Raw genomic sequence first — 53,689 nt, 5'->3', positions numbered from 1 at the left:
CTAAGATAGAAGCAGAGAAAGTTCAGGAAGCGAATCGTCTTAAAGAAGAAGAAGCTAAGAAACAAAAGAAACTTCAAGATGAGAAAGCTAAAATAGAAGCAGAGAAAGCCCAGGAAGCGAATCGTCTTAAAGAAGAAGAAGCCAAAAAACAAAAGAAACTTCAAGATGAGAAAGCTAAAATAGAAGCAGAGAAAGCCCAGGAAGCGAATCGTGCTAAGAAAAAAGAAGCAGAAGAAGAGGAACGAAGAATAAAACGTGAACTAGATCGTGAAAAGACTAAATCTGAAAATAAAAATCTAAGCGATGAGCAAAAAGCTAAAATTATTGAAAAGGCTAAAAAGGAGCTAGAAGATGATAAATAAATTAACTTTAATTATATCAATTGTTTTTTTAACTTTTAGTGCGATATCTGCTGAGCTAGAAAATAAAGAAGTCGCTAAAAATAATCCCCCTCAAAATAAGTCTAAGATCTATACTTTTGGTGGGACTAATATTATTGGAGTTCAAGAAGCAGCCAAAAGTTTGGTACTTGTTCCTTGGAAATCTGGTGTTGATTGGGAAGATGGCAAACTTCGTAGTAATATCAAACGATTTCCAATAATTCCAGTTAATGAAGAGCTATTGAAACATGAAGAATCAAACTAAACTAACCACTTTTTCGATTTAAAATATTAAATGATTTAAAATATGTTATAATATGGTTTATACAAATTAAAATATTGAGGTAAATAAAATGGATTTTTTAAATGAACTACTACATTTTTTTAAAGCAGAAGCATATGTTGCTATTCCGATTCTGTTGGTTATAGTTTTGGGATTTGCTATCTCTGCAGAAAGGTTTTTTGCGCTATCTAGTATCAGATCTAGAAATCTTAAAGCATGGAAAGAATTTCTTCCTTTACTTGAAAAAGGTAAATTTGATGATGTTAAGCTAATGGCTCAGAAAAAACCAAGTGAAATTGGAAGATTGTTAATACTAGGTATGGAAAGATCTTCAGCAGTTAGACGTAGAGACGATATTGAAGTTGCGATGGAGGAAGGTATTCTCGAATTAACTCCACAACTGGAAAAAAGAATTCCATACATTGGTTTATATGCAAATATTTCAACACTGTTAGGACTATTAGGTACTGTTATAGGTTTGATTAAAGCGTTTAAGGCAGTCGCTGACGCACCGCCAGCTTTAAAGTCTGAATTATTGTCAGCTAGTATTGGTTTGGCTATGAACGCAACCGCTTTGGGTTTGTTTGGAGCAGTACCGATGCTTATTATGTTTACTGTAAATTCTTCTAAAGCTGCAGAAATTATGACAAGTATGGAGATGGCTACAGTAAAAACTCTTAACTTGATTACTGAAGTTAAAAAAGCTCCAGGACAAGTTTAAATCTAATTAGGGAGCTATTGTGGCAAAAAAGGGTCATGCAGAAAAAGAAACAGACGTAGATTTAACAGCGTTTCTTAATATATTGGTTACAGTTATTCCAGTCTTGCTGTCCACTGCTGTTTTTTCAAGAATGGCAGTTACTCAATTAAATTTACCTACAGTTGCTGGAGCTGGCGCTGCTGCTGCTGCTGCAAAAGGACCAACTCTAACGGTAGAAGTAATAGTACGAGGCTCGGGAATAGAAGTTACAGATGGTAAAAAAGTGGTGAGAGCATTTGCTAATGTGAAAGGTTCAACACCTGATGCGTCAGAAGATGACCCTGGTTATAGATATAAGGACCTTAATGATTATCTACTTACTTTAAAAGGTAGTTTTCCTGATAAAAATGACGCTACTATCCTGATAGAACCTCAGGTAAAGTATGATTTTGTTGTAAGCGTTATTGATGCAATTCGCTTACATAAAGACAAGCCTAGTGACCTAATTACCAAAAATGTTTTCCCTGATCTTGCAATCGGAGATGCCCCATGATAAATATAGAGATACTAGTATGAGTAAAAGAACTGCAGGAAGACTGAGAAGAAGATCAAAAAGCAAAAAACAACCAGGGTTAATGTTAACTTCATTGATGGATGTTTTTACTTTACTTTTATTTTTTCTATTGGTTAATACTTCTGGAAGTAACCCACTACAATCTCCAGCTGGTCTAGTTGCTCCGCTTTCAATTTCTGAACAAGCACCAAAAGAAGAGGCAATGGTTGTTGTTGCCACACCAGTTGAGATACTTATACAAAATAAAAAAGTTATTTCTGTTGCTGAGGTTTTAAGTCGTTCAGATGTTGAGATAAACGAGTTAGTACAAGCACTTATATCAGTACGCTCACAAGATGTAGGTGGGCTATCGGTTAAACCTGGCGAGGAAGATCCTAGGAATGAACTTATTATATTAGCTGATAAAAAACATAGCTATGAGTTTATTAGAAAAATAATGATTAGTGGTAGAAAAGCTGGTTTTACAAGACTTACATTTGCCGCTCTCGGAAAATAAAAATATATTAAGCTTATGAATAATCCTACAATTTTATTTCCACAATTAAGAGATTTAATCCTTCCATGGGTACAAACTCCGCAGGACAAAAAACATCTAAATCTATTTGCAGGATCTTTTCTTGCTTTTGGATTTGTAATAATTTATCTTGCATATAACATTGAGTACTCACCTCCTCCTCCGCAACCTGTACCACAATCTCTTATTAATACAATTATTACAGAAAGAGAAAATAAGGAAAAGGACTTAGAAGAACAACGAAGATTAGCTGAAGAAGCAGCAAGAGCAGCTGCTCAGGCTGAAAGTGAAAAGTCTTCAGAGGAAGATTCTCAATCTGCTAAAGTTGATCAAAAAGTCACTAAAAAACCTTCAATTGATGACAAATCACAAGCACGAAAAAAAGCATCTCAAGAAGGTTTAGCAGCTTTATCAAGTGAATTATCAGATTTAGGCATTGGTGGTGGTGGATCTGGGTTACCTGGTGAATCTTTTGGAAACCTTGGAGTCTCAAATGATATTAAAACTGTTGCTCCTGGTGTTAGAACAGGTTCGGTTTCTGGTACTAGTGGTGGAGTTTTAGCTTTAGAAGGTAATACTGCAGGAAGTGGCAGTCAATTGGTCACAAATCGAGGCGCTATAGGAAGTGGAAATGCAGGTCAATTAAGGAAAGGTGATGGTGGATCAGCAGGCTCAGGAATAGCAGTTCGGGAAGGTGCTTTAGGTGGGGCTTTTGGTCCTGGTAGCGGTCCTGGTGGCTCAGGAGGGCTAGCTGGAAAAGGTGGGTCTGGAGCAGGTAAGCAAATTGGTGGCGGAAGAACCGCTGAAGAAGTACAAATTGTTTTTGATACTAACAAAGGTTTATTGGATAGGCTTTACCAAAAAGAATTAAGAGTTAACCCAACTATCAAAGGAGAGATTCTTTTTGAAATTACCATTTCTCCATCAGGCTCAGTAGTATCTGTAAAAATACTTTCTTCGCAGCTTAAATCTCCAGAGCTGGAATCAAAGATGGTTGATAGAATCAAATTATTTATTTTTCAAGCTAAGCCAGCGTCAGCAGGAAATGCTGTAATAAGGTTCCCAATAAATTTCTTACCATCTGGTTAATAATTTATGAAATATAAAAATATTATTTTTATTACAGTATTATTACAATTGCTTAATCTTGAATTTGTAATTGCAGAACCTGTAGATAAACCAGTCCCAGTCCCTGAAGCAGTCGAATCTTTAGGAAGAACTCAAGGAGATATTAAAGATATTCAAAATAATATTTTTAATAAACAAATTCCTACAATTACTGATAAATTGAAAATATTTGATATTCCACCTGTCTATGATAGACCTTTAGGAATTGATGAAGGTGAAAAAATACCAGTCAATAAAATAACTATCACTGGCGTAATAGATAGACCAGAAAATTCTTTGTTTATAGCTGAATTACAGAGGTTTATTGAAGAGCAACGTTTTATTGCTCTTGGTCTTGATAAAATTGTTGATGCTGGTTTGACTAATGATGAATGGAATTTACTAAGAGATTTTGTTGAAAAAGGAACAACTTTAACTGAAGAATTAGATAATATAACTGATGAATTTAAAGATCTAATAAAATATCTTCGTTATAATAAGTCTTTTAGAACAGGCCTTTCAGTTGGACAATTACAATTGTTAGCTAATAAAATAACTGAATATTATCGAGATCGAGGCTTTTTACTTTCCGAAGCTAGGTTACCTGAGCAAAGTGTTATTGATGGTGTTGTCACTTTTAAAGTTCTTGAAGGAACCTTAGGTCAGATTAAAGTTTTTGGTGGCATTAGCTACTCTTCCCAACAAATAACGAATCAATTTGAAGATTTACTTAATCAGCCAATTACTAAATCTGGTCTTGAAAGTAGAATGATGTTTTTACAAGATTTACCAGGTTTAACTTTGTCTGCATCTCTTGCAAGGGGTGTTTCAGCTGGTGAAAGTGATCTCGTGATTAATGTAGAAAAAGAAAAAGCAAATCAGTTTGAATTATATATTGATAATCAAGGTGTTTTACAAACAGGTAGTACTAGATTGCGGTTTAGTTATACTGCTAATAATCCAACTTCATCTTCTGATAGTTTAACTCTACTTTTTCAAACCTCTCAAATCGCCCAATCCGCAAAAAGAGGAACTTTTTATGGCTCTATAAGTTACTCTGTCCCTATTTCGAACCCTGGTACCTTTTTTGACTTAAATTATGGTAAAAATACTTTTAAATATAATGGTCAGCCTTTAGATATTGAAGGTGATACTTCTTATTTATATTTAAGTTTCAGACAATATTGGGTTAAAACTAGAGAGTTGCAAATGTACAGCAATTTTACAATAAGAAATGATTCCTCTACTTATCAGCGTGAAGGTTCTCCAATTACTAATAGTCAGAAGCCTAATCTTGACTCTGCTTCTTTATCGTATGTATTTTCACACTTAAGTCGTTCAACTTCTGCTCTAAATTCAGGTAGTATTGAGTACACTTTTGGCACTCCTGGTATTGGATTCGGTGGTACTACTAAAAAATTTCATGATTCTGACCGAACAATTTCAAAAGATGGAACAAATCAAAGTGGTCAAGAATTACCTACAGATTTTTCAAAATTAAGTATTTCGCTATCTCGCCTTCAGTCAATTGATGATGAGTTTTCAATGCTTTTTAAATATTCAGCACAATTTACTAATGACCCTCTATTTTCACTATTTCAAAGCACATTAGGCGGTCCTGGTGATGTTCGTTCTGTAACTAATTCTTACTATATTAGAGACAATACAGAGTCTGGTACTATTGAATTTATCATGAATTCACCAGGTATATCAGATTTACCCTATGATGAAGGTTATACATGGGGTCAAGTGATGCAGTTTTCACTTTTTTATGATTACTCATCAGGTTACGATAATTTTGCCTTCCATTCTAAGACTACTCCAAATAAAGTACATATTTCAGGTTATGGTTTTGGATTTCAATTCAATCATCCAGATTATATCTTCGCAAGATTAACTATTGGATTTAATGATATTTCTAAGAAAGAACTTAATGCTCAAGTATCTTTAGACAGACCAATGATATTTGCAGAAATAAGATATAGTTTCTAATAATATTTTAGACTTTCTTATTTATTGTGAATTCTATCATATTTTCACTAATAAATTCCCCATCTTTGTATAGACCAAAGATTATTTTGCCGTTATTAATTAATGGTAAACCTTCTCTTTTGATATACAGGGGGTTATTTTTCTCTATAATTATTGTAGTGCCGTTAGTACTTTGATCATTTATTATGAATTTATTTCTTCTGTACTCAATTTTAGCGTGATACCTAGAAGCAAAAGTTGATGATACTGCGAGAGTGTTGTCAATTGCTCTTCCAAGCATTATTGCTTCGGTTAGAGTACTTTGATAGATGAATTTTTCACCCATATATGTTAATGCTATTTCTTCACTAAGATATTGATGTTCTTCAGTTGAAAATGTTGAAGAATTGTGACTTGCTATTCGTGTTAATTCTGTATTTTCCTCAGTCTCCCACATATGTTCATAAATAGTAAGTTTAGCTTCTTTACCCCTTACATTAGTTATGTCGTATTTTCTTGAATTGTTTTTATGATCTTCGTCGCAATAGTTATAAAGTGATTCTGAATAAATGGTTTGAGATGAACGCGCAATTGATGTCATGCGTGAAGCGATATTTACTGCATTACCAAATAAATCGTTATCTGACATTATAACTTCACCGTAATCTGCACCAATTTTAAATGAAATTGTATATTTATCTAAAACCTTGTGATCATTAAAGGTTAAATGTATTGCAGCTGCAGAATCTAATGCCTCATTTCCACTCTCAAAAGAGCACATAACTTCATCCCCTATTGTTTTGATTACAGTGCCGTTATATTTTTTGATTATATCTTTAACTTTTGAAAGTGAGATGGATATGATACTTTCTGCAATTTGATTGCCGTAAGTATCATATAGTTTAGTACTTCCTGTGATATCTGCAAAAAGTATAACTTTATTGGTTTGTGTGGTCATAACTTGCTATTAGTATACCATTAAGTTATGTATAACTTAATAATTGGCGTCCCCAAGGGGATTCGAACCCCTGTTACCGCCGTGAAAGGGCAGTGTCCTAGGCCTCTAGACGATGGGGACTTGTTTTTGGAGCCAGGCGGGATCGAACCGCCGACCTCTACAATGCCATTGTAGCGCTCTACCAACTGAGCTATGACCCCTTATTATCCACTTGTTTTGAAATATTATACTATTAAAATAACATTATCCTACTTAATAATTAAGAATATTCACCCATAAGTTCTAAGCGTTTTATAGTTTTCACTTTACCAAGGATCTCCATTATTGATTCTAGAGACGGCCCATGACTTCTTCCGATTAAAAATATACGCAGTATTGGAAAAAATTTACTTGATAAATTTGTATCAAATTGCTCAAAATAGGTAGTTAAAATATCTTTTAAACATTGTTTATTCCAGTCTACTAAATTATTAATTTGTTTTATTAAATTTATTAGGAGAGTATTATTATCTTTACAGAATAATAATTCATCTTCATTAAATAGAAGCTGAGGATAAAGAAATGATTGTATTATCTCTTCTAGTTCTTTGAGAGTCTCAACTCTTCCTTGATATAGAGTAATGACACTAGCCAACCATTCAATTGTTTCTTCTTTATGATGAATTAAACGCATTGCTATTTCTTTTGGAGGAATATTTTTTATATGTTGTTTGTTCAACCACGATAATTTATCTATATCAATTTTACAAGCTGAACGATTTAGTCCTGATAAAGAAAAATGCCTAATCGCTTCTTTCATGGTAATGTATTCCAAATTATTTTTAGACCAACCAAGTCTTAACAAATAATTGTTAAGAGCCTCGCTGGTAAAGCCATTTTCACGATATTGTAATACATTAGACGCGGCATCTCGTTTAGATAATACTTTACCCTGTTGATCCAATAGTAACGGTACATGAGTGAACGAAGGCCAATTTAATTTTGCTAATTGTGAGATAGCTTTCTGCTTAAAGGTGTTGGTAATATGATCATCACCTCTTATAACATGTGATATTTCTTGATCATTGTCATCAATAATTACAGCAAAATTAAAGGTAGGAATACCGTTTGAGCGGAGAATAATAAAGTCATCAAGTTGTTCTTGTAAAATTGTAAGCTCACCTCTAATAGTATCATTAAATGAAAGTGAATGTTGCTCGCTTGGTAATTTGATTCTTATTACTGACCCTTCATCAAGTATCGACTTATTTCTACATTGTCCATCATATTTTGGTAATGTACCTTGGGCGATTTGTTGGGTTCTTATGCTTTGCAGCCTTTCTTGGCTACAGTTACAGTAGTATGCATAACCATTTTTAAGCAGATTTTCAGCAATATCTTTATATCTAGAAATCTTTTGTGTTTGAAAGGTTGGCTTTGGATAATCGATACCTAGCCACTGTAGGGCTTCCTCAATTTGTTCGCAGTAACTGATGTTGGATCGCTCAATATCAGTATCTTCGAAACGTAGTAAAAACTCCCCACCTTTATTTTTAGCAAATAACCAATTAAATAGTGCTGTTCTCGCACCTCCTAGATGCAAGCTTCCAGTAGGACTTGGGGCAAATCTAGTTGTAACCTTCATGGAGTTTGATAGAATAATTGTATATAATAACCCATAGAGATTAAGGTTTTAACATTTTGTATGAAAATAATAGTAGATAAATTATATACCATTTACAGTCTAAAGCCCCATGAATAAACAGTTAGTTTGGCGTTCATGTGGTTTTTCCAATGTAGGTGCAGGCCATAGAAAAATTAATGAAGACTCTTTTCTAACATTGCCGGATCAAATGTTATGGGTTGTTGCCGATGGTATGGGAGGTCATGCAAGGGGGGATGTGGCGAGTTCTAAAATCAAACAAGCATTTGAAAATTTTTCTTTAAAAAAATCCCTAAGTAGCACTATTGAAAATATAGAAGACACATTGATTTCTCTTAATAAGGAGCTTCGGATGAATCTTGCAACAAATGGTAACCAAATAATGGGTAGCACGGTTGCAATGTTGCTTGGTTATGGTTCAAATGCCTATTTCTTATGGTCAGGAGACAGTAGAATTTATATCTACAGAGATAACCTACTTTCCATGGTTACTCATGATCATTCCTATGTTCAAGAAATAGTAGATCGTGGTCAAATCACTCTTGAGGAGGCTGAAAAACACCCATCGGCAAATATAATCACTAGAGCTGTTGGAGCGGTCGAGGAACTTTATGTAGATATTGATTGTCTGCCAGTAAAACCCGGCGATAAATTTTTGTTATGTAGTGATGGGCTCTATAAAGCTTTGTCTAATGAAGAAATTAGAGTTCAATTATTTGATATACCAATGCGCGCGGCTGAAAATTTAATTGCAAAAGCTTTAGAGAATCATGCAGATGATAATGTAACGGTCATTGTGGTCGAAGTATCAGATACGTAGTTTTTTATAAGTTAAATTGATGAATCAGATACTTAAAATTCTTGATGAAATCGCAAGAGGCGATTATGATAAAAGAAGTATTAAAAATAGAATTGACGCTGCAATAAAAGAAATCCCTAATGGAGTAACGAATTTTAAACAAACCATTGTTGAGTATAATCAGAAACATACCAATACTTCTGTTCCACAAGAGTTCATTGATTACTTTTTAGAGCGATACGATAAATCACTCACTGAAACACTCCTAGCATCAGATAGCAATATTGATAACGAAAAAACCATTGCAAAAACTACAGTAATTGATGCTGAAAAAACTGTAGTAATTGATACGACTAACCACGATTTAGATAATACAAATAGTAAAGATTTGTCTCAAGATAGGACTGAAATTGATGTTGTCGCTGACAGACATTCAATTACAGATAAAACTTTACAATCAACTGGCGCTTTCCTGACAGGAACTGGTTATTCGGATAATTTTAATTTAAAAGGTTCAAATGTTTCCAATAAGTTAGATGTGGGCACCGTTCTAAAAGGAAGATTTAGGTTAGAAAGTCTTTTAGGTGTCGGGGGTATGGGAAAAGTGTATAAAGCACTTGACTTAATCAAATATGAAGCTAAAAATAAGCAGCCCTATGTTGCGATCAAGTTATTAACTGATGATTTTAAAAAGCACGCTAACTCATTCATAATTTTAGAGCGTGAAGCAAGTAAATCACAGAGACTTGCCCATCCAAATATTGCCACTGTGTATGATTTTGATAGAGAAGAATCAACTGGTACTATCTATATGACAATGGAATTACTTAGTGGAATTGAATTAAAGGAATTTATAAGCACCCAAGTTGTCCCAAAAAAAGGGTTAAGTTTTGCAGAAGCGTGGCCAATTATTGAAGGACTAGCAAATGCACTTGGCTATGCCCATAAAAATCAACTAATACATTCAGATTTTAAACCTGGTAATGCATACCTTGTTGAAAATCAACAAACTAAACAACAAACAGTTAAAGTGATTGATTTTGGTATTGCTCGAGCTGGAAGTGCAAGTGAGAGAGAAGTGACCGAATTGGATGAAATCCAAATCGACTCTCTTTCAGAAAATACTAGTATTACTAAATTGGATGAAAATAATCAAAATACTAGTACAAGTATTGAGGAAAAATCAGTTGACAAAACTTTGTTTGATCCGTCTTCAATGAATGCACTCACTCCTGCCTATGCAAGTTATGAGATGCACTTTCAACAAAATCCAGATCCTGCAGATGATATTTATGCGCTGGGTTGTGTGTGTTATGAGTTGTTATTGGGAGCTCATCCATACAGGAAAAAAACTGCTGTTTATGCGGTAGAAAATAATTTACAGCCTCCCTCTCTAGATCGAACCTCTCTAACTGATCTTCAGAAATACACTTTGGAAAAATCAATTGCATTGCGTAGAAAAAATAGAATAAAGTCAATTCACGAATTTATGGAAGGCATTCGCCCAAGGCCGAATCACTCTTTAAGTATCATTAGTGTATCTTTTTTATCAATAGTAATTTTGGCAATGGTCACTCGCACTTTTTATGCGGAGCGGCTAACTAAAAAAAATACTAATACAGTACTTGCTGAATTATACTCAGATGATATAGATTTAAAGTACAAAGCACTAAGGTCAATTAAAAATTTATCTACTGAAACTCAGTCAATAAATTTTAATGATGAGGTTTGTGAGTATTCTACTGAGAATAAAGATACGCTCAAGTTAAGTTCAGAAAAAGTGAAAGAAAAATCTGATGGATCTTTAACACTAATCGATAAATTGCTTGGGGTTGGATATGATAAATATTTAATTTATACCAACGCACAGAAATCTTTAATAACTTTTGCTAAAAATGAGTCGCAAAAATTATTTATACCACCAGAATCAAAATCGTCAAAAATAGATTACGAATCAAACACGCTTAGATATAATGAAGCAGCTGCGTTAATTGACTCGCTTTACTATATTTATCCTGATTCAAAGGAAGTAAGAGATTATAGAACTTCGTTATGTAAAGCGAAGAATACATTAAGTCTTAAAATCATTGATGAATTTATAAAAGAAAATGATATAGATAAATTAAAAAAATTACTTATAATAATTGGTCAGCTTAGTAATTCCAGTATTTTTGTGCCTGAGATTTTAGATCGCGCTATTGAAGTTGTGAAAAATAAAACCTATAACAATTCAATACTGAAAATAGAAGATTACATCAAACAAACAAAAGAAGAATTGATCAAATTAAATGCAATTAATGGCGCTATTCAAAAACAATTTGATAGAGTTGAAAAAAAAATTGAACGGATTAATCAGTTTGATGAACAATATAAAATTGTGAGTGCATTACAACTTGATGCAATTCTTAATCAATTCAAGATTTATCAAGGTAATAAGTCATATGAAATTACAACTACATATAATAACCAAGATTATGATTTATTATTTTCCCCCTTTTTTATATCGGAACAAGTGTTAGGTAGTATCAATACAAAAAATAATTTATCCAGCAAAGTAATACAATCCAAGGCGACTAAATTAGAACAATCAGTAATTGGATACTATAAAACATTGGAAAATAAAAATAAATTTCATTCTTTAAAATCTACTCAATATTTTATATCTGCTAAAACGTTAATTAAAGAAATGGAGAAATTGCTAGAAAATAATTCTCTTAATGAAAATGTTAATACAATTTCAGCTAACACAAAAGAATATTATAGTATTTTAGAGAAAAATAACGATTTGACCTTACCAAATAGGTATAATGAATTTATAAGGAATTATAAACAGTTAATAATACTCAGTAATTCAAAAAACCAGTTGCAATCTTTAACCGATCAGGTTGATCAGTTACTATTGAATCAATTTAACAACGCTGTAATGGAGGTTGATTATGATAGTGCACTTTTGTACTTCATAATAGTAAAAGATTTAACTGAAAATAGTGATATGCTTTCCAAAATGCAAAGTGAACTAGTGCAATTGAATAATTTACTTATAAAAGATCAAAATAATAGGATTACTGAGAAAAAAATACTTAACATTAAAAGAGAGCTTATTAATGCCATTAATACAGATAATATTAAAGTAATTGAAAAACTTTATAAGGAATATTCTAAATATCCTGAAACGCCAGATAAGCTTATGTTTAAAAACTCAATTGCATTAAGTTATATTAAAATTGCTGAATTAACATATAAACAGTTGCCCGATCCTAATAATGTTGATGAGCTAATAAAAAATAGTAAACTTTTGACAGAGGTTAATTCTATAGTTGAAAATGGTTTATTACTTAATTTAAATAACACTAGATTAATGGAAATTCATAATAATGTTATGTTGAGATTAGAAATACTTGAATTTATAAAATCTCTTCAAGTAGAATTTAAAATAGCACTGGCTGATAAGATTATGAAATCAGATAATGTGTCATTAAGAAATAGTTTTGAGAACTATGTTGTAGCTCGAACAATAATAAGTATCACTGAAAATAATACTAATAAAAATATTGTACTGGCATGGGATCTCAGAGATAAGCTTTATAGTAAATTTCCCTCTTCTCGGCCAAGGTTGGATAAGATATCATTAAGTCAAAAGCCAATCCCTTCAAAATACGCTTCTGTAGGAATTAATCTTGTTAGTGAAGGGAAATTATCTAAAGCACAAGAATATTATACAAATGCAACTACACATGAACCTTACCACGAAGACACAATCAAGTTAGGTAGATTGATTAAAAAAGCGATAACCGAATCAATAGCTTACTATAAAGCATACGAATCTAAATTATCCTCAAGTAAGCCTAAACCAAATGATGCAAAAATAGAGTTGGATAAAGCAATAAAAATATGGAGCGATCGAGAGGAGTATCAATTAGCATCTAAGAGACTTAATAAAATGATAAGTGATCTTGGTAAAAATTCTCTAAATAATAATAAAACTATCGAACGGAGAGTGTGTTTTGAAAGTTACGCCGGTTTAGGAAAAGATTCTAGAGCCACCTGTCAGGATACTCTCGATAAAAATAACTTAGGACCACTGTTAGTTATAATACCAAGTAAAAATAACGAACAACCATTTGCGATTGGCAAATACGAGGTTTCTGTTGGGGATTTTAATAACTATTGTATTTCAAGTAATAGTTGTACAGCGAATAATGATCCTACTAGTATTAATTTACCTGTTACAAATAAATCAATTTCTGAAATTCAATCATATTTACAATGGCTATCTAATATTACTGGTTACCAATATAGACTTCCCACTATAACTGAGTGGCAGTATGCTTCAAATGTCAATGGTAAGGAAGGTAATATTGACTATAATTGTAATATTAAAAGTTATGGTGCTACGATCCGTGGTTACAGAATGGAAGCGATCTCTATCGGAAAATCTAATGGATGGGGTTTAATTAACTATGTAGGTAACGCTGATGAATTAGTAACCAATAATCAAACATTCAGTTTAGTTGGAGGGAACTTTAAAGATCGCTACGAGATTTGCAATAGCATGTTAACAAAACCTTACGATGAAAATACAATTAATAACTATACAAGTTTTAGAGTGTTGCGTTCTCTGTTTTAGTGCCATGACATTTAAATTATCACAATGTAGTAAACTCAGACTGTTAGCCTTGGCGGTGGCTTACGGCCAAATATCAAGAGTTGAATATGTAAAACTTAGAAGATTGCAACTACAAGCGATAGAGTTTAATCACCCGACACCTTCAGTACCTCCTGAAATTATTGAAAGACTTTCAATAGCACTTTCACAAAATTATGAGCAACCAGAAAATACTAATAGTGAAATTACTACTGTAATGTCTAATAAAAATAATCAATTAGACATTACTATTCAAAGACATCAAAGTAATATAAATGTTGACTACGGAGCTTGGGACAACAGTTATCAACAAGACGTAGAAAAAAAACTAGCGTTAGAGGAAAAACGTAAATCACAAGTCTCTAAAGTAAAATATTTTATTATTACCATTATTGCACTATCTGGTGTAGTATTTGGATATATATTTTATTCAAACTACACTATCAATAAATATGTTTCCCAACCATTTAAACAAATAATAAATATTAAATCGGCAATAAATAGTTCTGAAGATAGTGAACAACGATTTATACTATTAATGCAAGCAGTAAAACCATTATTAAACAATGATAGGTTAATTAATAAAGAATATTTAGATGAATTATCTTTTATTCTTAATTTGTTAGATCTGGAAACTAGAATTATATTTTCACAAACAACAGAATTTGTTGATTTGCAAGTCATGATTGAACAAAAGAGAGAAATGTATAAAAAAAATAAAGAGTTCAGTACCGATGAAGTGTTTTTAAGTGTTGATAATATTTCAAATGAATTATCACAAATTAAATTAGAAGCTTTTTCTAATCAGTGAATTTTGCTGTTCATTGCGCCCCTATGATGGGGTATACTGACAAACATTTCATCACTTTTATGAGGTATCTTGCTCCCAAGGTGCAAGTTACTACTGAAATGATTTCTCTATCAGCTCTGGTTCGTGATAAATGTATTTCAAAATTAGATCTGTCTCAGGAAGTAGGTAAAATTGTACTTCAAATAGGAGGTGCTAATATTAACGAATATAAACGAATAGCAGCGCACCTTGATTTTTCACGAATAAATAAAATAAATATAAATGCTGGCTGTCCAAGTGATGCAGTTTGTAAAGGTGGGTTTGGTGCAAGCTTTATAGAAAACCCAAACTTACTTATAGAAATAGTTTTATTACTTAAACAATTAACCAATATACCTATTTCGGTAAAAACTAGAATCGGATTAACAAATCCAATTGATAAAGATCATTTATATTCTTTACTAAATAAACTACAGCTAAATAGTTGTGATGAAGTTGTGTTGCATGCAAGATCAGCTATACTGGGTAAATTAAACCCTAGTCAAAATAGAACAGTTCCTCCACTGCAATATGAAATAGTCTCTGAAATGAAACAGCATTTCCCCACATTACCGATTATCATCAATGGTGGCATTAAGTCACTACAACTTGCCAGGCAGCAAAAAACTAAAGGGCTAGATGGTGTCATGATTGGTAGAGCCATGATTACCAATCCACTGTTTCTCAGAACTCTTCAAGAGCACTTTTATAATGAACCTACACTACCATTACAAGACGGCATAAATAGATATCTTGATTATGGCGAAGCATTGGCAAGTAAATATGGTCGCCTAGAAAGAAAATATTATCAGCCTCTCTCATTAATTTGCTCACACCTTTCTAACGCTAGACAAATCAGACATCAAATTCTTAACACATTTCCAACGCTAGATGATCTACGCATCATAATGAATGCAATAATTAGCGAGTTGACCGATAAGCCGGATTCTGTCTAGAACAGTCATTCATCTAGGCGTAAAGTCGCCCTTACGCTCAAGCGATCTACCCAAGGGCAACCAGAGGTGGTTATAGCCCTCCTATTCGATCTTGCACAAGGTGGGGTTTGCCCTGCCATTGTTGTTACCAACAATGCGGTGCGCTTTTACCGCACCATTTCACCCTTACCTGTAAAGGCGGTATATTTTCTGTGGCACTTTCCATTAGTTCACACTGTCCAGATGTTATCTGGCACCTTCCTCATTGTGTCCGGACTTTCCTCTAGCATACACTAGCGACTGTTTAGTCAACTCATTCTTATTATAGTGTATACTTATAGAAATTATAATTATAGCGTGCATTATGAATAAAAGAAAAATTTTATTATCAATGATTATAGTTTCCATAACCACTTGCATTTGTGCTTTTATGGCAAAAGCTGACACGGTGTCAAAAAACTATGTCTTTTTTGTTGAGAAACAATACAGTACTGTGTTGACAGCATTGGGAAAGCTTGAAAGTTCCTTACAAGCACTATTAAATAAACCTTCAGAATTGACACTACATGAAGCTAGAAAGAATTGGATTGAAGTGAGGGCTCTATATGCACAGACTGAAGTATTTAGATTTTATGATGGTCCTATTGAACAATATGAAACTAGAATTAATTCTTGGCCAATTAGATACCAATTTATTGAATCGGATTCTTATAACGCAGTAACTGGTTCCCAGATTATTAAAGGTTTTCTTAGTAATAACTCATTTGATTTGACTAATGAAAAAATTATTATTATTAATCAATTAGAGGACACTAAATATGTAAGCCTAGGATGGCATGCTATAGAGTACATGGTATGGGGTGTCCGTTCTGAAAATGAAAACGCTGGAAATAGGTCGGCATCATATTTTATAGAAAATTCTGAGCAAATTCGAAAACGACTGTATTTAAAAATATTGATTGAACAGTTGCGGAACGATTTGGAAAGCGTACATTTGCAATGGGTATTAGACACTCGGCAAGGTTCTAATCGTTTTGCTAATTCGTTTATAAAGTTATCTAAACAAGAGTCACTCACAAAGATAATTACTGGTGCACACTCATTAGTAGGTTTGGAAATATTACAAGAAAGATTTTTAGCGCCAATTGATTCTGGTGATCCCAATGAGCAGCAGTCTTGTTTTTCGGGAACGACTACAAATGATCATATTAATAATATTATTGGTGTAAAAAAATTATGGGAAGAGGTGTTGTATAAAGAAATTGTAGATAAAAATAAAGTATTGGCTTCCCACATTTCTAATGCTATTGTACGTTCAGAAACTAAAGCTAGAGCGCTTCCTTATTATTTTAAAGATGTGATACTTGCAAAAGAGCATTCAAATGATTTTAAGAGCGCACATGAATATGAGGATTCATTGAAGCAATTATCAAACTCTTTATATGAATTAGCAAAATACTATAATGTTAGTACTAATGTTCCTAAATACTAATTTAAATGTAGTTACGGTAGTTTTATTTGTATTTATCAAAGTGTTGTCAATAGAAAGTAGTTTGGCATCAAGTGATGATATACCACAATCCTTAGCTGACAATGCTACAACGCAGTTGCAGGGCCGCGATAGTTTTGCCATGCCTCTTGCTACCCTACCAAGCGCATTACTCAATTCATTTTATGGAGGTCATAGATTGTTTAATGTTCAATGGCTACCCTCTGGTTCAATACCAAAATCGTTAAGTGGCTTAGGTCCATTGTTTAATAGATCTAGTTGTTCAGGGTGTCATAGTAATAATGGAAGAGGGGCTATTTTACTTGATGGAAATAATCAATTAATTTCCTCTCTAGTTAGAATAACAACATCTGACGCTAGGTATGGATCACAATTAAGAACATTTGCAATTGACCCCGTCCAGCCCGATGTATCGATTACTATAGTTCCTAAGTATCTAAGCAGCTTTCAAGATATTGATGGGAAAAAAATCCAATTGCAACAATTTATTTTACATTTTTCAAATTGGTCTAAAGGCATTCCTCCATCTTCCTCGCAGTATTCATTACGAGTTGCTCCGGCAGTAATCGGTCTGGGATTATTAGCCGCAATTCCAGATAAAGAAATAATTGATAATATGAAATCGCAAGAAACAACCAAAGGACCTGTTAAAGGTAAAATAAATTATATATCGCATGGAGTAATTGGAAGGTTTGGATGGAAGGCAAACACTTCAACGCTTATAGAACAAGTTGCCGCCGCAAGCTTCTTTGATATTGGTCTTACCAATAAAATTCATTCTGATATCAATCAACCTAATGAATTACAAGATAAACAACTTAATCAATTAGTAGATTATATGGAGGGTATAACTGTACCCAGTGCTCCTTTAGTTACTTCTAGGCAGGCAAAAGATGGCTATCAATTATTTGTAAAAATTGGATGTGCAGGATGTCACAGACCTTCATATCAAACTAAAAGTGATAAATCGTATTTAGATGGTTTAAAGATATTTCCATTTACTGATTTACTAGTGCATGATTTAGGTGATGGTTTAGCCGATGGTAGGTCTGATGGTTTTGCTAATGGTAACCAATGGAGAACTGCTCCGCTATGGGGAATAGGCAAAATAAAGTTTATTAATAATCATACCAATTATCTCCATGATGGAAGAGCTAGAAATTTATTAGAAGCAATTTTATGGCATCAAGGTGAAGCTAAGCAAGTTACTGAAATATTTTCAAAGCTAAGCAAAGAACAAAGAGATCGTATTATTTATTTTTTAGAATCACTATAAACATGCATATATATATCAAACTTAAAGTATTACTTTAAGTTTGAAGCTTGTTGTTGGTAGATACATTTGTATAAATCATGTAAATAAGTGGGTAAAAATGGTAATTAGTGGTAAAATTAGCGTTAACCTAGGGTATTTTATATGTTTCGTGGAACTTCTGAAGTTAGCTTGGACGACAAAGGTCGTTTTCTTTTGCCTTCAAAATTTAGAAATATAATTTTGTCTAATGGGATCATTGCTACAAAGGATCCTTATGACCATTGTATTTTGTTATATCCGCAAAGTGAATGGAAGATTATTGAGGAAAAACTTTCTCTGTTGCCTAATTTAGAAATTGAGCACAGAAAGGTATTGCGCATGTTGGTGGGAGGTGCAGAGGAACTGCATCTTGACAAGAGCGGTCGATTATTATTACCTAGCCATTTACGGGCACATGCTCAAATGGAAAAGGATGCAGTATGTGTTGGTCAGATGAAAAAAATAGAAATGTGGTCTGCTAAGAAATGGAATTTGCTACAGGACATTGATAATCAAGATCGTCGTTTGTTAAATAACTCACTGGAGTCGTTGTGTCTGTAGCAAGTGTTCACATCCCTGTAATGGTAGATGAGGCAATTGATAATCTTGTTAGCAATTGTGATGGTTGCTATTTAGATGCTACGTATGGGAGAGGGGGATATAGTCAAAAAATTATTAGTAAATTGTCACTGCTGGGTAATTTGTATTGTGCTGATAAAGATGCGGAGGCTATTCGTAATGCCGAACTTCGCTTTGCCGGGCAAGATCGTGTGTATGTTGCTATAAGTAGTTTTTCTGATCTTGAGAAAAGTAATTGGCGAGGTGTTAGTGACTTACAGAATGAAGTGTCAAAGTCTTTGAAAGAATTATTTGATGGAATTGTAATTGACTGCGGTGTTTCTACAAATCAATTAATGGATGCAACACGGGGATTTAGTTTTATGCGGGATGGCCCGTTGGATATGCGTATGGATATATCACAGGCACTGCACGCTGCACAATTTATTTCTACAGTTTCAGAAGAGGATTTATGTGTAGTTTTATTGGAGTATGGTCAGGAGAAAAATTATAGAAAAATAGCCAGAGCAATTGTGAGTGCGAGGAAAAAAAAACCAATTAAAACAACGCTTGAGCTAGTAGAGGTGATAAAGTCAGTCAATGGGTCACATGATTGGAAACATTGCGCTACAAGAACATTCCAAGCAATTAGAATTGTTGTTAATAATGAATTAGAGGAAATCATTTCAATGATTAAGTATGCTAGTGATTGGTTGAAACCACAGGGAAAGTTTGTTGCTGTTACTTTTCACTCACTAGAAGTTAGAGCTATCCGATTTGCTTGTCGATTACCTGATAATAAGCTTAAATTAATAAAAACTATTATTTCACCTAAAGCTTCTGAAGTTATAAATAACCCATCTTCTCGGAGCGCTCAATTACGAGTTTTTGAAAAATGTCTAAAAAATTAATTCTTATATTTGCTGCAGTGAATTTCTTAATTGCAATGTATTCTATATCGTTAATTGAGCAAAATCGAAGAGCATTCTCTACATTTGAATCTAAAAAGATTCAAGCGGATAGATTGACTTCTTATAGAGATGAATTACAATTGCAAATTAAATATGATTTATCCCCTACTCGTGTATCTTCCTATGTGGCTAAGAAAGATATGCATGTCCCTCGTGATGATCAAATTATATGGCTAGAGGAGGGGGGGTTGCGATGAGTGATAATTATAAAATTAAAATTAAGCATACAATTTTAATTGTAATTGTGTGTACTTTTTGTTCGTTACTCATACTTCAATTATTCTATGTGTTAATCGTTCAGCGGGCTGATCTATTATCATTGTCAAGAAAGAAGATAGAAAAAACAATTGACTTAAATCCAAAGCGAGGTTCATTATTAGATAGAAATGGAGAACTTCTCGCGGCGAGCATACTAGAGTATGAATTATGGGTTGATCCAAAAATTGTACTTAAAAATCAGATAAGCACATTAAATTTATTAGCATCTTCACTTAACCGTTGCGACTCATTGTATTCTTATTTTTCCCGAGAAGAAAAAAAAGGGAAAAGGTTTATTAAAGTTATGTCTCATTTATCAACCAGCAGCACGCTCTCTTGCGAAAAAATACCACAAGGCAATATTTCTGTAGAACAAGCGACAGTGATTGAAAATCTTAAACTATCTGGAGTTAAATTAAATCCAGTATATCGTAGATATTACCCATTTAAAGAATCATTTGCACAAATACTTGGATATATGAATTCAACAAGTCCTCAAGATGGCTTGGAGTTGGTGCTCAATAATACCTTACAAGGTCAACAAGGAAAAAGCTGGATGTTGTTAGATGGTAGAGGTAATGTAATTGATGCAACTAATCTTGAGGAACAGGTTATTCATGGAACGGATGTCCGATTAACTCTTGATTATCGTCTTCAAATATTTGCATATCAAGCGCTGCAACGAACTGTTGAAACTAATCGTGCGTTGCGAGGGAGTGTTGTCATAATTGATCCTAGCACTGGTGAGGTTCTCTCGTTAGTAAACTATCCAAGTTTTAATCCAAATCAATGGACAGTTGAAGAAGTAACTAAAAATTATAACTATGCCACTCGTGATTTATTAGAATTTGGATCGGTGATAAAACCTTTCACCATGGTTGCGTTGTTTGATACCAACCACATAGCCGATAATGAACTGATTGATGTTTCAAAGGGATCTATTCAAGTCAAAGATCGCATTTTTACTGATACAGAAAAGAAAAAAATTCTAACGCTTTCAGAAATATTAAGTTACTCAAGTAATGTTGGAATAATTAAACTAGTTTCTCGTATGAGTTCAAACGAATTATATCACTCGTTTTTGAAACTTTCATTTAATACTCCAGTAGTATCAGATATATCAATTGCTCGAGGTGTGCCTCGAAATTTAGAGTCTTTACTGAGAGAAGACAGTGTTGGTAAATCTTCTATATCGCATGGCTATAGTTATAGTCTTAATACACTTAAACTCGCTCAACTATATACTGTATTTCCCGAAAAGGGAACTATTCGCCCGTTTAGGTTTCTGCTTAATTCTGAAAATAGCAATCCAATTAAAAAAATTGAAATTCCTCAAGCAGTTTTTGAAAAAGTTGACAAAATGTTATCGGTAGTTGTTTCTGAAGGAACAGGTAAAAAAGCGCAACTTTCACCTTACAGTGTAGCAGGAAAAACTGGCACAGCAAGAATGATACCACTAGGTCAAAGTGAATATTCAAGTGAAATGCATTTATCTTCATTTGTTGGGTATGCTCCTCTATATCGTCCTAAGTTGCTATGTGTGGTGGTTATCTATCAGCCACGAGCAGGTGGCTACTATGCTTCCGATGTGGCTGCCCCGCTATTTAGAGAAGTTACAAAATACGGATTAAGACTTTTTGGTGTAAAACCTGACGAGTTATCTTTATGAGATCAAATTCAATTGCTGATATTGATTATTGTGCATTACAACAGTGCGCTGCAATAAGTACGGTTAGTTCTAAAGTGGTAGAAGGAGGGGCGTTTTTTGCAGTAAGAGGAGACAGGCAACATGGCAATATGTTCATTAATGAAGCTATCAATCGTGGAAGTACGATGTTGGTTACCGATGAGCTCCAATCTCTCAACATTGACCATGCAGTTCTTTCAAAAAATATTAATTATTTCTATCACCCTCAGTTAACTGTATTACATCCATTTATAATCAATAAATTTTGGATTAAAAAACTTTCACTACAAAGCCAAGCAGAAGTAATTGCCGTCACTGGCACAAATGGGAAAAGTACTATCGTTACATTACTGGAGCAATTACTTCCTAAATGTAAATCAATTGGAACATTGTCAGGGAGTGGCCTGACCACACCTGATGTCGGGACTTTACAACAGTGGAGTGCGCAGTACCATTTGAGTGGTGTTGCATATATTGCTCTTGAGGTAAGTTCACACGCATTAACTCAACGAAGAGTCGATGCGTTAAGAATTACCAGTGCGCATTTCACAAATATTACCCATGATCATCTTGACTACCATAAAACTTTTGAAAATTATAGGGACTCCAAATTTAGTTTATTTATTGAGTACAATTTACATCACGCAACAATATGTATTACTGATGAAATATCTAAATCGCTTGTGTGTACAACTAACGCACGAAAAATAACATGTGTTTTTGATTCTGACAGCGTATTTGATTTACCTGATTATGCTCAGGGAATTAGAGTTGGTTTATTTCAAGCGACTTTAAAAGGATTAAGTTTTTGGTTTGAGTTTTTAGACAGAGATAAGCAAATTAGTAAACGATATACCACGACTATAATTCCGTTTTATGGTGTGCATTCATTAAGAAATCTTGGCTCGGTCATTTCAGAGTTACAGTTTAGAAATATAGGACATGATGAAATACTTACTTTGATTAATTCAGTTTTACCAGTACCAGGAAGAATGCAACTTTTTTTATTCCCTAATGTGCGTCATGTGTTTGTAGATTACGCACATACACCTGATGCAATGACTCAAACACTACAAGCACTTACTCTGCATGGTGCAAGTCAGATTATTTGTTTATTTGGTTGCGGTGGAAATAGGGATGTTGAAAAACGCCCTAGAATGGGGAAGATTGCTGAAGAAAAATCAAGTCTAGTTATTTTAACTAATGATAATCCTCGAGAAGAGGATCCTTTAACCATAATCAAAAATATTCAAAAAGGTATGAAAAATCCTGAAGCAGCCAAAATTATCTTTGACAGAGGGGAAGCAATTTTGTATGGAATTAAAATGCTTACTCCTGGTGGGGTGTTATTGATTGCAGGAAAAGGCCATGAGCAAGTTCAAGAATCTAATAATAAGAAAGCTTATTGGGATGATATTGCTTTTGTTTCTTCACTATTAACTGAGGAGTCTTGCAATGGTTTATAAATTATCATTATTGTATGACAGTCTGCATGTCTTTAGTTATATAACTACTCGCGCCGCTTTTGCCGCAATAACTGCGTTACTTTTTATGATAGTAAGTATGCCTTACTTTATACAAGTATTCAAGAAAAAACAGGCAATACAAATAATCAGAGAAGACGGTCCAAAACATCATACCCAAACTAAACAACAAATCCCTACTATGGGAGGTGTTCCGATAATACTTTCAGTATTACTTTCTACAAGTATTTGGGGGGCATTGGAAAATAGTTTTGTGCTAATCAGTTTACTCACTTTATTATTATTTGCGGGGATAGGTTTTTGGGATGATGGGTTGAAAATATTTTTTAAACACAGTAGAGGTATGAGTGCGAAAACAAAACTAATCCTACAAGTAATAAGTAGCATAATTATTATCTCACTTATGTACATGTATACAAATAGTGTTGATCAAAAGATTTATATCCCTATGCTTAAACAAGTTTCAATTTCTGTTGGTGTCTTATACATTTTATGGGGAATTATAGTAATAGTAGGATCAAGCAATGCAGTAAATTTAACTGACGGACTAGATGGATTGGCAATTTTGCCTGTAGTGTTAGTTGGCGGGGGTTTAGGTGTATTCGCTTATGCAACTGGGCATTATTATTTTTCAAGCTACTTATTACTTCCTTTTGTTCCTGGTGCTGGAGAACTGACAATTATTTGTGGAAGTCTGATAGGCGCTGGCCTGGGTTTTTTATGGTACAACACCTACCCTGCGCAAATATTTATGGGGGATGTTGGTTCACTATCTCTTGGTGCAGTATTGGCAGTTTTAGCACTCATGATCAAACAAGAACTGGTACTTTTAATCATGGGAATTATTTTTGTAGCAGAAGCGTTATCTGTAATCATTCAAGTAGCTTCATTTAAATTAAGAAAAAAAAGAGTTTTTAAAATGGCGCCTCTTCACCATCATTTTGAATTATTAGGTTGGAGTGAGCCAAAAATCATTGTTCGTTTTTGGGTATTTACATTTATTTTTGTTCTAATTGGTTTGGCAACTTTGAAAATACGATGAAAAGTAACAAAGAATATCCTAAATTAATTGTTGGAGCAGGAAGTACTGGTGAGTCGGTTGCGGAATATTTTCAAAAATCTAATATTCCTTTTATTATTATTGACGAATTTCTTAGTACGGAAAGATTGCTTCAATTAAAAAATAAGTTTGGTGATTGTGTTCGTTCACCGGTATCTTTTGATCAGTCATTTTCTGAGCCGTTTTCACAAGTAATATTAAGCCCAGGAGTCTCGCCACAACGAGAAATAGTTAAAAATAGAATAAATCAAATACCTATTACAAATGACATTGCACTATTTTTAGCAAATGCAAAAAAACCTTGTATTGGAATAACTGGTTCCAATGGCAAAAGCACTACATGTCTTTTGCTACAAGAAGTATTGAGGCAAGGTGGATATTCAAGTTTGATCGGTGGAAATTTTGGAACTCCAGCACTTACCCTACTCGATCAACCATTGCCAGATTTTTATATTTTAGAACTATCTAGTTTCCAATTAGAAATTGCACATTCTTATACAATTGCCATTGGGGCAATACTTAATGTTACGGATGATCATCTTGATAGACATGGTAGTTATCATGAATATTTATTGTGCAAAATGCAACTTGCTTTACATGCAAAGCGAGTAATTGTTTCTGGTGATGATGAGATACTAATGAATGAAACTAAAAAAAGAAATCCACATATATACCCTTTTTATGAAAAAAATCATCCGAAGACATTTTACATAGATATAGGATTTGATAAACAACCATTTCATAATAAAAAGAATTTATTAGCAGTATGCGAGATTATCAATGGATTAGGTATTAAATTGGACTTCTCAAAAGTTATGTTAAATAATTTTGAAGGACTACCCCATAGATTTGAAAATATAATTACCATTAATGGGGTGACTTTTATAAATGATTCAAAAGGAACTAATCCAGGGTGTGTAATCGAGGCGGTACGATATGTAAACCAACCAATTATTCTTTTGCTTGGAGGTCAGACTAAAAATACTGATCTTAGACCTTTAGCTAAGGTTTGTAGCGAGAAAGTAATGTTTACCGTGTGTTTTGGTCAAGATGCGTCGCGTATTCAACAGGTTATGCAAGAATACAATGTTTATTGTTATAGTAAGCCAACAGTTTCCGAAGCAACTCGATGCGCATACGCACGTGCAATTAATGGTGATTCTATTCTGTTTTCTCCCGCTGGTGCAAGTTTTGACCAATATTCGGGCGGTTATTCCATGCGTGGAAATGATTTTTGCTCAACCGTATACAATTTGATATGACTGCGCTAAAAAATAATTTCTCAACGCCGTTCCCACATGTTAACATTTTGTTACCAGTTCTAATTCTTGTAATTGTTGGATTGTTAGTTATGACATCTGCTACAATTCATTTAAATTCATTTAATCCTTGGTACTATACTCAAAAACATATTATATTTTTGACGATAGGTATCGTGAGTGGCTTTTTTATTTATAACTATTTTTCATTTGATAAATATCAACAGAGTAAGTCTATTTGGGTTATTTTGTACTTGATTTCAATAATATTGCTCCTAACACCAATAATACCGATATTAGGTGTAGAGCATTATGGAGCGCGAAGATGGATACGATTACCATTTGGTTTTGAATTTCAAACTTCTGAAATTGCAAAAATAACTTTAATTATGTCAATGTCTAGCTATTTACAGTGCGTTTCAAGAAAATCGGTAATACATGTACACCGTTTATATTGGAATGAAGTTAAACAACTTGGTTTCTATTCTTTATGGTTGCTGTTACCTACTATTTTATTTGCATTACAAAAAGATTTTGGATCTATAGTAGCTATGTTTGTGGTGTGGTTTGTGCTGCTGTATCTTTATAGATTTTCATTACGCGTCTTGTTATTGATCATTCCAATTTGTTTAGTGTTATTTGCAGTATTGATTATTATGGAACCTTATCGAGTAGAACGCGTAATTAATTTTCAAAAACCATTTACCTATAATCGAGAGTTGCTTATCTCAAGCGCGAAAGATACTGGTTATCAAATTCTCCAGTCTAAAATAGCGCTAGTTCAGGGTGGTTTATTTGGAGTAGGAGTTGGTGAAGGTGTGCAAAAATTACTTCATTTACCTAAAGCGCATAATGATTTTATATTTTCTACAATTGTAGAGGAGTATGGAGTGATTGGTGCGGTGTTTTTACTTTTAGTTTTTACTAGCCTAATCATAACATTACTTAGAGACGCAAGTCGTTTTTCTCAAAATAGCGCAACATGCAGTGCAAGTTTACATACAGCCTTTGCGCTTTGGATATTTTGTTTAGTCTTACTACACATTGGATCAGGAATTGGTTTTTTACCAACAAAAGGAATAACATTGCCTTTTATTAGTTATGGTGGAAGTAATTTAGTAAGTTTACTATTATTTGTTGCATTATTAAGCTCATGCAGAAAACACTCAAACAAAGAAATGGCGAAAGCAATATGAAACAGTTAATAGTACTTTCTGCTGGAGGAACAGGTGGGCATTGTTTTCCTGCGCTTGCTTGTGCCCTTGCACTTCGTGAAGCAGGGTATAAAATTTATTGGATTGGAAACGGAACATTTGCTCAAAAATTAACTAAAGACTATCAGATTGATTTTTGTGATGTAAAAATGAAAGGATTGACCGATCGTTCTATAATTACTTATTTTGTTGTTGTGATTTTGTTGTTTATGAGAATTATCCGATGTTTAGGCATACTTCTTAAAATTCGCGCTTCAAGTATTGTAACCTTTGGCGGATACACCACTGCTCCAGTCGGTATTGCTGCTTGGTTATTGAGAATTCCTTTATTTATTCATGAACAAAATAGTGTAGCTGGAAAAGTGAATCGATTGCTAGCACCTTTTGCAACTGCTATCGCTATTTCATACCAACCCACGTTCCACCTAACTAAAAAATCAATATTAAAAAAACTTTACTTGACAGGTAATCCAATTGTTAATGAAACTATAGAATACGCAAGAAAAAATTCTAAATTACCGAGTGAGCAATTACGAGTATTGATACTTGGGGGTAGCCAAGGAGCTCATGCAATAAATAAGATATTTCTTGAAGCAGTGCCCAAAATAAAAACCAGTACATTAATTACCTGTGTTCATCAATGTGGAGAAGCTCATGAACTTTCAATTCGTAGTATGTACAATTCGATTGGAGTCACTTCCGATAATAGCCAATTTAAAGTATATGGATTCCTACGACCTATCGCTCACTGGTATCAGTGGTGTGACCTTGTTATTGCTCGTGCTGGCGCGATGACTTTAGCCGAACTGGCACTTTTTGGCATTCCTTCAATATTAATACCACTACCAACTTCTGCAGATAATCATCAGTGGCACAATGGGTGTTACTATTCATCGCGTGGTGCTGCTCTTATTAAGGCTGAACATGAATGTAGTTCGGATTGGTTATCTGATCAATTACTTCAGTTCGCAACTGAAAAACGGGTACTTCTAAACAAGATGAGCGAATCTTGTAAAACGTTGTCGATTCCAGAAGCAACCTCACATTTACTTCAATTAATTATTTCATCCCATGGTAAAAAATAATACATCTATTACGCGTCAAACCATTTTAACGACTTTACCCATGGTAAAAAAAATTCATTTCATTGGGATTCTTGGGGCTGGTATGAGCGGGCTTGCAGAGGTCATGAGCAATAATGGATATCAAGTAACTGGTTCTGATATTAAAGATTCTGCTGATGCAAAACGATTACGCGAATTGGGTATAGTGGTGCATATTGGCCATAATTTTGAACATGTAATAGACACTCAGGTTGTAGTTGTTTCATCAGCAATCAGCCAAGATAATGAGGAGCTTAGGTTTGCACAAAATCATTCAATACCTATAGTTCCCCGAGCGCACATTTTAGGAGAGCTCATGCGAAATACGAATAGTATTGCAGTTGCCGGTTCTCATGGTAAAACCACAACTACTAGTTTAATTGCGCATGTATTTACACAAGCAGGATTAGAGCCATCGTATGTAATCGGAGGGCGTTTTATGAACTCTCATGCTAATGCAAAAATTGGAAGTGGCGATTATTTAATTGCCGAGGCTGATGAAAGTGACTGCTCTTTTTTGCATTTATTACCATTCATTGCAGTCATTACAAATATTGATAACGACCACCTCTCTCATTATGACTTTAGCATGGAAAAATTAAAAGATGCTTTTGTTGCTTTTGTTCATAAACTACCTTTTTATGGTGTCGCTGTGATTTGTGCGGATGATATACATCTATTAGATTTGCAAAAACGTTTTCAACGCAGAGTAGTTTCATATGGAACTCATGAGCTTGCTCATGTACGATTACTTACTATTAATTCTCTGGACATGCAATCAAAATTTACTGTTTCGGTCTTTGGGCAAGAACATACGTTTAATCTACAACTACCTGGCAAGCATAATATAAGTAACGCCCTCGCAACTATTGCAGTTGCTACCATGGTAGGGATACCGTTAGAAAGTATTTCAAATAGCCTTGCAACATTTCCTGGATTACGAAGGAGATTTCAAACTCATCCACCTTGCAAAGTTTTAAATGGAATGGTTGATATTTTAGAAGATTATGCCCATCACCCTAAAGAAATTATCGCAACATTAGATGCGGCAAAATCAGCATTCAAGAACCGAAGATTAGTGTTAGTGTTTCAACCGCATCGGTTTTCAAGAACAAAACAATTATTCAATGATTTTTCTATAGCATTAAGAAATGCTGACGTGCTTGTCATTACTGAAACCTATAGTGCCAGTGAGCCTTATGATGAGGCAGGAAGTGGAAAAGCTTTGTTCCATGTCATCCAACAATCTATGCAAGATAAAGTCCATTGGTGTCCTACCGCTGATGATATATGTGATTTCATTTATACCCAGTCCAAATCTGGAGATTATATTCTTATATTTGGAGCAGGTGATATTAATAAAATAATTCCAACACTGCAGGCTAAACATGCACACTAATTCACCATTGAACATAGCGCAGCGAGTCAAACAAGGTGTGAAATTGTCTGATTATACTTGGTGGAATGTGGGCGGTATTGCGGATTATTTTTACGAACCTTATTCTGTTGAAGACTTGCAAGAGGTGTTACTGAGCTTTAACACTAATTCAATTTGTTGGATTGGATTGGGTAGTAATGTGCTCATTCGTGATGGTGGTTACAGAGGTTTAGTTATTAGAACTTTTCCTGGTTTGCAAGAAATACGCTATGAAAAACAAAGTACGGTAACATTTTATGCTGGAGTAACTTGCGCGAAAGCTAGTAAGTGGATATCATCAGTTGAATTGGGTGGGATTGAGTTTTTATGTGGGATACCAGGTACTATAGGTGGCGCGCTAGCTATGAATGCAGGAGCACAGGGATCTGCGATTTGGGATTATGTTGTGGAGGTTTCTTGTATGCAATCAGTTCCACCATTTTCAATTCACCGCTTTACTCCTGACGATTTCACCATTGGCTACCGTTCTGTTTTGCATAAAAATATAAAAGCTCCTCTGTGGTTTTTATCTGCAACATTACTTTTACCATATCAAGTGCCGGAAAAAACCATGAGTATAATCAAGTCACATTTTCAGAAACGCAATACTACTCAGCCAATTGGAACTGCAAATAGTGGTTGTGTGTTCAAGAATCCTGAAGGTAGTTACGCAGGAAAAATAATTGATCAGCTTGGATTAAAAAATATGCGTGTAGGCGATGCAACTGTATCTAACCAACATGCTAATTTTATTATTAATACAGGTAAGGCAACCGCATCTGATATTGAACAATTAATTTTAAAAATTCAAGACTATGTGAAAGATAAAACTGGAGTTACACTTGAACTTGAAATTAGAATCATTGGGGACTCAGTATGAAAATTCGAACATCCTATATTGTGATTATAATAGGATTTAGCTTACTGGTAAGTGTCGCTGGTTACTTTTATTGGCTAACTTCAAACGCCCCCTATTCACAAGCAACTTTGCATGCTACTATTACAGAAGACCAAGTACGCTTAATAAAACAACATATCGCACAAGCGAAAACTAAAGATCAGCTTCTAATATCACTTCATACAATTCCATGGATTGAGACAGTGCAAATAGAGCAATTAGCTCATTCTAGAATATCGATACGACTTACCACTAGACAGCTCCTTGGGCGATTTGAAAACGGTATGGTTTTGATGAGCAATGGAGTTATTAGCAAGGTATCTGAATTAACTAGGTTTACTATTTTGCCAATTATCCATTCTTCGTTGGCAGATGCAACGGTAATATCGGAACATTTAGTTCGTTTGAAAAGTGAACTTCAACCTATTGGTCTACAGGTAGAAAAGTATAAAACTATAATTGATTCTGTTAGAGAAATCACTTTCACTAATGGTGCCTCGGTAATCATACATGATGATTATTTTCAAAAAAGTATATCTCGTTTTATATATGTATACTCGAAACATCAGCAAATATTTTCATCAAATAAGATTTTATTATTTGATACTAGGTATGACTATGGAATTGCAGTTGCACCAAGCAAGGGAAATCAGATATGGTAAAAAAATATGAACGCTATATTGGAGTTATTGATCTTGGTTCATATAATCTCAAATGTCTTATTGCCAAAGAAAACGACGATACAATGCTAGATATTGTTGGTTATTCAAATACCCGTTCTATGGGCATTGAAAAAGGGGTTATCGTTGACTATGTTAGCGCAGGTATTGCAACTCGAACAGCACTTCGAGAAGCAGAAAATATGAGTGGGAGAAGTATTGATCACTTAATAATTGGTTTGCAAGGTTCACATATTTCTACTATGTTATCAAACGGGTCCATAAAAATTACCAATGAAATTGTTAGCCACAATGATATCCAATCAATTATGCAATCCACACTCTCATACTTTAATGCCCATGAACGAGTCGTGTTACATAATGTTCCAGAGCGTTTTGTTCTTGACAATCAGGAGCAATATGCTACCAAAACCCCTTTCGGATTAACTGGTAAACGTATGGATGTGTCAACGTTAATAGTTTCTACTTCTGCGCAAGTTTACCAAACCTTTTCTCGCTGTCTTAATTCAATCGGAGCTAAAAACTATTCTATTTGTGCTTTACCTATCACAAGTGCATTAGCAATAATGAATTCTGATGATAAAGATTTGGGAGTATGTGTGTTGGATATTGGAGCAAGTATAACTACCGTGTCACTTTATTCACAAGGCACATTACGACATTTATCAACAGTGGAATATGCGGGAAAATCTGTTACTCGTGATTTAGCAATTGCACTGCACATCTCAAGCGTTGAAGCTGAGCAAATTAAAATTAAATTATCAAATAATGGTATGCCACCCTTAGACACCCTTGATGATTCAGAACCATGTATTGAATTATCTACTAATAAGAAAGTATCTATACAATTTATATATGATATTGTAAATTCTAGATTTAGAGAAATATTAGAATTAGCGTATAGTGATATCAAACAAAGTGGTTATATTGATACGATTGGTAGCGGAGTATTTTTGATTGGTGGATCATCTGTATATTATCAACTACCAAATATAGTTGAGGATGTTTTCCAAATGCCAGCTAAAAATGTTTTACCAGTGACATCTACTATTTTAAATCCAAGTTCCATTAATAATCAATTTTATATGCAGACCCTTGGGTTATTAGCCTATTATCAAATGGATAAAAATAATTCCTCTATAAAAAATGCCGAAGAAAATAAAGGCATATTCGCTCAATTAAATTCATGGTTCAATTAACATTAACAATAGGAGAAAACTATGTTTGAATATGTACAAGATGAAAAAATAGTCGCACGGATCAAAATTGCAGGTATTGGTGGTGCGGGTGGTAATGCAATACTGCATATGATCAAGAGAAAATTGCAAGGAGTGCGCTTCCTGTCAATTAATACTGATAAACAAGTGTTAATGAATTGCAGCCATCCAACGCTACAAATTGGTGCTAAATTAACTAAGGGATTTGGTGCAGGTGCAAATCCAGAGGTGGGTAAGAATGCAGCAGAAGAGGATGTTGAAGCTATACGAAAAGAGTTAGCTGATGTAGATATGTTATTTATATCAGCTGGTATGGGTGGAGGTACTGGTACAGGTGCGTCACCCATTGTTGCTTCAGTTGCACGAGAAATAGGAATACTCACTGTGGCTGTTGTAACTACACCCTTTAGTTATGAAGGAGCAAAACGATCTGCTATAGCGGAACAAGGAATCCACGAGCTTGAAAAAGTAGTTGACTCAATTATTATTATCCCTAATGATAAATTGTTACTTGTGTTTGGAGGAAATCACACCTGGAAAGAAGCTAGAGAATCGTCTAACGAAGTGCTGTATGGCGCAGTTCGTGGAATAGCAGATTTAGTGACATGCGTTGGAATGATAAATATTGATTTTGCTGATTTACGTTCTGTAATGAGTGCAAAAGGAAGGGCAATAATGGGAACTGGAAGTGCGTCAGGTCAAGGTAGAGCAAGAAAAGCAACTGAACAAGCAATCACTTGTCCGCTCCTAGACCATTCTTCACTGCAGGAAGCAAAAGGTCTTTTAGTCAATATAACTTCAGATGATTCAATTACTATGGATGAAATGACGGAAATTGGCACAATGACAAAAAGTATTGCACAAGAAGATGATCAAACAGTGATAGTAATAGGCCATGTCGAAGACCAATCGTTACAAGGTGAAATTAGGGTAAGCGTTGTAGCTACAGGATTAAAATACTACAAATCATCAATCAAGCAGCAACCAGAGGCGATACCAGTACAAAAAACTGTTGTAGAAGTGGTGCAAAATCAACAGCCCCCTGAGGAGGATCTAATGGATGATAGTAAAACTCAAGATGCAATTCCAGTTTTAAATAATCCAGTTGAGACATTTAATTTAAAATCTCCTGACCCAATATCTAAACCTCAGAATAAGAAACCTACTTCTCGATTACTTGGTGTTTCCACAGATTCTGAGACAAAAGAGCGTAGCGTTACATCAAAGCATGATAAAGTAGACCTAAATATGCCAACTTTTTTGAGAAATCAGGCTAACTAGATTGATATGATAAAACAGAAAACCATTAAGCACAGTGTTTCAATCAGAGGTGTTGGCTTGCATAGTGGTAAACCTGTAGAGGTTACTTTTCATCCAGCTCCTTGTGATTATGGAATTGTCTTTAGGCGGGTAGATATGCCTCAACCTAATGAAATTCCCGCTAAGTTTGATCAAGTTAGCACTACTGATTTAGCGACAAAGTTAACATTTGGTAACTCTTCTGTGGCAACCGTAGAGCATCTTTTGTCTGCTTTTGTTGGGCTGTCATTGGATAATGTATTAGTTGAGTTAACATCTGAAGAGGTGCCAATCTTAGATGGAAGCTCTTTGTTGTTTATACAATTACTTCAAGCTGCTGGAATAGAGGAGCAATCAAAAGCAAAAAATTTTATCAAAATTACCAAGACCTGTAAGGTAGGAACTGAAGATTCTTGGGCTAGTTTAGAGCCATTTGATGGATTTTGTGTAAAATTTACCATTGAGTTTAATCACCCAGTTTTTAAAAATGGACCACAATGGATAGAGTTTCATGTTAATACTATTGCCTACGCAAAAGAAATTTCAAGTGCAAGAACTTTCGGGTTTATGAGTGATTTAGAAAAATTAAGAGCAAAAAATCTAGCACAGGGCGGTGGATTAGCAAATGCAGTGGTTCTTGATGATAGCAAAGTAATAAATAAAGAAGGTTTACGTTTTGATGATGAAATGGTTCGTCACAAAGTTCTAGATGCTATTGGAGATTTGTTTTTAATTGGAGGCACCCTGGTTGGAAAATTTAGTGGCTATAAGTCCGGACATAAACTTACTAACGAATTACTACGAAAAATACACACTGAAAACGCATGGGAAACTGTAACCTTATCTTGACTTCCATTGTATCGAAATATGTTTTGGAATACAATGTTGAGCGGCTAGGTGAAATTCAACCAGTCTGCGAATTTGATTTGGGCAAGTAATTTCTAGAATGTTGCCATTTAATTGGAAAGATGTTAGACTGGAAAGTTCTGTGGGAAGTTGAATGGAGTATGTAGAAGTGTTGCTTTCCACAGTAAAGAATTCTTTTTGTAAAATGGTACCAAATACTCTTACCATGCTATTATTTTAACCTATTGGTTTTGGTATTTGGATAAGATCAATGAATATTGTAATTTCTTTTTCTTTATTTGGACGACCTAGAGCGATAGCGATTGGTGGTCGTAGATTTCATGTTGTAGCTTTAATAGCGTCATTACTGTTACTTGTACTTGGAGGGGGGATTGGCTATTCAGTAAGCCAATATTTTTCACCATATTCGCATTTAATTGAATTATGGACAAATGAATTAAACCAACAAAAAGAAATCCTACAACAACTTACATGGGAAACAGATACGAGGGTGGAAAGTCTTGCCACCGAATTAGGTAGGCTTCATTACGAAGTTTCTAAGCTTGATTCAATTACGGTTAAACTTTCAACTGCTGCCTTACTTGATGTAAAAGCATTTATAAAAGAAAAAGAATTAAATTACCCAAAAGATATAATGCGTTTCTCTCTAGCTAATAATTCAAAAATAAAATATCAAATCATTGATCTAGACCAGCTTTACCAAACAGTAGAAAAGAGAATTGATGCTAAATCTCAGGAATTGTATTTTTTATATAGTTTGTTGCAACAACGAAAAGTTACTAACGCAACAATACCAACCGGTTACCCAATAAAAAATGGTTATATTACCTCATACTATGGCATGAGACTTCATCCACTTTCAGGACAGTTTGAATTTCATAGTGGTGTGGATATTGGATCTACAGAAATAGACGGAGAAGTATTTGCGACAGCATCAGGAATTGTAACTAGTGTCGGTTATCAGGGAGGGTATGGAAACTTGATTGAGATTGATCATGGAAATGGATTGCGAACTAGGTATGCACATAACCAAAAAATATATGTTCCTAATGGAACAGTAGTGTACCGCGGTCAACCAATTGCTAAATTAGGAAGCACTGGAGATTCTACTGGACCACATGTACATTATGAAATAGTTAAAGATAATCAATCTATAAATCCGTTAAACTATATACTTCGCTAAAATTAAATGTTTCGTACAATTCTCTCTTTATTCTTATTAAATAGAAACCAACGTCAAATCAAACGCTATCAGGCTATTGCGGAAAAAATAGATGAACGGGGTAAATCGCTACTACAGATCTCAGATGATGCTTTAAAACAACTGTTCCAAGATACGCGTGCCAATATTCAACAAGGGGCTACTTTAGAATCTCAAATGGTGGAAGTATTTGCTATTGTTAGAGAGGCAAGTACTCGTGTTTTGGGAATGAGGCATTTTATCGTCCAACTTATTGGTGGTATCGCACTCCATGAAGGGAATATTGGAGAAATGAAAACTGGTGAAGGTAAAACTTTAACCGCCACACTTCCAGCAGCATTAAATGCCTTGACCGGAAAGGGGGTACATATCGTCACGGTTAATGACTATTTAGCAACTCGTGATGCAAATTGGATGGGAAAACTATTTACCTTTTTAGGATTTTCAGTGTCATCTCTTACCACATCTTTAAGTGACCAAGAAAGAAAGTTAGCTTACCAATCAGATATTTTGTATGCAGTTAATAATGAGTTAGGATTTGATTATCTTAGGGATAATATGAAATTATTTCGAGAACACCAAGTGCAAAGACCATTTAATTATGCAATTATTGATGAAGTAGATTCTGTGTTAATAGACGAAGCAAGAACCCCTTTAATTATATCAGGACAAACGAACGAACCTAGTGAATTATACACTACCGCAAATCAATTGGTCAAGCACTTTGTGAGACAGGAAAATGAAGAAGATGTGGAAGGTGATTATTTCGCAGATGAAAAATCAAAAAGAGTACATTTGAGTGATGCTGGACACGCTAAAGCAGAGTTGCTCTATCAAAAAAATGGTGTATTAGCAGAAAATGAGAATTTATATTTTCAACACAATCTACATTTAATCCATCACTTAGAATCTGCACTTTGCGCCCATGCTCATTATGTTAAAGATACAGATTATGTTGTGCAGAATCAAAAAGTTATTCTCGTTGACGAATTTACTGGAAGGTTGATGCATGGCAGAAGACTGTCGCACGGACTTCATCAAGCTATTGAAGCAAAAGAGCTGGTACCAATCTTACCAAATTCACAAACGTTAGCCTCAATAACGTTTCAAAACTTTTTTAAAAATTATCCAAAATTAGCAGGTATGACAGGAACTGCTGACACGGAAGCACAGGAATTATATGAAATTTATTCTTTAGAAGTCGTGGTAATTCCTACTAATAAAGCGATGATTAGAAAAGACTTACCTGATTTAGTTTTTTTAGACAAGAAAAGTAAATACCAAGCAATTGTAAACGATGTATTTGAGCTGTACCAAAAAGGCCAACCTGTCTTAGTTGGAACTGCAAGCATAGAAACCTCTGAAGAATTATCAATACTCTTTAAGCAAAAGTCAATTCCACATGAAGTGCTTAATGCAAAAAAACACGATCGTGAGGCAATAATAATTGCACAGGCAGGTAGACTTAAAGCTGTAACTATTGCTACCAATATGGCAGGGAGAGGGACTGACATAATCCTTGGTGGAAACCCATCACTACTGCAAGATAACCAGTTGCCCGAAGTTAACTGGCAAGAACAACATAATGCTGTGGTTGGTTTGGGCGGGCTTCATATTATTGGAAGCGAGCGCCATGAGTCAAGAAGAGTAGATAATCAACTTCGCGGTCGTTCCGGACGCCAGGGAGACCCTGGCACTTCTAGATTTTATTTATCACTTGAAGATAATTTACTGAGAATATTTGCTTCAGAAAATGTCAGTAAATTAATGCAGTGGATTGGTTTCCAACCAGGACAATCCATCGAACACCCTTTACTTTCCAAGACAATTGAATCGGCACAAAGAAAAGTTGAAGTACATAATTTTCAATTAAGAAAAAATTTACTTGAGTATGATACGATTTCTAATGATCAAAGAAAGGTTATTTATGGACAGCGAAGTGCGGTATTAGAAAAACAAAACCTTGAGCAATTAATTGAAGATATAGTTAATGGTGTTATTGATCAATTAATTTCTTCATATGCCCCTGAAACATTGTCAATTGAAGATTGGCATCTGGCATCATTAGAACAAGTTTTAGAGCAACAATTTTTTATTAAAGCATCATTTGTTACCATTATGCAAGAAGAGTCATTCGTATCCATTCGAGACACAGTTACGAAATTATTTAATAATGAAATGCAAAAAAAACGAGAATCTTTTGGCCAGGAGCAATATCAAAACCTGCTTAGACAAATTATGCTCATTATTCTTGATAAATATTGGAAAGATCATCTTATTAATTTAGAAGAGCTTATGAGAGGTATTCACCTTAGAGGTTATGCTTCTAAAAATCCTAAACATGAATACAAAAGAGAAGCATTTGAATTATTTGTAAAGTTACTTGAGCAGATGCGATTTGAAATTGTAGGGGTCTTAATGCAACCTATCATCAAACATGAGCAGCTTGAGGAAATTAATACTAGTCAATTACAAACTACCCATCAAGAGGCCTCACTAACTGAATCACCTAAATCTATCGAAGAAGTTAAAAAAATATCTCCTATTGTTTCTGGAGATAAAGTGCAAAGGAACGATCCTTGTCCCTGTGGTTCGGGTCTAAAGTATAAAAAATGCCACGGCAAAGTATAGATACATTATTGTTTGCAACTGAATACGCAAATATAAAAATCGCTAATCTCACTAAGGATGATTTGCTTCTGGTTCAAATTCCAAAAGGAAGCACTGTTTGTCAAGTATTAACGACTAATGCCCTAAAGGCAGCGCCCGTGCTTGTGGCAAAACAGCATTTAAGTAAAAATAAACACCCAGCGTACTTACTCTTTAATTCAGGAAACGCCAATGCTGCAACTGGTAAACGAGGAATTGAAGATTGCTTTACCATATGTGCAGAAGTGGCTACTTTACTTGGCATTCACCCCCATTTAATTTTACCGTACTCCACTGGCGTTATCGGTGAGTCAATGCCACTTGAGCGAATTCTTCCCAAACTTCCATCTCTTGTTTCAAAGCTAGGCAAGGCATCAATAGAACAGGCAGCTACTGCAATTATGACAACTGATACTTATCCAAAACATCTTTCTGTGCATGAAACTGTAGATCGTCATCCTACCTTAATCCAAGCGTTTGCGAAAGGCGCAGGAATGATACATCCGAATATGGCAACTTTACTTGGATGCATCTCGGTGCAAGCAAATTGTAGTTTACCAATCTTAAAAAAGATATTCAAAAATGCAATTAAAAATACTTTTAATAGAATAACTATTGACGGTGACACTTCAACAAATGATAGTTTTGTTTGTGTGGCCATCCCACACCCAACGCTTACCATATCAACTAAAAAACAGCAAGTGGAACTTGAATCAATTCTTACCACTCATCTAAACACACTTGCCATGGATATTGTCAGAGATGGGGAAGGGGCTACACTCATCATTACCATTAAAATACACAAAGCAAAAAATTATAGACAAGCCGAACTCGTGGCTCAGAGTATTGCGCTTTCACCATTAGTTAAAACAGCAATGCATGCTAGAGATCCTAATTGGGGTAGAATTGCGGCTGCCATAGGTAAAGCTGACCAGTCAATTAAAATGGACAAGGTCTCTATTGCGGTTAATTCTATCATTTGTTTTTCTAGGGGTGAAAGAGATACAAAATATCAAGAACATATTCTAAAAGAGAAAATAGCCCAAGGAGATATTTGTATTGATGTGTACCTTAATCAAGGAAACGCATCATTCTCTTATCAAACCTGTGACTTAAGCGCTGAGTATGTTCGAATCAATGCTGATTATAGAACTTAATTCAGTTAACTTTAGTTATTAAAACCGTTCCTCTTTTTATATCTTGCTCAATTCTTATCTTGTCACCTGGAATGAATGGAGAACTTCCCGGTTGAAATCGTTGTAACACTAATATTTTCTTACCATTTTCTAATGTTATGAGTAATTCCTGACCGTTAACATTATTAGTTGAATAATTGTAGTCGATGGTATTGTTGTCTATGAGTGATCCAATTGACGCACCAGCTAGCCCTCCAGCGACAGCTCCAAGCACATCATTATTTCTTGAGCCAATTATGAAACCAAGAATTGCACCTGTAGCGGCAGCTCCCCGCGCTGAAGATTTTCTTGTTGGCTTACCTATGGCTATAAATTTTGTCTCGCTAATGACTCCAAAATCCAATTCCTTATATTCTGATTCGTATTTATTTGATTGAGTATTAGATCGAGAGCAGGCTGATAGTGTTATTGCGCCAATACATAAAGTGAAAAAAATAGCTAAGGTTGTTTTATAGTTGATATATGCTTTCATGGTAGTTTTATTATAATATACTTGGCTGTGAACAATAAGTATTTTAGAAGAAGACGGGAAAATCTATTTAATCAGATGATTCCTCGATCTATAGCTATTGTTGGCTCATCAGATTTGGTAGAACGAAATGGCGGATCAAATTATCGTTATAGACCACATAGTACGGTCTATTATCTAACCGGAATATCAACTGAACCTTTTGTGGCGGTGTTTTATTGCGATGAATCTGGAAAAAGAAACTACTGGTTGTTTGCTAATCAACGAAATGAGCAAAAAGTGCGCTGGGAAGGTGAAAAAATAAATATTGCTGAGGCAGAGCAGCATGGGTTTGATCATGCCTTTGCATTACCTGACTTGGTAAAAGTTCTACAGGAAAAAACTAAAGATTGTAAATATTGCTATTTTCAAGGCAATGCAGATTTGCACAGCACTATCAAACAGATTTACAACGCAGTGGAAGTGACACCCTTAGAGATTCTCGTTAATGAAATGAGACTAATTAAACATACTTCTGAACTTAGAGCAATGAGTCAAGCAGGGCGAGTAGCCTTGGCTGGACATAGGGCATGTATGGAAAAAGCGAGAGATGGCCTGGGGGAGTACCAACTCCACGCTTTACTTTTGCAAGAATTTTACTCGCATGGGATGGAGGAAGCGTATCCTAGTATAGTTGCATCAGGTGAGCGCGCTTGTGTGCTTCATTATCATGATAATAATCATAAAATTAAAAATGGTGAATTAGTGTTAATTGATGCGGGTGCCGAAAGCAATTATTACAGTAGTGATATTACTAGAGTTTTTCCAGTCAGTGGTAAGTTTACTACACCGCAGCGACAGGTATATGAATTAGTTCTATCAGCGCAAAATAGCGCAATTGAAAAAGCCACCACTGCCCATACCATTGCGGATGTGCATCATGCAGCAGTAGAAGTGCTTTGCCATGGATTAATTGATTTAGGTATTCTTGGAGTGAGTTTTGAAGAGGTAATAGAAAAAAAGTTATACCTGCATTACTACATGCATGGCACAAGCCATTGGCTAGGTATGGATGTGCATGATCCGGGGGATTATCAAATTGACAATCAACCAAGACTGCTCGAAGTGGGTATGGTTATTACCGTTGAGCCGGGTTTATATTTAAACCATCCTAGCGTGCCTTTGGCGTTTAAAAATATCGGAATTCGCATTGAAGATGATGTTGCGATAACAAACACCGCTCCATGCGTAATTAGCAAAGGATCTTATCGCACTGTGGATGAGATTGAATCGCTCTGTGTTAGAGATTAATGGCGAGTAACATTAACACTGATGTGGCAATCCTTGGTGCAGGATTTGCATCTTTAATTTATGCGATCTCAACGAGAATGAATAAAAAAATAACTATTTATGAATCTAAAAAAATACTTTCTTATGATTCACTTGATCGGCAATTGGTGTTATCTGCTACCAGTGTTTCATTGCTCCGATCATGGGGGCTTACCCTTCAATATGCAATCAAACTTTCACTTGTCACCATAAAAATTCCTGGATTTTATCGCACGATTAGATTTAGCAACCATGATAGTGTGTGTGGGGATATTGGATATTCAGTTTCAGCCACTTCATTCTTACATGAGCTCCATGAACTATGTAGAAAAAAAAATCTATCAATTATTGATGCTTGTCCTGTCAGCGCTATTGCCTATGAAAATAAACAATTTAAATTACAATCGCCGCATGGTGAAATACAGACAGATTCATTAATAATGACTGGTGGGGATCTAGCTTTAATAACATCTCTCGGTGTGAAATCGAGAGATTTAGGACATTGGTATATCGCAACTGGTAAATATAACAGCAATTCTTTAGTAAGCGATCAAACTATGCTTTTACTGGGCAAGCAAGTGTCTATCGCACTGGTGCCCTGTGGAAATGGCATGGTGCAACTCGTAGCAGTTTCTTTTTTTCCGATTAATAATGACTTGATTTTTGAGGTGATATCTGATTATGTGATTAAACCAGTAACAATGCCAAACCATTTTCCCATCAACTGTTTTTTGGTCACTTCTCCACCAAAATATCCAGCGATATTAATTGGCAATGCCCTTGCAACCTTACCACCAGTTGGTGCAAGTGGCCTTAATGCCACAATCAGAGATTGTCACTGGTTATTAGAACATGGACGCGATATTGATACCTATATGCAGCAACGACTTCAAGAACGAAAACCTCTTATTTCTTTAATTTCACTATTGATTACCCATTCAACAGTAGGACAGATTGTCAAGAAATTAGGAACAGTAATGCTCGCTAATTCTTTTTTAATGAGAAAATACCTAGTGTCACTCTATGGTTAGTCGTTCAAATAAAATCTGTATTATTGGTAGCGGCCTCACGGCAAAATTGAGTGCGATTATCACTTCGAGGTATGGTGCATCAGTAACACTATATAGAGATTCTTCTCGCGTAGGACAGAGCCAGCGACTTTACGCATTAAATTATTTTTCACAATGTTTTTTATCCCACAGTAAGGTTGAGGTTGATTATGCTGAGCAATTTTCTTCGATTGAAACTTGGGTTGATGGTTCTGATCTATCAATTACATTTTTATCTACCACACTCGGTGTACCCCAGTTAGGTGGATTAGTGTCGCATGGTGTGTTGGATATGGCGTTAGATGTGGCCATTAGTAAAAGTAATATTCAGATTATTGATATTGAGCAAAAACAAGATTCTGTTGAGCTATTAAATTCTTGTATGAAAGAATATTCTATGGTACTAGTGGCGAATGCAAAAAGCTGCCCTCTTTTTTCATATTATCAAATTCCTTACCATCAGAAAATAACTACTGCTCAAGTCAGTTTATTAAAGCATAAACAACAAAGGCTATATCAATCATTTGATAGTAATCAGAGCGTTGGGCTTTTGCCATTTAGTGAAAACCAAGCCTCATTAATTTATTCCAGCAATAAGGATAGTTCTCAAGACTTACTAGCAAGTTGTGAAAAATTGTTTAACAAAAGAATTTCTCTACAATCTGTAACTCAAGTTGAAACTATACCAGAAGTAACTTTTAGAATCGCAAAAAAAACTGTCCATGATAATGTTATAGTGCTTGGAGATAGTTGCGATACTATTCACCCACTTGCCGGACAAGGGTTAAATCAGGCCATTAGCTCAATATTTTATTTAGACTATGTTGTGGCAAAATCTAACAATACATTAGATCTGGCAACCTTTCAAAATTACCAGTATTTATTTTTTGCCAGAGTCAGGCCGAGAAGTTTAGCAGTGCATGGATTTGCAAAGATTTTGGGACTACCTACTTCTGCTCTAAAATCACTGTTTGTACTAGGAGAAAAGATGCCGCTTTTGGAGCAAAATTCTCTTACCAATGCGCTTGGTATGAGAGAAGTCAAGCTTCTAAAATCATTTGAGAGGGTAAAATAGATACCATGAAAATGATTTTAAAAGAAACACCACTCCATAGTTGGCATAAGGACCAAAAAGCTCATTTTGGCGCTTTTGCAAATTATGATATGCCAATGCATTATGGTTCGGCGTTACAGGAACACTACGCAGTACGAAAAAATGCCGGGATGTTTGATATTTCTCATATGCGTTTTGTCAGCATTTCTGGAAATGACGCACTTTCTCAGCTTGAATTGCTTTTAGCAAATGATGTATTTAAGTTACAAGTAAGTGGAAAGGCTTGTTATGGCTGCATGTTGACCGAAAATGGTGGGGTTATAGATGATTTAATTACTTATTTTGAAAATACCAACCAATACTATCTAGTTTTAAATGCCGGTTGTGCAGAAAAAGATTTGCAATGGATAAAAAATCACACCAACCAATTACATATTCAAGATTTTCCAGAACGGGCCATGATAGCAGTGCAAGGACCAAATGCTATCACTATTTTTGTTACATTATTTCCAGAGTATAAAATGGTTCAGGCGCTTAATTCCTTCAGTGGAAAAATGTTTTCTGATTGTTTTATTGCGCGTACCGGCTATACTGGAGAAGATGGAATTGAGTTGGTTTGTGAGCCTAAGAATGCTCAAAGAATTTGGCAAAAACTTTTTACTGCTGGAGTTGTGCCTTGTGGACTAGTTGCTAGAGATAGTCTGCGCTTGGAAGCTGGACTTAATCTCTATGGTGCTGATATGGATGAGACAGTGTTACCGATTGAATGTGGGTTACGTTGGACCGTGGATATGAAGCGAGACAGAAATTTTATAGGAAAAAAAGCTATTTTAGCAGCTAACCCTGATACGCTACGAAAGCAAGTTGGTCTTCGGCTTTCAAAACAAAACATCGCTCGTCATGGAGCAAAGATTCTGGAAGGAGGTGTTGTTACTAGTGGAGGATACGCCCCAAGTCTAGATTGTGCGGTAGCTTTTGCTCTTGTTCCACAAGCATTAACAGATTCAGAAACACTTAAGGTAGAAGTTAGAGGCGTTTCATACCCCGCATCGGTTTGTTCAACAAGATTTTATAAAAGAATACAATAACTAGGAGTTGCACATGAGCCAAAGAAAGTACACCAAAACACATGAATGGATTGTAAAAAATGAAAATGGGAATTATCGAGTTGGTATTAGCGATTTTGCACAGAATAGCTTAGGGGATGTTGTCTATGTAGGTATTCCTGCAGTTGGTTCCGCTTTCAAGATCTCGCAAAATTGCGTTGTCATTGAGTCAGTTAAAGCCGCCAGTGATATCTACGCCCCATGTAGTGGGACAATAGTCGCTGTCAACGAATCACTCCTTGATAATCCTGAAAAAATAAATGCCTCTCCTTATGATCAAGGTTGGATTTTTGAAATGAAACTTGATCAAGAAAGTGAATTACAATTATTGCTGGATGAAGCTAGCTATCAAAATCATATTAAAAACTAATGCCATTTATTCCGCACACTAAAACAGATATCACTCAGATGCTTTCTGCAATTGGGGTAAATTCTATTGAAGAGCTCTTTAATGAGATACCATTAGAACATCGGGTAGCGCAATCTACGGTGCGCATTCCAGAAGGCATCTCTGAGCAAGAGCTATATATTCTCATGAACCAGTTAGCAGAAAAAAATAATATAGCAACTAATTTTATTGGTTCTGGTAACTATGATCATTTTATCCCTGCCGCAGTTTGGCAAACTGCAAGCCGAGGGGAGTTTTATTCTGCTTATACACCATACCAGCCTGAGGTAAGTCAAGGCACTTTGCAGACAATTTTTGAATTTCAAACAATGATGACTGAGCTTACCGGATTAGAAGTGAGTAATGCGTCACTCTATGATGGGGCGTCGGCGTTAAGTGAGGCAATTCTGATGGCAGTTAGAATTAATCCGGAAAAAAGAACCATACTTATCCCAGAACTATTACATCCACACTACACTCAAACTTGCCTTACCCTTACCTATAATCAGAATATTACAATAACTAAAATCCCATGCACTAATTCTGCAATGATTGATAAGGTTTCATTAGAAAAAAAATTGCAAAAAAATAACAACTGCGCACTCGTAATACCTTTTCCAAATTATTTCGGCGTCTTTGATGATGTGGATGCGCTTGTAGATCTTGCCGATCGATACCATTGTTCCGTTATCGCGGTCGTCAACCCAATGGTACTTGCTAGCTTAAAACCTCCTGGATTATGGGGAACTAAAGGTGTTGATTTTGCTTGCGGAGATGGGCAACCGCTTGGAATACCACTTTGCGCCGGTGGTCCAAGCTATGGTTTTTTGTGTTGTCGTATGGCTGCAGTTAGACAAATGCCGGGTAGAATTGTTGGTAAAACTGTAGACTCTACTGGGAAAGAGGGATTTGTGTTAGCCCTACAAGCTCGAGAGCAACATATTAGACGAACTAAAGCTACTTCCAACATTTGTACTAATCAAGGTCTGGCAGTAACTGCATCAACAATTTATATGGCACTCATGGGATCAAAAGGCCTGCATGCTACTTTTTGCAAAAGTAATTTTCAAGCAAAAAAATTATTTACCAAGTTAAAGACGATTCGTGGTGTTTCAATACCTCTGAAAAATTATGGCTATGAAACTATTGTCACACTACCTGTTAATGCAAAACTATTCTTACAGGCGATGGCAAAAAAAGGTATCTTAGCAGGGACGCTACCTAATCCAATGGTGTCTTCTGCTTTATCTAACATCGTTGGTAAATCCATGCTATTAAAAACAATGCTAGTTGCTGCGACAGAAAAAAGAACAGATGAAGAGATAGCTACCTATATACAATATGCCAAGCAAACATTATGCTAATATTTGAACAATCAACTCAGCACAGAGCGAATCACCATCTCTATCCTCACGAGTGCGATCAACTTTCTACCAATATTCCGCAATCGTTGCAACGCATGAACCCTCCAGGGCTTCCTGAAGTCTCGGAATTAGAAGTGGTACGGCATTATACCAAGCTATCACAAAAAAACTTTTCAATAACAACCCAGATTTACCCTCTTGGTTCATGCACCATGAAATATAACCCATGGGCATGCCATCAACTTGCTATGCTTCCTAATTTTCTGCAAGTGCATCCACTTGCACCTGATTCACATATGCAAGGTACTTTGCAGGTTATGTTTGAGCTACAAGAGATGCTTGCTTCGCTTTCTGGTATGGCTGGCTGTAGTTTAAGCCCTATGGCTGGTGCACAAGGAGAGTTAGCAGGTTTGCTCATGATTAAAAAATATCTTAAGCAAAAAAAACTACACCATAAAAATATAGTCCTAGTACCACAATCAGCCCATGGCACAAATCCTGCCACTGCACGAATGTGTGGTTTTGAGATTGTAGAAATTGCAAGTGACAGCAGAGGAAATGTTGATCTTGATAATTTGAAACGAAATATTAACGACGCTACAGCGGCAATAATGTTAACTAATCCCTCAACCTATGGATTGTATGAAGAGCATATATCCACAATAGCTACATGTATCCACGAAGTGCAGGGTTTGTTGTATTACGATGGGGCAAATCTTAATGCCTTACTGGGCAAGGTCAGACCAGGAGATATTGGTTTTGATGTTATGCATACCAATCTACATAAAACCTTTGCGACACCTCATGGAGGTGGTGGCCCAGGTTCAGGAGCGGTATTATGTTCTAAGCGATTACTCCCGTACCTGCCTGCTCCTAGGGTATACAAAGATAAACAGAAATACAGAATAAGTAATGAGAAAGAGTTCTCTCAGTCGATTGGTAGACTTTCAGGAGGCATAGGTAATGTTGGTGTACTTTTGCGCGCCTATAGTTATATTAGACTTTTGGGAAAACAAGGAGCATCTCGAGTTGCTGAATTTGCTGTGTTAAATGCAAATTACTTACTTCGCCAACTTGAAAAAGCCGGATACTCTCCAGCATTTCCAAATCGCAACGCTGGCCATGAATTTATTATCACCCTTGCACCTGAGTTAAAACAGCATGGCATTACCGCGTTGCATATAGCAAAAAATTTACTAGACTACGATATTCACCCACCCACTACTTATTTTCCACTCCAGATACCAGAATGTTTGCTTTTTGAACCTACTGAAACTGAAAGTAAGCAGGCGTTAGATTCAGTTATTGCTGCTTTAATTGATATTCGTAGACGCATCTCCAGTGAGCCCGAGAAATTGAAATCCGCACCGCATACACAAAGATTAAATAGATTAGACGATACTCGCGCTTCACATCCAAAACATCTTTGCTTAAGACACCAAAATAAAAACTAAATTATTTTTAAGGCGCGCTCAAAAGCCACAGCAGTTTTTTCCAAGACAGCTTTATTGTGAGCAAATGAAATAAATCCCGCCTCGAAACTGCTTGGCGCCAGTGAAATGCCTTCTTGTAATAATAAAGTAAATAGTCTATTAAAGAGTTTTTGATTAGATTTATTTACATCTTCTAAATCATAGGCTTCAGTAATGCCAAGATGAAATCCAAACATACCACCTAAACCGTAGTAGCAATGTTCAATACTTTTTTTGGTAAGTGCGCTTGTAATAATTTGCTTTAAGGAACTGTTGATTGAAGAGAGTTTAGCATAGTTTAATCTCTGTAATTCTTTTAAGACTGCAATGCCAGCTGACATAACGATAGGGTTTCCAGATAATGTTCCAGCTTGGTATACACCTCCCATCGGAGCAAGGTGATCTAAAATCGCATCTCTTCCAGATAAACATCCGATCGGCAACCCACCACCGATAACTTTTCCATAACATGCTAAATCTGCATTAATGGTATAGACTTCGCAGGCCCCACCTTTAGCTACTCTAAATCCTGTCATGACTTCATCAGCGATAAGCAAGGACCCATAAGCTTTACATAAAGATTGCATCGTATCTAAAAATTCTTGTTTAGGAAATATAAAATTCATATTTCCACAAATTGGTTCAAAAATGATACCAGCAATCTCCCCACCTTGTTGCCTAAATACTTCTTGCAGCGCTTCGTAATTGTTATAAGGAACTGTAATCGTATCAGCAATGGTACCTTCTGGAACTCCCAATGATGATGAAGTGGCGACTCCGTGGGTTAGCATTCCAGAACCAGCCTTTACTAAAAATGGATCAGCATGACCGTGGTAACATCCTATAAATTTAACAAACTTCTTTCGTTTAGTGTAACCTCGAGCCAGTCTTAAAGCTGTCATAGTGGCTTCAGTGCCAGAATTAACAAAACGAAACCGATTAAAGTGAGGTAAAAATATTTTCATTTGTTTTGCCATTAGCACTTCAAGCTCACTCGTCGCTCCAAATCCAAAGCCCTTAGTAGATTGTTTTCGCACCGCATTTATAATTGATGAATGCGCATGACCTAAGATAACCGCTCCCCAAGAGCAAACATAATCAATGTATTTTTTACCCTTGACATCAACAACTATTGCACCTTTTCCTTTGTCAAAAAATACCGGCTCACCACCTACTGATGAAAATGATCGCACCGGAGAATCCACCCCACCCACGAGCACGCTTAAAGCTTCATTCCAAATATTCATAATTATTTACTGGTATATTCTACCAATTCTTTTAAATACGCTTCACTAGATGCAACATAATCACTAGCACCGAGTATTCCTCTCACAACACATATACCATCAGCGCCTGCCCCTAGTAATTTTCTAGTATGTTGAGGTTCAATACCACCAATAGCAAAGACAGAGCAATTACCTGAGATATCTTTAGCCCAACTAAGCAAATCGTGAGTAGCGCGAGGAGCGTGAGGCTTGGTTGGAGTTGGAAAAAACGCGCCGAAAGAAATATAGGAAACCTCCGCCTCCATTGCTGCCAGAGCCCTTGATTGTGCATTGTAACAAGAACTACCTACTATGATATTTTTACCTAACTGCTTTCTTACCGAACCAATATCACCATCATGCTCCCCAACATGCAATCCCTCAGCGCCGAGTTCCAAACATAACCAAATATGATCATTGATAATTAATGGCATACCCCATTTTCTTGTAAACTTCAGTAGTGCCCTAGCGCGCACTCTCGCTTGCTCTGGCGTTGCTCCTTTATCACGATATTGCAACGCACACCAACCAGGTGACTGATCAAACACATCTAAAGTTTCTGGAACAAAATCATCAGGAGTAATCACATACAGCCCTGTAAGCATGCTAAAACCTATGTAATAAACTTGAACCACTCATGGCAACACTTTTAGTTATGCATGATACCACATAGCTATTAGCGTTAATGGTGGCGTCATGCAGATTGCACCCCTTAATTAGATTGCAAGTCAGTGCACTGGCAAAAGTACAGCCACTACCATGAAAGCTACCTGCAATTCTATTATGTGCAATGGTAGTTATTTTCTCAGGTGTAGCAATAACTGTTTTCACTTCACTGCTCGCAGCATCTCCACCAGTAATAACAACCCCAGCACATCCATACGTGAGTAATGCATCAACACCGTGCATCCCAGTTAACCCAGTTAAAAATTCTACTTCATTCCAATTTGGACAGAGGATAACCCCAAGGGCGCATAATTTTTTATACCCTACAATAATAGATTTATTAACAATACGTTTACCTCCTAAACCACTACACACCACTGGATCTACCACACAAAGAGCTGAGGTTTCTTTTTTTATCTGCGCAACTAATCCAATCTGAGACACAGAGCCCAGCAAACCAACTTTCAGAACAGAAATCATAGGCTCTATTGATAATGCTTTCCATTGTTCTCGTAATAATCCCACCGCAACAGATTTAGATTTCATAAAGCGAGTAAAGTTCTGAACCGTTAAGCAAGTAATCAGACCATAACTCCTACAGCCGTAATGAGCAGCTACCTCACAATCAGCAATCATTCCCGCACCTCCACTGGCATCAAAACCACTTATAAATAAAATATAAGGATTATTCATTGGTGATTGAACCTAGCTTTATCATTGGGAAGTCAGTGGTTGGAATAGTAATTGTTTTTTCTTCAGTAAATAGGGCTCTACTCCATACCCCTCCATCACGACCTACTCCAGAATTCTTATAGCCACCAAAAGGCGCACGAAGTTCTCTGGTTAGTGGTGTGTTTACCCAGATTACTCCAGCTTGCACCTGAGAGAGTACTTGCATGATTCGTTTAATCTGGCTAGACCAAATGTAACAAACTAATCCAAATTCACTTTGGTTGGCTATTGAGATGGCTTCATCAATGTTTGAAAAGCGTAGTAAGGCAACAAATGGACCAAATATTTCTTCTTGGCAAAGTATATGGGCAGTATTGTGGGTGGAAATAATGGTAGGTTGAATATAGAAACCTTTTTTAAATCCGCTAGCGCTCTCACCTCCATAGAGGATGGTAATATCTTTTGCTTCTTTTGCGATAGAGATATAGTTGGAGACTTTATTAAATTGCTCTTTAGAAAAGATGGGACCAAGCTCAGTAGTAGGCAGGAGAGGGTCGCCGATGCGAAGTTGTGAAACCCGTTTTATGAAGCGATTGGTAAAATCTTCGTAGATGGAATCTTCTAGCAAGATGCGAGAGCCAGCAAGACATTGTTGTCCGTTATTTGAAAATATTGAAAGTAGAGCACCATCAAGCGCTCTATCAAGGTCTGCATCTGCGCAAATAATATTAGCTGATTTTCCACCCAATTCATACACCGCTTTTTTGAGGGTTTGTCCAGCAATAGCACTTATTTCTTTACCTGTGGCTGTGCCGCCGGTGAAGCAAAGCGAACGAATAAGAGGGTGAGAAACAATAGCATTGCCAGTTACAGCGCCTCGTCCATTAACCATATTTATTACACCATGTGGAATACCTGCTTCTCGAGTAAGCTCTAATAAGATTGTAAAACTTAATGGCGTAAATTCACTTGGCTTAAACACACAACTATTGCCAAAGGCAATTGCACCTGCTATTTTCATACTTGCTAACGCTAAAGGCGCATTCCAAGGTGCAATTAATCCTGCTACGCCAACAGGCTCATGTCTAACAAACGTTAGGTAATGAGGGTTTTGTTCAAATACCGGACTGCTAGACTGTGAGATAAACTCAGCAAAAAATTCAAAATTTTGGGCAGCTCGGGGGATATGTCTTGATAATACTTGGGAGATAGGAATACCTGTGCATGCCACTTCTTTTTGAGCAAGCAAATCTTGATTTTTTCTAACTAATGTTGCTAGCTGAAACAATGCCTTTTTTCTGAGCTCAATGTTTTTTGACCAATCTCCGCGAGCAAAGGTTTGCTGCGCCGCTAGGACTGCTTGATGCACTTCGTTATGATCGGCTTCTTGAACATGCCCGAGTGTTTCTTCAGTAGCTGGATTAATAAAAGGAATGCGGAAACCATCGTCTTTAACTTTAACCCACTCCCCATTAATGTAGCTAGTAACTAGAATAGACATATTATCGGCGTTGCTGTATTCCTATCTCAGCTAATACTAAATTGGATGAAATAATTGGTATCTTGGTGTTTTGGTACTGGGCTAAGAGCTCAAGAGAAGGTAAGCCTGTGCCGGTAATTAAAATACAATCGGCTTGTTGAGTGAGTAGCGACTCAATACCGTCCCTTGTATCATTATTTGATAATGTGTAAATAGAAGTGGTGTCCGAAAATTCTTTTAAGTGATTAATCTGCTCTACTGCAGTAATAACAAATCCATTTGATTCATAATAGTCAATTGCTTTTTCAGTAAGCCAGTTAGGATAAGGGCTAAGGATAGCTATTTTTTTATATGAGTTTGAATGTAAATAATTTATTATCGCGTCACTGGCAAGAAGTAAAGTGGTTTTTGGGAATAGTTTACTAAATTGATTAAGTATTGTTTCTCGTTCTTGTTCCGTGATTAAATAGCTACTTGCTGTACATGCAAACCACAATGATTGAACATTCAAAGTAGCGAACTGTTGTCGCATTAGTTTAGGTAGTTGTAAAAGATATTCTCGTATTCGTACTTTAGCGTCCGCATATTCGTTATGCAGTCTCATAACTACATACCTAATTTCCAAGCCAAGAAGTTTTCTCATCTCTTGCTCTACACAAAAATTTGATTGAGGGGTGGCGATGCCTATTAGATTTTTCATAGTCTTTGATTAAATGCCTCCAGCATACTTGTTTTCATTAGAAATTTCTTGCAGGCAACCTTGTCATGTGCAATATCTTGCAATCGTTTGAGCTCATGTACTCTAGCAATGGGGTCTAATAGGTTCATTCTTTTTCGGTTTTCATCTGCTTGCGCGAGAATTGCATATTCTACTATTGGTCTTCGATGTGCTGTGTAAGATTGCAGTGGAGTTAAGGATTGTTTTTGATATACTTGATTGAGCAATGTACAGGCATACCATACATCGTGGATACCTCCATTCATACCCATTCCGCCCGATGGACTGGTTAAGTGTGCGCTATCACCCGCAAATAAAACCCTTCCTTCTTGAAAATTGTTGAGTAGCTTCTTATGAATGGTATAGGCTCTAGATTCAAATACTACATAGGCGCTCCCTTTATTGTAGATTCGTTGTAATTTAGATTCTATGGTAGATGGTTGTATTGCGGTTTCTATCGTTTCACCTTGGTCAATATGTAAACTTACTCTCCATCGATCTGGTAAGCGAAGTAATGTGTAGGTACCAAAATTACTCCAAGTATAATTAATTGAAGCTAAAGAGGGGAGGTAATCTTCAAATCGAGTATTCGTGGTAGCGACAATAGTGGTTTCTGGATAGGTAATACCTTCAAAAGAAAGTTTTGTGCAGGATCGTAAGGCGCTATGTGCACCATCACAAGCTAATACAAAATCAGCTTCAATTAAAGTTTTTTCGCCTTGTAAATAGGAAACAAGAGTTACCTGAGAAGATGTTTGCTCAATAGCCACTACTTCACATGACTGCCAAAATGGAACAGCCTTTGCTAATAATTCTTGCCTTATAATCTCACAAAGTTTAGATTGTTCGGCTTGCAGTCGGTAGGGATACTCGGTTTCAGTTTTAAGTATGCTTAAATCAAAGGTTGCAGACTCACCAGTTTCGTGGAGACGAATTTGCCAGGTAGGGCATCTGATACCCAAATCAGATAATTTCTGAAAAACCTGTAGTTGATCTAACATTTCAAGTGTCGGAGGATGGAAGGTGCTGGCTCGTAAATCATTGCTACCATGTGAGGCCTTATCTACGATTAATACATCTATACCGAGCATGGAAAGACGCAATGCCCCAACTAGCCCAACCGGCCCAGCGCCGACTATTACTACTGAAAATTTATTTTTTTTACTCATCCTAGGTATTTTATATAAAAAAACATTGATTGAAGTGTAAAATAAACAGTATGAATGAGCCGTTTAAAATTTTAATGTGTACAGTCTGTGGTTGGACCTATAATGAGGCCTTAGGTGCGCCTGATGAAGGGATTGCGCCAGGCACTAGATGGGCAGATGTTCCAGAAAATTGGACCTGTCCAGAATGTGGCGCGGTAAAAGATGATTTCCAGATGATTGAAGCATAATCTATCGATGGATCGTTATAGCAGTTCAATCTAAATTCCTTATATTTAATTTCTATGATAAAATATAGCTAAAAATAAACCACAACCATTAGGATTCTTATGATAACTAGCACTCATACCAAA

Annotated in this window: 48 protein-coding genes, 2 tRNA genes and 1 other RNA gene; 38 read left to right on the top strand and 13 right to left on the bottom strand. The window is 35.7% G+C overall.

Translation table 11 applies throughout. The features are described from left to right. The 7 genes from QM538_07025 to QM538_06995 form a co-directional block, all read left to right on the top strand. Positions 1-362, top strand: a 362-nt coding sequence (locus QM538_07025; GenBank protein MDI9348237.1) for a hypothetical protein, incomplete at its 5' end; no start/stop codon positions are given. Continuing rightward, positions 352-645: a hypothetical protein gene (locus QM538_07020; protein MDI9348236.1), complete on the top strand. Its 294-nt coding sequence runs from the start codon at positions 352-354 to the stop codon at positions 643-645. The genes QM538_07025 and QM538_07020, both read left to right, overlap by 11 nt. An 88-nt stretch (positions 646-733) precedes the next feature. Then, positions 734-1,384: a MotA/TolQ/ExbB proton channel family protein gene (locus tag QM538_07015; protein MDI9348235.1), complete on the top strand. Its 651-nt coding sequence runs from the start codon at positions 734-736 to the stop codon at positions 1,382-1,384. A 19-nt stretch (positions 1,385-1,403) separates the two neighbouring features. Then, positions 1,404-1,916 (top strand): biopolymer transporter ExbD, encoded by a 513-nt coding sequence (locus QM538_07010; GenBank protein ID MDI9348234.1) that lies wholly within the window; start codon positions 1,404-1,406, stop codon positions 1,914-1,916. Between the two features lie 19 nt (positions 1,917-1,935). Then, positions 1,936-2,433: a biopolymer transporter ExbD gene (locus QM538_07005; protein ID MDI9348233.1), complete on the top strand. Its 498-nt coding sequence runs from the start codon at positions 1,936-1,938 to the stop codon at positions 2,431-2,433. A 15-nt stretch (positions 2,434-2,448) separates the two neighbouring features. Beyond that, positions 2,449-3,540, top strand: coding sequence for an AgmX/PglI C-terminal domain-containing protein (locus tag QM538_07000; protein MDI9348232.1), 1,092 nt, complete (start codon positions 2,449-2,451; stop codon positions 3,538-3,540). Between the two features lie 6 nt (positions 3,541-3,546). Continuing rightward, positions 3,547-5,550 carry a ShlB/FhaC/HecB family hemolysin secretion/activation protein gene (locus QM538_06995; GenBank protein MDI9348231.1) on the top strand — a complete coding sequence of 668 codons (2,004 nt, stop codon included), beginning with the start codon at positions 3,547-3,549 and terminating at the stop codon, positions 5,548-5,550. 7 nt (positions 5,551-5,557) lie between these two features. On the opposite strand, the gene QM538_06990 is transcribed toward QM538_06995, so the two are convergent. The 4 genes from QM538_06990 to gltX form a co-directional block, all read right to left on the bottom strand. Beyond that, positions 5,558-6,487 (bottom strand): adenylate/guanylate cyclase domain-containing protein, encoded by a 930-nt coding sequence (locus QM538_06990; protein ID MDI9348230.1) that lies wholly within the window; start codon positions 6,485-6,487, stop codon positions 5,558-5,560. A gap of 44 nt (positions 6,488-6,531) precedes the next feature. Next, positions 6,532-6,607: transfer RNA gene (locus tag QM538_06985), tRNA-Glu, on the bottom strand. Positions 6,608-6,614: 7 nt separating this feature from the next. Next, positions 6,615-6,687, bottom strand: a tRNA-Ala gene (locus tag QM538_06980). Positions 6,688-6,746: 59 nt separating this feature from the next. Continuing rightward, the gene (gltX, locus tag QM538_06975; GenBank protein ID MDI9348229.1) at positions 6,747-8,111 is read right to left on the bottom strand and encodes a glutamate--tRNA ligase; all 1,365 of its coding nucleotides are present in this window, start codon (positions 8,109-8,111) and stop codon (positions 6,747-6,749) included. A gap of 109 nt (positions 8,112-8,220) precedes the next feature. On the opposite strand from gltX, the gene QM538_06970 reads away from it, so the two are divergent. From QM538_06970 to QM538_06960, 3 genes are read left to right on the top strand one after another with little or no spacing between them, the layout of a single operon-like run. Then, a complete protein-coding gene (locus QM538_06970) occupies positions 8,221-8,949 on the top strand; it encodes a protein phosphatase 2C domain-containing protein (protein ID MDI9348228.1) in 729 nt (242 codons plus the stop codon). A gap of 19 nt (positions 8,950-8,968) precedes the next feature. Continuing rightward, positions 8,969-13,555, top strand: a complete 4,587-nt coding sequence (locus QM538_06965) for a protein kinase (GenBank protein MDI9348227.1) — start codon at positions 8,969-8,971, stop codon at positions 13,553-13,555. A 4-nt stretch (positions 13,556-13,559) separates the two neighbouring features. Next, entirely contained in the window at positions 13,560-14,384 is an 825-nt protein-coding gene (locus tag QM538_06960) for a hypothetical protein (GenBank protein ID MDI9348226.1), read from the top strand. A gap of 939 nt (positions 14,385-15,323) precedes the next feature. Here the strand turns inward: QM538_06960 and rnpB are convergent. Then, positions 15,324-15,653: RNase P RNA component class A (gene rnpB / locus QM538_06955), an RNA gene on the bottom strand. 48 nt (positions 15,654-15,701) lie between these two features. On the opposite strand from rnpB, the gene QM538_06950 reads away from it, so the two are divergent. The 17 genes from QM538_06950 to lpxC all read left to right on the top strand — a co-directional run bounded on the left by QM538_06950 (position 15,702) and on the right by lpxC (position 34,095). Next, positions 15,702-16,829 (top strand): imelysin family protein, encoded by a 1,128-nt coding sequence (locus tag QM538_06950; GenBank protein MDI9348225.1) that lies wholly within the window; start codon positions 15,702-15,704, stop codon positions 16,827-16,829. After that, the gene (locus tag QM538_06945; GenBank protein ID MDI9348224.1) at positions 16,813-18,123 is read left to right on the top strand and encodes a di-heme oxidoredictase family protein; all 1,311 of its coding nucleotides are present in this window, start codon (positions 16,813-16,815) and stop codon (positions 18,121-18,123) included. The genes QM538_06950 and QM538_06945 overlap by 17 nt, the downstream gene beginning before the upstream one ends. A 141-nt stretch (positions 18,124-18,264) precedes the next feature. Further along, a complete protein-coding gene (gene mraZ, locus QM538_06940; GenBank protein MDI9348223.1) occupies positions 18,265-18,702 on the top strand; it encodes a division/cell wall cluster transcriptional repressor MraZ in 438 nt (145 codons plus the stop codon). Then, on the top strand, positions 18,693-19,610 hold the full coding sequence (gene rsmH / locus QM538_06935; GenBank protein ID MDI9348222.1) for a 16S rRNA (cytosine(1402)-N(4))-methyltransferase RsmH: 918 nt from the start codon (positions 18,693-18,695) through the stop codon (positions 19,608-19,610). The genes mraZ and rsmH overlap by 10 nt, the downstream gene beginning before the upstream one ends. Continuing rightward, on the top strand, positions 19,595-19,867 hold the full coding sequence (locus tag QM538_06930; protein MDI9348221.1) for a hypothetical protein: 273 nt from the start codon (positions 19,595-19,597) through the stop codon (positions 19,865-19,867). Before rsmH ends, QM538_06930 begins: the two co-directional genes overlap by 16 nt. Beyond that, complete coding sequence (locus tag QM538_06925) at positions 19,840-21,597, top strand: penicillin-binding protein 2 (GenBank protein MDI9348220.1); 1,758 nt, start codon at positions 19,840-19,842, stop codon at positions 21,595-21,597. Before QM538_06930 ends, QM538_06925 begins: the two co-directional genes overlap by 28 nt. After that, a complete protein-coding gene (locus QM538_06920; GenBank protein ID MDI9348219.1) occupies positions 21,594-23,081 on the top strand; it encodes a UDP-N-acetylmuramoyl-L-alanyl-D-glutamate--2,6-diaminopimelate ligase in 1,488 nt (495 codons plus the stop codon). Before QM538_06925 ends, QM538_06920 begins: the two co-directional genes overlap by 4 nt. Further along, entirely contained in the window at positions 23,071-24,141 is a 1,071-nt protein-coding gene (mraY, locus tag QM538_06915; protein ID MDI9348218.1) for a phospho-N-acetylmuramoyl-pentapeptide-transferase, read from the top strand. The genes QM538_06920 and mraY overlap by 11 nt, the downstream gene beginning before the upstream one ends. Then, a complete protein-coding gene (gene murD, locus QM538_06910) occupies positions 24,138-25,421 on the top strand; it encodes a UDP-N-acetylmuramoyl-L-alanine--D-glutamate ligase (GenBank protein MDI9348217.1) in 1,284 nt (427 codons plus the stop codon). The genes mraY and murD overlap by 4 nt, the downstream gene beginning before the upstream one ends. After that, positions 25,418-26,614, top strand: a complete 1,197-nt coding sequence (locus QM538_06905; protein MDI9348216.1) for an FtsW/RodA/SpoVE family cell cycle protein — start codon at positions 25,418-25,420, stop codon at positions 26,612-26,614. The genes murD and QM538_06905 overlap by 4 nt, the downstream gene beginning before the upstream one ends. Next, positions 26,572-27,717, top strand: a complete 1,146-nt coding sequence (gene murG / locus QM538_06900) for an undecaprenyldiphospho-muramoylpentapeptide beta-N-acetylglucosaminyltransferase (protein ID MDI9348215.1) — start codon at positions 26,572-26,574, stop codon at positions 27,715-27,717. The genes QM538_06905 and murG overlap by 43 nt, the downstream gene beginning before the upstream one ends. After that, positions 27,704-29,134, top strand: a complete 1,431-nt coding sequence (gene murC / locus QM538_06895; GenBank protein MDI9348214.1) for a UDP-N-acetylmuramate--L-alanine ligase — start codon at positions 27,704-27,706, stop codon at positions 29,132-29,134. Before murG ends, murC begins: the two co-directional genes overlap by 14 nt. Next, entirely contained in the window at positions 29,124-30,032 is a 909-nt protein-coding gene (gene murB, locus QM538_06890) for a UDP-N-acetylmuramate dehydrogenase (protein ID MDI9348213.1), read from the top strand. Before murC ends, murB begins: the two co-directional genes overlap by 11 nt. Then, a complete protein-coding gene (locus QM538_06885) occupies positions 30,029-30,712 on the top strand; it encodes a hypothetical protein (GenBank protein ID MDI9348212.1) in 684 nt (227 codons plus the stop codon). The genes murB and QM538_06885 overlap by 4 nt, the downstream gene beginning before the upstream one ends. Beyond that, complete coding sequence (ftsA, locus tag QM538_06880; GenBank protein ID MDI9348211.1) at positions 30,706-31,929, top strand: cell division protein FtsA; 1,224 nt, start codon at positions 30,706-30,708, stop codon at positions 31,927-31,929. The genes QM538_06885 and ftsA overlap by 7 nt, the downstream gene beginning before the upstream one ends. Positions 31,930-31,950: 21 nt before the next feature. Then, on the top strand, positions 31,951-33,228 hold the full coding sequence (gene ftsZ, locus QM538_06875; GenBank protein MDI9348210.1) for a cell division protein FtsZ: 1,278 nt from the start codon (positions 31,951-31,953) through the stop codon (positions 33,226-33,228). A gap of 6 nt (positions 33,229-33,234) precedes the next feature. Continuing rightward, entirely contained in the window at positions 33,235-34,095 is an 861-nt protein-coding gene (gene lpxC, locus QM538_06870; GenBank protein ID MDI9348209.1) for a UDP-3-O-acyl-N-acetylglucosamine deacetylase, read from the top strand. Here the strand turns inward: lpxC and QM538_06865 are convergent. Further along, entirely contained in the window at positions 34,087-34,320 is a 234-nt protein-coding gene (locus QM538_06865; protein MDI9348208.1) for a hypothetical protein, read from the bottom strand. The genes lpxC and QM538_06865 overlap by 9 nt on opposite strands. A 43-nt stretch (positions 34,321-34,363) precedes the next feature. Here QM538_06865 and QM538_06860 point away from each other — a divergent pair, with 43 nt between their 5' ends. From QM538_06860 to argJ, 3 genes are read left to right on the top strand one after another with little or no spacing between them, the layout of a single operon-like run. After that, on the top strand, positions 34,364-35,296 hold the full coding sequence (locus QM538_06860; GenBank protein MDI9348207.1) for a M23 family metallopeptidase: 933 nt from the start codon (positions 34,364-34,366) through the stop codon (positions 35,294-35,296). 6 nt (positions 35,297-35,302) lie between these two features. Then, a complete protein-coding gene (gene secA, locus QM538_06855; protein MDI9348206.1) occupies positions 35,303-37,945 on the top strand; it encodes a preprotein translocase subunit SecA in 2,643 nt (880 codons plus the stop codon). Then, the gene (gene argJ / locus QM538_06850; GenBank protein ID MDI9348205.1) at positions 37,927-39,120 is read left to right on the top strand and encodes a bifunctional glutamate N-acetyltransferase/amino-acid acetyltransferase ArgJ; all 1,194 of its coding nucleotides are present in this window, start codon (positions 37,927-37,929) and stop codon (positions 39,118-39,120) included. The genes secA and argJ overlap by 19 nt, the downstream gene beginning before the upstream one ends. A gap of 1 nt (position 39,121) precedes the next feature. Here argJ and QM538_06845 read toward each other — a convergent pair whose 3' ends face one another. Beyond that, on the bottom strand, positions 39,122-39,631 hold the full coding sequence (locus QM538_06845) for a hypothetical protein (GenBank protein MDI9348204.1): 510 nt from the start codon (positions 39,629-39,631) through the stop codon (positions 39,122-39,124). Positions 39,632-39,658: 27 nt separating this feature from the next. Here QM538_06845 and QM538_06840 point away from each other — a divergent pair, with 27 nt between their 5' ends. Genes QM538_06840 through gcvPB form a run of 7 tightly spaced genes read left to right on the top strand, consistent with a single transcriptional unit; the run spans position 39,659 to position 47,351 of the window. Continuing rightward, positions 39,659-40,918, top strand: coding sequence for an aminopeptidase P N-terminal domain-containing protein (locus tag QM538_06840; protein ID MDI9348203.1), 1,260 nt, complete (start codon positions 39,659-39,661; stop codon positions 40,916-40,918). Then, a complete protein-coding gene (locus QM538_06835; protein ID MDI9348202.1) occupies positions 40,918-41,967 on the top strand; it encodes a hypothetical protein in 1,050 nt (349 codons plus the stop codon). The genes QM538_06840 and QM538_06835 overlap by 1 nt, the downstream gene beginning before the upstream one ends. Beyond that, positions 41,960-43,060, top strand: a complete 1,101-nt coding sequence (locus tag QM538_06830) for an FAD-dependent monooxygenase (protein ID MDI9348201.1) — start codon at positions 41,960-41,962, stop codon at positions 43,058-43,060. Before QM538_06835 ends, QM538_06830 begins: the two co-directional genes overlap by 8 nt. 5 nt (positions 43,061-43,065) lie before the next feature. After that, on the top strand, positions 43,066-44,127 hold the full coding sequence (gene gcvT / locus QM538_06825) for a glycine cleavage system aminomethyltransferase GcvT (GenBank protein ID MDI9348200.1): 1,062 nt from the start codon (positions 43,066-43,068) through the stop codon (positions 44,125-44,127). A 13-nt stretch (positions 44,128-44,140) separates the two neighbouring features. After that, on the top strand, positions 44,141-44,515 hold the full coding sequence (gene gcvH / locus QM538_06820) for a glycine cleavage system protein GcvH (GenBank protein MDI9348199.1): 375 nt from the start codon (positions 44,141-44,143) through the stop codon (positions 44,513-44,515). Continuing rightward, positions 44,515-45,897 carry an aminomethyl-transferring glycine dehydrogenase subunit GcvPA gene (gcvPA, locus tag QM538_06815; protein MDI9348198.1) on the top strand — a complete coding sequence of 461 codons (1,383 nt, stop codon included), beginning with the start codon at positions 44,515-44,517 and terminating at the stop codon, positions 45,895-45,897. The genes gcvH and gcvPA overlap by 1 nt, the downstream gene beginning before the upstream one ends. After that, positions 45,891-47,351, top strand: coding sequence for an aminomethyl-transferring glycine dehydrogenase subunit GcvPB (gene gcvPB, locus QM538_06810; GenBank protein MDI9348197.1), 1,461 nt, complete (start codon positions 45,891-45,893; stop codon positions 47,349-47,351). The genes gcvPA and gcvPB overlap by 7 nt, the downstream gene beginning before the upstream one ends. Here the strand turns inward: gcvPB and hemL are convergent. From hemL to QM538_06780, 6 genes are read right to left on the bottom strand one after another with little or no spacing between them, the layout of a single operon-like run. Beyond that, on the bottom strand, positions 47,348-48,616 hold the full coding sequence (hemL, locus tag QM538_06805; GenBank protein MDI9348196.1) for a glutamate-1-semialdehyde 2,1-aminomutase: 1,269 nt from the start codon (positions 48,614-48,616) through the stop codon (positions 47,348-47,350). The two genes, gcvPB and hemL, sit on opposite strands and share 4 nt — an antisense overlap. Positions 48,617-48,618: 2 nt before the next feature. Further along, positions 48,619-49,239, bottom strand: a complete 621-nt coding sequence (gene thiE, locus QM538_06800) for a thiamine phosphate synthase (protein ID MDI9348195.1) — start codon at positions 49,237-49,239, stop codon at positions 48,619-48,621. Position 49,240: 1 nt separating this feature from the next. Beyond that, on the bottom strand, positions 49,241-49,993 hold the full coding sequence (locus QM538_06795) for a bifunctional hydroxymethylpyrimidine kinase/phosphomethylpyrimidine kinase (protein ID MDI9348194.1): 753 nt from the start codon (positions 49,991-49,993) through the stop codon (positions 49,241-49,243). Then, on the bottom strand, positions 49,986-51,473 hold the full coding sequence (locus tag QM538_06790) for an aldehyde dehydrogenase (protein MDI9348193.1): 1,488 nt from the start codon (positions 51,471-51,473) through the stop codon (positions 49,986-49,988). The genes QM538_06795 and QM538_06790 overlap by 8 nt, the downstream gene beginning before the upstream one ends. 1 nt (position 51,474) lies before the next feature. Further along, on the bottom strand, positions 51,475-52,152 hold the full coding sequence (locus QM538_06785; protein ID MDI9348192.1) for a hypothetical protein: 678 nt from the start codon (positions 52,150-52,152) through the stop codon (positions 51,475-51,477). Then, the gene (locus QM538_06780; protein MDI9348191.1) at positions 52,149-53,339 is read right to left on the bottom strand and encodes an NAD(P)/FAD-dependent oxidoreductase; all 1,191 of its coding nucleotides are present in this window, start codon (positions 53,337-53,339) and stop codon (positions 52,149-52,151) included. Before QM538_06780 ends, QM538_06785 begins: the two co-directional genes overlap by 4 nt. 50 nt (positions 53,340-53,389) lie before the next feature. On the opposite strand from QM538_06780, the gene QM538_06775 reads away from it, so the two are divergent. Beyond that, on the top strand, positions 53,390-53,566 hold the full coding sequence (locus QM538_06775) for a rubredoxin (GenBank protein MDI9348190.1): 177 nt from the start codon (positions 53,390-53,392) through the stop codon (positions 53,564-53,566). Positions 53,567-53,689 lie beyond the last annotated feature (123 nt).

The sequence above is a fragment of the Candidatus Methylacidiphilales bacterium genome, assembly GCA_030054035.1.
In the GTDB taxonomy this organism is placed as follows: domain Bacteria; phylum Pseudomonadota; class Gammaproteobacteria; order JASGCS01; family JASGCS01; genus JASGCS01.
The sequence above is the reverse complement of the archived record's forward strand: the minus strand, read 5'-3'. Positions and strand labels throughout refer to the sequence as shown.

Bases quoted from the DNA above. Each gene is read 5' to 3' on its own strand.
- QM538_06885 (MDI9348212.1), top strand. From the start codon at position 30,029: ATGAAAATTCGAACATCCTATATTGTGATTATAATAGGATTTAGCTTA.
- thiE (MDI9348195.1), bottom strand. From the start codon at position 49,239: ATGCTTACAGGGCTGTATGTGATTACTCCTGATGATTTTGTTCCAGAA.
- QM538_06780 (MDI9348191.1), bottom strand. From the start codon at position 53,339: ATGAGTAAAAAAAATAAATTTTCAGTAGTAATAGTCGGCGCTGGGCCG.
- QM538_06790 (MDI9348193.1), bottom strand. From the start codon at position 51,473: ATGTCTATTCTAGTTACTAGCTACATTAATGGGGAGTGGGTTAAAGTT.
- QM538_06835 (MDI9348202.1), top strand. From the start codon at position 40,918: ATGGCGAGTAACATTAACACTGATGTGGCAATCCTTGGTGCAGGATTT.
- argJ (MDI9348205.1), top strand. From the start codon at position 37,927: ATGCCACGGCAAAGTATAGATACATTATTGTTTGCAACTGAATACGCA.
- QM538_07005 (MDI9348233.1), top strand. From the start codon at position 1,936: ATGAGTAAAAGAACTGCAGGAAGACTGAGAAGAAGATCAAAAAGCAAA.
- murB (MDI9348213.1), top strand. From the start codon at position 29,124: ATGCACACTAATTCACCATTGAACATAGCGCAGCGAGTCAAACAAGGT.
- gcvPA (MDI9348198.1), top strand. From the start codon at position 44,515: ATGCCATTTATTCCGCACACTAAAACAGATATCACTCAGATGCTTTCT.
- murC (MDI9348214.1), top strand. From the start codon at position 27,704: ATGGTAAAAAATAATACATCTATTACGCGTCAAACCATTTTAACGACT.
- gcvH (MDI9348199.1), top strand. From the start codon at position 44,141: ATGAGCCAAAGAAAGTACACCAAAACACATGAATGGATTGTAAAAAAT.
- murD (MDI9348217.1), top strand. From the start codon at position 24,138: ATGAAAAGTAACAAAGAATATCCTAAATTAATTGTTGGAGCAGGAAGT.
- QM538_06905 (MDI9348216.1), top strand. From the start codon at position 25,418: ATGACTGCGCTAAAAAATAATTTCTCAACGCCGTTCCCACATGTTAAC.
- QM538_06865 (MDI9348208.1), bottom strand. From the start codon at position 34,320: ATGGTAAGAGTATTTGGTACCATTTTACAAAAAGAATTCTTTACTGTG.
- murG (MDI9348215.1), top strand. From the start codon at position 26,572: ATGCAGAAAACACTCAAACAAAGAAATGGCGAAAGCAATATGAAACAG.
- QM538_06775 (MDI9348190.1), top strand. From the start codon at position 53,390: ATGAATGAGCCGTTTAAAATTTTAATGTGTACAGTCTGTGGTTGGACC.
- QM538_06965 (MDI9348227.1), top strand. From the start codon at position 8,969: ATGAATCAGATACTTAAAATTCTTGATGAAATCGCAAGAGGCGATTAT.
- hemL (MDI9348196.1), bottom strand. From the start codon at position 48,616: ATGAATATTTGGAATGAAGCTTTAAGCGTGCTCGTGGGTGGGGTGGAT.
- QM538_06995 (MDI9348231.1), top strand. From the start codon at position 3,547: ATGAAATATAAAAATATTATTTTTATTACAGTATTATTACAATTGCTT.
- QM538_06970 (MDI9348228.1), top strand. From the start codon at position 8,221: ATGAATAAACAGTTAGTTTGGCGTTCATGTGGTTTTTCCAATGTAGGT.
- QM538_06845 (MDI9348204.1), bottom strand. From the start codon at position 39,631: ATGAAAGCATATATCAACTATAAAACAACCTTAGCTATTTTTTTCACT.
- gcvT (MDI9348200.1), top strand. From the start codon at position 43,066: ATGAAAATGATTTTAAAAGAAACACCACTCCATAGTTGGCATAAGGAC.
- QM538_07020 (MDI9348236.1), top strand. From the start codon at position 352: ATGATAAATAAATTAACTTTAATTATATCAATTGTTTTTTTAACTTTT.
- ftsA (MDI9348211.1), top strand. From the start codon at position 30,706: ATGGTAAAAAAATATGAACGCTATATTGGAGTTATTGATCTTGGTTCA.
- QM538_06920 (MDI9348219.1), top strand. From the start codon at position 21,594: ATGAGATCAAATTCAATTGCTGATATTGATTATTGTGCATTACAACAG.
- QM538_06830 (MDI9348201.1), top strand. From the start codon at position 41,960: ATGGTTAGTCGTTCAAATAAAATCTGTATTATTGGTAGCGGCCTCACG.
- QM538_06945 (MDI9348224.1), top strand. From the start codon at position 16,813: ATGTTCCTAAATACTAATTTAAATGTAGTTACGGTAGTTTTATTTGTA.
- QM538_07000 (MDI9348232.1), top strand. From the start codon at position 2,449: ATGAATAATCCTACAATTTTATTTCCACAATTAAGAGATTTAATCCTT.
- mraZ (MDI9348223.1), top strand. From the start codon at position 18,265: ATGTTTCGTGGAACTTCTGAAGTTAGCTTGGACGACAAAGGTCGTTTT.
- QM538_06950 (MDI9348225.1), top strand. From the start codon at position 15,702: ATGAATAAAAGAAAAATTTTATTATCAATGATTATAGTTTCCATAACC.
- gltX (MDI9348229.1), bottom strand. From the start codon at position 8,111: ATGAAGGTTACAACTAGATTTGCCCCAAGTCCTACTGGAAGCTTGCAT.
- QM538_06785 (MDI9348192.1), bottom strand. From the start codon at position 52,152: ATGAAAAATCTAATAGGCATCGCCACCCCTCAATCAAATTTTTGTGTA.
- QM538_07015 (MDI9348235.1), top strand. From the start codon at position 734: ATGGATTTTTTAAATGAACTACTACATTTTTTTAAAGCAGAAGCATAT.
- QM538_06795 (MDI9348194.1), bottom strand. From the start codon at position 49,993: ATGAATAATCCTTATATTTTATTTATAAGTGGTTTTGATGCCAGTGGA.
- QM538_06930 (MDI9348221.1), top strand. From the start codon at position 19,595: ATGTCTAAAAAATTAATTCTTATATTTGCTGCAGTGAATTTCTTAATT.
- QM538_06960 (MDI9348226.1), top strand. From the start codon at position 13,560: ATGACATTTAAATTATCACAATGTAGTAAACTCAGACTGTTAGCCTTG.
- QM538_06990 (MDI9348230.1), bottom strand. From the start codon at position 6,487: ATGACCACACAAACCAATAAAGTTATACTTTTTGCAGATATCACAGGA.
- QM538_06925 (MDI9348220.1), top strand. From the start codon at position 19,840: ATGGCTAGAGGAGGGGGGGTTGCGATGAGTGATAATTATAAAATTAAA.
- gcvPB (MDI9348197.1), top strand. From the start codon at position 45,891: ATGCTAATATTTGAACAATCAACTCAGCACAGAGCGAATCACCATCTC.
- lpxC (MDI9348209.1), top strand. From the start codon at position 33,235: ATGATAAAACAGAAAACCATTAAGCACAGTGTTTCAATCAGAGGTGTT.
- secA (MDI9348206.1), top strand. From the start codon at position 35,303: ATGTTTCGTACAATTCTCTCTTTATTCTTATTAAATAGAAACCAACGT.
- mraY (MDI9348218.1), top strand. From the start codon at position 23,071: ATGGTTTATAAATTATCATTATTGTATGACAGTCTGCATGTCTTTAGT.
- QM538_06860 (MDI9348207.1), top strand. From the start codon at position 34,364: ATGAATATTGTAATTTCTTTTTCTTTATTTGGACGACCTAGAGCGATA.
- ftsZ (MDI9348210.1), top strand. From the start codon at position 31,951: ATGTTTGAATATGTACAAGATGAAAAAATAGTCGCACGGATCAAAATT.